General features: G+C 61.5%; 47 protein-coding genes (1 of these 47 running past the window's edge). 22 read left to right on the top strand and 25 right to left on the bottom strand.

The window, feature by feature from the left end; genetic code table 11:
- On the top strand, window positions 1–80 hold the end of the coding sequence (locus ACRESH_RS07525; protein WP_431741387.1) for a S9 family peptidase. Its footprint begins 1,759 nt before the window's first position; only the last 80 of its 1,839 coding nucleotides appear in the window; its start codon lies beyond the left edge, outside the window; it ends in the stop codon at window positions 78–80.
- Window positions 81–216: 136 nt separating this feature from the next.
- On the opposite strand, the gene ACRESH_RS07520 is transcribed toward ACRESH_RS07525, so the two are convergent.
- A complete protein-coding gene (locus tag ACRESH_RS07520) occupies window positions 217–1,497 on the bottom strand; it encodes an aspartate aminotransferase family protein (protein ID WP_431741386.1) in 1,281 nt (426 codons plus the stop codon).
- A gap of 158 nt (window positions 1,498–1,655) precedes the next feature.
- Between ACRESH_RS07520 and ACRESH_RS07515 the strand changes: the two genes are divergently transcribed.
- Window positions 1,656–2,579, top strand: coding sequence for a LysR family transcriptional regulator (locus tag ACRESH_RS07515; RefSeq protein ID WP_431741385.1), 924 nt, complete (start codon window positions 1,656–1,658; stop codon window positions 2,577–2,579).
- 239 nt (window positions 2,580–2,818) lie between these two features.
- On the opposite strand, the gene ACRESH_RS07510 is transcribed toward ACRESH_RS07515, so the two are convergent.
- The 9 genes from ACRESH_RS07510 to bioB all read right to left on the bottom strand — a co-directional run bounded on the left by ACRESH_RS07510 (window position 2,819) and on the right by bioB (window position 13,085).
- Window positions 2,819–4,597 carry an acyl-CoA dehydrogenase C-terminal domain-containing protein gene (locus ACRESH_RS07510; RefSeq protein WP_431741384.1) on the bottom strand — a complete coding sequence of 593 codons (1,779 nt, stop codon included), beginning with the start codon at window positions 4,595–4,597 and terminating at the stop codon, window positions 2,819–2,821.
- 123 nt (window positions 4,598–4,720) lie between these two features.
- On the bottom strand, window positions 4,721–6,004 hold the full coding sequence (locus ACRESH_RS07505; protein WP_431741383.1) for a GGDEF domain-containing protein: 1,284 nt from the start codon (window positions 6,002–6,004) through the stop codon (window positions 4,721–4,723).
- A 141-nt stretch (window positions 6,005–6,145) separates the two neighbouring features.
- A complete protein-coding gene (locus ACRESH_RS07500) occupies window positions 6,146–7,951 on the bottom strand; it encodes a phenylacyl-CoA dehydrogenase (RefSeq protein WP_431741382.1) in 1,806 nt (601 codons plus the stop codon).
- Between the two features lie 268 nt (window positions 7,952–8,219).
- Entirely contained in the window at window positions 8,220–8,516 is a 297-nt protein-coding gene (locus ACRESH_RS07495; RefSeq protein ID WP_431741381.1) for a pyrroloquinoline quinone biosynthesis protein PqqE, read from the bottom strand.
- 107 nt (window positions 8,517–8,623) lie between these two features.
- The gene (bioD, locus tag ACRESH_RS07490) at window positions 8,624–9,304 is read right to left on the bottom strand and encodes a dethiobiotin synthase (RefSeq protein WP_431741380.1); all 681 of its coding nucleotides are present in this window, start codon (window positions 9,302–9,304) and stop codon (window positions 8,624–8,626) included.
- A 1-nt stretch (window position 9,305) separates the two neighbouring features.
- Complete coding sequence (gene bioC / locus ACRESH_RS07485; RefSeq protein WP_431741379.1) at window positions 9,306–10,130, bottom strand: malonyl-ACP O-methyltransferase BioC; 825 nt, start codon at window positions 10,128–10,130, stop codon at window positions 9,306–9,308.
- Window positions 10,123–10,854, bottom strand: a complete 732-nt coding sequence (locus ACRESH_RS07480; protein WP_431741378.1) for an alpha/beta fold hydrolase — start codon at window positions 10,852–10,854, stop codon at window positions 10,123–10,125. Before ACRESH_RS07480 ends, bioC begins: the two co-directional genes overlap by 8 nt.
- A complete protein-coding gene (gene bioF, locus ACRESH_RS07475) occupies window positions 10,847–12,019 on the bottom strand; it encodes an 8-amino-7-oxononanoate synthase (protein ID WP_431741377.1) in 1,173 nt (390 codons plus the stop codon). The genes ACRESH_RS07480 and bioF overlap by 8 nt, the downstream gene beginning before the upstream one ends.
- Before the next feature lie 7 nt (window positions 12,020–12,026).
- A complete protein-coding gene (gene bioB, locus ACRESH_RS07470; protein ID WP_431741376.1) occupies window positions 12,027–13,085 on the bottom strand; it encodes a biotin synthase BioB in 1,059 nt (352 codons plus the stop codon).
- Between the two features lie 89 nt (window positions 13,086–13,174).
- Between bioB and ACRESH_RS07465 the strand changes: the two genes are divergently transcribed.
- The 5 genes from ACRESH_RS07465 to rarD all read left to right on the top strand — a co-directional run bounded on the left by ACRESH_RS07465 (window position 13,175) and on the right by rarD (window position 18,712).
- Window positions 13,175–13,912 (top strand): ComF family protein, encoded by a 738-nt coding sequence (locus ACRESH_RS07465; RefSeq protein ID WP_431741375.1) that lies wholly within the window; start codon window positions 13,175–13,177, stop codon window positions 13,910–13,912.
- 59 nt (window positions 13,913–13,971) lie between these two features.
- Window positions 13,972–14,736 carry a TOBE domain-containing protein gene (locus ACRESH_RS07460; RefSeq protein ID WP_431741374.1) on the top strand — a complete coding sequence of 255 codons (765 nt, stop codon included), beginning with the start codon at window positions 13,972–13,974 and terminating at the stop codon, window positions 14,734–14,736.
- Between the two features lie 64 nt (window positions 14,737–14,800).
- Window positions 14,801–16,702, top strand: a complete 1,902-nt coding sequence (locus tag ACRESH_RS07455; RefSeq protein ID WP_431741373.1) for a PhoX family protein — start codon at window positions 14,801–14,803, stop codon at window positions 16,700–16,702.
- Window positions 16,703–16,787: 85 nt separating this feature from the next.
- Complete coding sequence (locus ACRESH_RS07450) at window positions 16,788–17,762, top strand: serine/threonine protein kinase (RefSeq protein WP_431741372.1); 975 nt, start codon at window positions 16,788–16,790, stop codon at window positions 17,760–17,762.
- A 62-nt stretch (window positions 17,763–17,824) separates the two neighbouring features.
- Entirely contained in the window at window positions 17,825–18,712 is an 888-nt protein-coding gene (gene rarD, locus ACRESH_RS07445) for an EamA family transporter RarD (RefSeq protein ID WP_431741371.1), read from the top strand.
- 211 nt (window positions 18,713–18,923) lie between these two features.
- Here the strand turns inward: rarD and ACRESH_RS07440 are convergent, their stop codons facing one another.
- Entirely contained in the window at window positions 18,924–19,442 is a 519-nt protein-coding gene (locus tag ACRESH_RS07440; protein WP_431741370.1) for a glycine cleavage system protein R, read from the bottom strand.
- 433 nt (window positions 19,443–19,875) lie between these two features.
- Here ACRESH_RS07440 and ACRESH_RS07435 point away from each other — a divergent pair, with 433 nt between their 5' ends.
- Window positions 19,876–22,053 (top strand): malate synthase G, encoded by a 2,178-nt coding sequence (locus ACRESH_RS07435; protein ID WP_431741369.1) that lies wholly within the window; start codon window positions 19,876–19,878, stop codon window positions 22,051–22,053.
- Between the two features lie 55 nt (window positions 22,054–22,108).
- Here ACRESH_RS07435 and ACRESH_RS07430 read toward each other — a convergent pair whose 3' ends face one another.
- Window positions 22,109–22,552 (bottom strand): response regulator, encoded by a 444-nt coding sequence (locus tag ACRESH_RS07430; protein WP_431741368.1) that lies wholly within the window; start codon window positions 22,550–22,552, stop codon window positions 22,109–22,111.
- Window positions 22,553–22,786: 234 nt separating this feature from the next.
- Between ACRESH_RS07430 and ACRESH_RS07425 the strand changes: the two genes are divergently transcribed.
- The 7 genes from ACRESH_RS07425 (at window position 22,787) to ACRESH_RS07395 (ending at window position 30,930) form a co-directional block, all read left to right on the top strand.
- The gene (locus tag ACRESH_RS07425; RefSeq protein WP_431741440.1) at window positions 22,787–24,724 is read left to right on the top strand and encodes a DUF294 nucleotidyltransferase-like domain-containing protein; all 1,938 of its coding nucleotides are present in this window, start codon (window positions 22,787–22,789) and stop codon (window positions 24,722–24,724) included.
- Window positions 24,721–25,425 carry a 3'-5' exonuclease gene (locus ACRESH_RS07420; RefSeq protein WP_431741367.1) on the top strand — a complete coding sequence of 235 codons (705 nt, stop codon included), beginning with the start codon at window positions 24,721–24,723 and terminating at the stop codon, window positions 25,423–25,425. The genes ACRESH_RS07425 and ACRESH_RS07420 overlap by 4 nt, the downstream gene beginning before the upstream one ends.
- Window positions 25,426–25,520: 95 nt before the next feature.
- Window positions 25,521–26,039, top strand: coding sequence for an RNA polymerase sigma factor (locus ACRESH_RS07415; RefSeq protein WP_431741366.1), 519 nt, complete (start codon window positions 25,521–25,523; stop codon window positions 26,037–26,039).
- Window positions 26,036–27,001 carry a FecR domain-containing protein gene (locus ACRESH_RS07410; protein WP_431741365.1) on the top strand — a complete coding sequence of 322 codons (966 nt, stop codon included), beginning with the start codon at window positions 26,036–26,038 and terminating at the stop codon, window positions 26,999–27,001. The genes ACRESH_RS07415 and ACRESH_RS07410 overlap by 4 nt, the downstream gene beginning before the upstream one ends.
- Before the next feature lie 124 nt (window positions 27,002–27,125).
- Window positions 27,126–29,549, top strand: coding sequence for a TonB-dependent siderophore receptor (locus ACRESH_RS07405; protein ID WP_431741364.1), 2,424 nt, complete (start codon window positions 27,126–27,128; stop codon window positions 29,547–29,549).
- Between the two features lie 68 nt (window positions 29,550–29,617).
- Window positions 29,618–30,751, top strand: coding sequence for a PepSY-associated TM helix domain-containing protein (locus ACRESH_RS07400; RefSeq protein WP_431741363.1), 1,134 nt, complete (start codon window positions 29,618–29,620; stop codon window positions 30,749–30,751).
- Window positions 30,748–30,930 (top strand): hypothetical protein, encoded by a 183-nt coding sequence (locus tag ACRESH_RS07395; protein ID WP_431741362.1) that lies wholly within the window; start codon window positions 30,748–30,750, stop codon window positions 30,928–30,930. Before ACRESH_RS07400 ends, ACRESH_RS07395 begins: the two co-directional genes overlap by 4 nt.
- 3 nt (window positions 30,931–30,933) lie before the next feature.
- Here the strand turns inward: ACRESH_RS07395 and ACRESH_RS07390 are convergent, their stop codons facing one another.
- The 8 genes from ACRESH_RS07390 to glnE form a co-directional block, all read right to left on the bottom strand.
- Window positions 30,934–32,376: a lipopolysaccharide kinase InaA family protein gene (locus ACRESH_RS07390; RefSeq protein ID WP_431741361.1), complete on the bottom strand. Its 1,443-nt coding sequence runs from the start codon at window positions 32,374–32,376 to the stop codon at window positions 30,934–30,936.
- Window positions 32,376–33,128 (bottom strand): lipopolysaccharide kinase InaA family protein, encoded by a 753-nt coding sequence (locus ACRESH_RS07385; RefSeq protein ID WP_431741360.1) that lies wholly within the window; start codon window positions 33,126–33,128, stop codon window positions 32,376–32,378. Before ACRESH_RS07385 ends, ACRESH_RS07390 begins: the two co-directional genes overlap by 1 nt.
- Complete coding sequence (locus ACRESH_RS07380; protein ID WP_431741359.1) at window positions 33,125–33,859, bottom strand: lipopolysaccharide kinase InaA family protein; 735 nt, start codon at window positions 33,857–33,859, stop codon at window positions 33,125–33,127. Before ACRESH_RS07380 ends, ACRESH_RS07385 begins: the two co-directional genes overlap by 4 nt.
- Window positions 33,859–34,665, bottom strand: a complete 807-nt coding sequence (rfaP, locus tag ACRESH_RS07375; protein ID WP_431741358.1) for a lipopolysaccharide core heptose(I) kinase RfaP — start codon at window positions 34,663–34,665, stop codon at window positions 33,859–33,861. Before rfaP ends, ACRESH_RS07380 begins: the two co-directional genes overlap by 1 nt.
- On the bottom strand, window positions 34,662–35,786 hold the full coding sequence (locus ACRESH_RS07370) for a glycosyltransferase family 4 protein (protein WP_431741357.1): 1,125 nt from the start codon (window positions 35,784–35,786) through the stop codon (window positions 34,662–34,664). The genes rfaP and ACRESH_RS07370 overlap by 4 nt, the downstream gene beginning before the upstream one ends.
- The gene (gene waaC / locus ACRESH_RS07365) at window positions 35,786–36,844 is read right to left on the bottom strand and encodes a lipopolysaccharide heptosyltransferase I (RefSeq protein ID WP_431741356.1); all 1,059 of its coding nucleotides are present in this window, start codon (window positions 36,842–36,844) and stop codon (window positions 35,786–35,788) included. Before waaC ends, ACRESH_RS07370 begins: the two co-directional genes overlap by 1 nt.
- Complete coding sequence (waaF, locus tag ACRESH_RS07360; protein ID WP_431741355.1) at window positions 36,845–37,894, bottom strand: lipopolysaccharide heptosyltransferase II; 1,050 nt, start codon at window positions 37,892–37,894, stop codon at window positions 36,845–36,847.
- A 157-nt stretch (window positions 37,895–38,051) separates the two neighbouring features.
- Entirely contained in the window at window positions 38,052–40,988 is a 2,937-nt protein-coding gene (gene glnE, locus ACRESH_RS07355; protein WP_431741354.1) for a bifunctional [glutamate--ammonia ligase]-adenylyl-L-tyrosine phosphorylase/[glutamate--ammonia-ligase] adenylyltransferase, read from the bottom strand.
- Between the two features lie 383 nt (window positions 40,989–41,371).
- Between glnE and aceE the strand changes: the two genes are divergently transcribed.
- The 5 genes from aceE (at window position 41,372) to ACRESH_RS07330 (ending at window position 50,121) form a co-directional block, all read left to right on the top strand.
- Window positions 41,372–44,017, top strand: a complete 2,646-nt coding sequence (gene aceE / locus ACRESH_RS07350; protein WP_431741353.1) for a pyruvate dehydrogenase (acetyl-transferring), homodimeric type — start codon at window positions 41,372–41,374, stop codon at window positions 44,015–44,017.
- A 13-nt stretch (window positions 44,018–44,030) separates the two neighbouring features.
- A complete protein-coding gene (gene aceF / locus ACRESH_RS07345; RefSeq protein ID WP_431741352.1) occupies window positions 44,031–45,650 on the top strand; it encodes a dihydrolipoyllysine-residue acetyltransferase in 1,620 nt (539 codons plus the stop codon).
- A 406-nt stretch (window positions 45,651–46,056) separates the two neighbouring features.
- A complete protein-coding gene (locus ACRESH_RS07340) occupies window positions 46,057–48,750 on the top strand; it encodes a putative bifunctional diguanylate cyclase/phosphodiesterase (RefSeq protein WP_431741351.1) in 2,694 nt (897 codons plus the stop codon).
- Between the two features lie 69 nt (window positions 48,751–48,819).
- The gene (gene msrA, locus ACRESH_RS07335; RefSeq protein ID WP_431741350.1) at window positions 48,820–49,482 is read left to right on the top strand and encodes a peptide-methionine (S)-S-oxide reductase MsrA; all 663 of its coding nucleotides are present in this window, start codon (window positions 48,820–48,822) and stop codon (window positions 49,480–49,482) included.
- A 9-nt stretch (window positions 49,483–49,491) separates the two neighbouring features.
- On the top strand, window positions 49,492–50,121 hold the full coding sequence (locus tag ACRESH_RS07330) for a glutathione S-transferase (protein ID WP_431741349.1): 630 nt from the start codon (window positions 49,492–49,494) through the stop codon (window positions 50,119–50,121).
- Window positions 50,122–50,250: 129 nt separating this feature from the next.
- Here ACRESH_RS07330 and creD read toward each other — a convergent pair whose 3' ends face one another.
- From creD to ACRESH_RS07310, 4 genes are all read right to left on the bottom strand, one after another.
- Complete coding sequence (creD, locus tag ACRESH_RS07325) at window positions 50,251–51,585, bottom strand: cell envelope integrity protein CreD (protein ID WP_431741348.1); 1,335 nt, start codon at window positions 51,583–51,585, stop codon at window positions 50,251–50,253.
- Window positions 51,586–51,678: 93 nt separating this feature from the next.
- Window positions 51,679–53,112: a two-component system sensor histidine kinase CreC gene (gene creC / locus ACRESH_RS07320; RefSeq protein WP_431741347.1), complete on the bottom strand. Its 1,434-nt coding sequence runs from the start codon at window positions 53,110–53,112 to the stop codon at window positions 51,679–51,681.
- Window positions 53,112–53,795: a two-component system response regulator CreB gene (gene creB, locus ACRESH_RS07315; protein ID WP_431741346.1), complete on the bottom strand. Its 684-nt coding sequence runs from the start codon at window positions 53,793–53,795 to the stop codon at window positions 53,112–53,114. Before creB ends, creC begins: the two co-directional genes overlap by 1 nt.
- 109 nt (window positions 53,796–53,904) lie before the next feature.
- On the bottom strand, window positions 53,905–54,408 hold the full coding sequence (locus tag ACRESH_RS07310) for an ATP-dependent zinc protease family protein (RefSeq protein WP_431741345.1): 504 nt from the start codon (window positions 54,406–54,408) through the stop codon (window positions 53,905–53,907).
- A 180-nt stretch (window positions 54,409–54,588) separates the two neighbouring features.
- Here ACRESH_RS07310 and ACRESH_RS07305 point away from each other — a divergent pair, with 180 nt between their 5' ends.
- A complete protein-coding gene (locus ACRESH_RS07305; RefSeq protein WP_431741344.1) occupies window positions 54,589–55,476 on the top strand; it encodes an acyltransferase in 888 nt (295 codons plus the stop codon).
- A 132-nt stretch (window positions 55,477–55,608) separates the two neighbouring features.
- On the top strand, window positions 55,609–56,973 hold the full coding sequence (locus ACRESH_RS07300) for an APC family permease (protein WP_431741343.1): 1,365 nt from the start codon (window positions 55,609–55,611) through the stop codon (window positions 56,971–56,973).
- Between the two features lie 6 nt (window positions 56,974–56,979).
- Here ACRESH_RS07300 and ACRESH_RS07295 read toward each other — a convergent pair whose 3' ends face one another.
- The gene (locus tag ACRESH_RS07295) at window positions 56,980–57,546 is read right to left on the bottom strand and encodes a DUF2780 domain-containing protein (RefSeq protein ID WP_431741342.1); all 567 of its coding nucleotides are present in this window, start codon (window positions 57,544–57,546) and stop codon (window positions 56,980–56,982) included.
- Between the last annotated feature and the right edge of the window lie 125 nt (window positions 57,547–57,671).

Genomic DNA, 57,671 nt, shown 5'->3' with positions numbered 1-57,671 from the left:
GTTTTCGCACTGCGGCCAATCTGGCCCATGCGCTGGAAGAGGAATGGAAGTTTTATCGGCAGGTGCTGGGGGACAGTTAAGGCCCCATCTGTAGCGCTGTACCAGGGTTCAACCGGCAAATCACGGATAAAAAAACGCCCCAAGCCAAACTACAGGCCCCGGGGCGATGCGCAGGAACGCGAGACGGTTCGGAAAATTCGCAGGATCGAAGGCTGGTCAGGCAGTGGCTTCACGCCGTTGGTGCTGTTGCGCCGAATGCACTCGGGCAAAGGCCCTGGCCAGGCGCAGGAGCATTTCGTCGATGTTGCCCTTGCTCACCGTCAATGCTGGCGACAAGCGCAGCACATCGGGTTGCGGGGCGTTGAGCAACAAGCCTTCCTGGAGCGCTGCCTTGACCAGTTCGGCGGCATTGTCTTCGCTCAGTTGCAGTGCCCACAGCAAGCCTTGACCGCGGACTTCGCTCTGGCCATAACGACCAGCCAGGCGGCTCAGGCCATCGCGCAAGTGCCGTCCGGAATCCTGGACCTGCTCGAAGAAGCCCGGCTCCAGAACAGTCTCCAGCACCGCCAGGCCCGCGGCGCTCATCAACGCATTGCCGTGGTGGCTACCTTCAAGCTCACCGGCTTCGGCGCAACAGGCACTGCCACGAGCCAGCAACGCCGCCAGCGGCACACCGCCACCCAGGCCCTTGCCCAGGGTGATGATGTCGGCACGGACGCCGTAGGTCTGCTCGGCAAGCAAGGCACCGCAACGACCAACACCGGTCTGCACTTCATCGAGAATCAACAAGATACCCAGCTCGCGGCACAGACGTTCGACGCCCTGGAGGTAGGCGGCGGTCGCCGGAATCACCCCGGCTTCGCCCTGGACAGGTTCGAGCATGATCGCCACGGTGCGCGAATCGACGGCCGCGTGCAGCGCCTCCAGGTCGTTGAACGGCACCTTGCTGAAGCCTGGCAAGCTCGGCTCGCAACGGTTGCACGGCGACGGATCGGAAGCCGACAACGCCCCCAGGCTGCTCCCATGGCAGCCCTGGCTGGCGGTGATGATGTGGTAGGCGCCATTACGATGCAGTTGGCCCCACTTGCGCGCCAGTTTGATCGCCCCTTCGCAGGCTTCGGCACCGCTGTTGAGCAGGTAGGCCTGGTCGCTGCCGGTGCTCTGACAGAGGAGGTTGACCAACTTCAGCAAACCTCGGTTATGAAAGCCGGAGCCCGGATTGATCAGCGCCTGGGCCTGGCTGCCCAGGGCCTTGACCAGCACGCTGGGGCTATGACCGAGACTGTTGACCGCGCCGCCCTGAGTGAAGTCGAGATAGGCGTGACCTGCACTGTCCCACAGCCAGGAACCCTGACCGCGAACGAACACCTGCGGCGCGCGCTCAGTGGCGGGCATCAGGCAATCGCGAGGCAGTGTTTCATGGGTCGCTGCGACAACCGGCACAGGCTTGCGCTCGGCCACAACGGGCGTTGGGCGTCGAAAACTGAACAGATTCATGTTTTCAACCCTTTTGCCAATCCTATGTAAACAACATCAAGATACACAGTGTTCATCGCACCTTTTGGCCCTGCAAGCCTTGTGAATACTGGATAGACTAGGCGCATTACCGGCTAACGGCCATTTGGTTTTTCGAGCACTTTTGATAAGTATCACTTATGGATTTTCGCCAACTGCGTTACTTCGTCGCGGTCTACGAAGAAGGCCATGTGGGCCGGGCCGCCGAGCGCCTGTCGTTGTCGCAACCGGCGCTGTCTCAACAGATTCGCCAACTCGAGCACAGCCTGGATGTCAGCCTGTTCGAGCGGGGCAACAAGCGCCTGCTGCCGACCCTTGCCGCGCATACCTTGTACAACCATGCCCTGCCTCTGCTCGACGGCTTGCAGCGGGCCCGCGAGGCGCTGCGCAACTTCAAGGGTCAGTCACTGCGGACCTTGGCCATTGGTGTGCTGCAAACCGTACGCCCGAGCCTGGTCCCGCAACTGCTCGACCGCGTGCGCAAGGCCCAGCCGCACCTGGTGGTGCAGATCTACGAGTTGTCGGGCCTGGAGATCGAACGGCGCCTGCTCAATGGCAGCCTGGACATCGGCATCAGCTACCTGCCACCGCGCCAGCCAGGGCTACATGGCTTGCTGCTGTACGAAGACGAACTGCAACTTGTAATCCCCAACACTCACCCGCTGCGTGAGTTCAAGAAGGTCTCGCTCAAGCAGGCTGCGGAGCTGCCCATGCTGCTGCTCGGCGAAGAGTTCCAGGTGCGGCAGATCTGGCAATCGCAACTGGCCAACCTAGGTCGGCGGCCCCAGGTGCAGGCAGAAATGAACAATATGGGCGGGATTCTCGACAGCCTCGGCCACACCTCGCTGGCTACCGTGCTGCCAGGTCGCGCCAAGGAAGTGCTCGAGGATGATCAGGAACTGCTCTGGAAGCCGCTGAGCGAGCCACGGGTACCGCTCAAGATCGGTCTGGTGTTTCGCGATGCACAGCGCCAGCAAGCATCGGTCGAGCTGCTGCGCACACTGCTGGAAGAGGAAGCCGACCCAAGGCAGATCGGGATATCGCCGCTGGATGTGCTGGGTTGATGCCGGTCTGGAACTTTTCTTCCGGCAAAAGAAAACCCCGCCGAAGCGGGGCTTTGCAGACTGTTTCCCTGACATCCATTTCGCCCCACCATCCTGGCAGGAATCCTTCGTGTCCGTGTTCTGTACTTTGCGCTTCCTGCGCTACGTCCATGTGAGAAGATTAACTGTGGATCCAATCTTTCGATAGAGGCGAAAAGTCACCACGTCGTGTAAGAAAATGCTTACACGACGCGCTATTGTCAGAACTGTGCCGCATCCAGCAGGTACAACGACTCGCTACCGGCCTTTACCGAAGCACTGAGCGAGTGGATACGCGGTAGCAGACGGGCGAAGTAGAAACGAGCGGTACCCAGTTTGCTGGCATAGAAATCTTCTTCGCCCTGCTTGCCCAGCGCCGTGCGCGCCATCAACGCCCACATATAGGCATAAGCGGTGTAGCCGAACACCTGCAGGTACTCCACCGACGCTGCGCCGATTTCGTTCGGGTTGTTTTTCACTCGATCCAGCACCCAGGCGGTCAAGTCGTCGAGGTTGTCCAGGGCGGCGTTCAGCGGTTTGACGAACTCGCCCAACTCACTGCCGGCGCTGGCGGTGAAATGGCGGATCTCGTCGGCGAACAGTTTGTACAGCGCACCGCCGCTACCCACCACCTTGCGCCCCATCAGGTCCAGCGCCTGGATGCCGTTGGTGCCTTCGTAGATCTGGGTGATGCGCACATCACGCACCAGTTGCTCCTGGCCCCATTCACGAATGTAGCCATGGCCGCCGAACACTTGCTGGCCATGCACCGTAGATTCCAGACCGAGATCGGTGAGGAAAGCCTTGGATACCGGGGTCAGCAACGCAACGAGGTCTTCGGCGCGCTTACGGGTGCTCGCGTCTTCGCTGAACTTGGCGGTGTCCAGTTGCATGGCGACATAGGTGGAGAAAGCGCGACCGCCCTCGTTCAACGCCTTCATGGTCAGCAGCATGCGCCGCACGTCCGGGTGAACGATGATCGGGTCGGCGACCTTGTCCTGGGCTTGCGGGCCGCTAGGTGCACGGCTCTGCAGACGGTCGCGGGCGTACTCGATGGCGTTCTGGTAGGAACGTTCGGCTGAAGCCAAGCCCTGGATACCCACGCCAAGACGCTCGTAGTTCATCATGGTGAACATCGCCGCCAGGCCCTTGTTCGGCTCGCCGACCAGGTATCCCACTGCTTCATCGAAGTTCATCACACAGGTGGCCGAGGCCTGAATGCCCATTTTGTGTTCGATCGAACCGCAGTTGGCCGGGTTGCGCGCGCCCAGGCTGCCGTCGGCGTTGACCATGAACTTGGGCACCAGAAACAGGGAAATACCCTTTGGCCCGGCTGGCGCATCCGGCAGCTTGGCCAGCACCAGGTGGATGATGTTCTCGGTCAGGTCGTGCTCACCGCCGGTAATGAAGATCTTGGTGCCGCTGATTTTGTAGCTACCGTCGGCTTGAGGCTCGGCCTTGGTGCGGATGATGCCCAGGTCCGTCCCCGCATGCGGCTCGGTCAGGCACATGGAGCCTGCCCAAGTACCGGCGTACATGTTCGGCAGGTACTTTTCCTTGAGTTCGTCGCTGGCGTGAGCGTTGATCGACAGGCAGGCGCCGGCGGTCAGCATCGGGTACAGGCCGAAAGCCAGGCTCGATGAGTTGACCATTTCCTCGACCTGGGCCGAGATCACCTTGGGCATGCCCATGCCACCGTAGGCAGGATCACCACCAACCCCGACCCAGCCACCTTCAGCGTAGGTCTTGTAGGCCTCGATGAAACCGGCCGGGGTGCGCACGGCACCGTTGTCCCAATGGCAACCTTCTTCGTCACCGCTACGGCTCAGCGGCGCGATGCTCTTGCCAGTGACCTTACCGGCCTCCTCCAGCACCGCCAAGGCGGTATCCTCATCGACAGCTTCGGCCAGGCCCGGTAATTGAGCCCAGAGCTTGGCGACTTCGAAGACTTCATTGAGGACGAAGCGCATATCGCGCAGGGGCGCTTTATAGTCAGCCATGGCAACCTCTCACACTTGAGTCGGGGACGGTCCGGCAGGACCGCTTCACTGTTATGCCAGCAGTGTAACCGAACAACTTTTGCGAGACATAGGGTCATCTGGCGACTATATAGTCCATTTCGGTCACGCCGTGCGCACTGCACCTCGTTTGGCCTGATGACCGTAGGCCATGACGCAGTTACGCCCCGCGCCCTTGGCGCTGTAGAGCGCCTGGTCCGCCGACTTGAGCACTTCGTCAGGAGAACGATGATCGACCAGGCGCTCGCTCACGCCAATACTGATAGTCACCGACACACTGCAAGCCTCTGACGCCCCGCGGCGCTGGCGACCTTGTTGATCGTCCTGGGGGCGGTGGTCCTGGTTGCGCAACTGGATGTTGTAGTTGGCGATCACCTCGCGCACCGCCTCCAGATGCGGCATACACTCCTCGATACTCTTACCGGCAAACACCAGGGCGAACTCCTCACCACCGTAGCGATAGGCCCGTCCGCCACCGGTCACCTTGGACAGCTTGCTGGCCACCAGGCGCAGCACCTGGTCACCGACATCATGGCCATGGGTATCGTTGAATTTCTTGAAGTGATCGACATCCGTCATCGCCAGCACATAGTTGCGCCCCAGGCGCTGCATGCGCTCGTTGAGGGCCCGGCGCCCGGGCAGGCCGGTGAGTTCATCACGAAAAGCCATCTGGTAGGCCTCGTGGGAAACCGCCGCAGCGATCATCAGCATCACCTGACTGCACATGATGTTCAGGGTGAAGGGCAGGATGAAGGTCTTGGGCAACATCCAGAAAATCCCGATCAGACCGATGACCTGCGCGGCATGTAAAGGCCTGGGCTCACGCAGGTACTGCACCACGAGCAGGACGAAGGCAATGAAGAACACCGGATAAGCCAGCTGGATCAAGCTCATCCACTGGCCATGCAGCGACGGCCAGCGAATCTCTGCCAACCAGCCTAATAACGCCTGTGGAAAACTTTGCTCCAGGCCAAGGGCGACGCTGCCGACAGCCAGCAATACGGCGAAACGCGCAACCATGTCCTGGAACAGATGGGTGCGCTCCTGCCAGGCAGCGTACAGGGCGAACATCAGCGGCAATAGCAGGCAGACCAGATGGAACACCACCGCCGCATCCTCTCGGACCCGGCCATTGTCGCGGTAGAAATCGGTCTGGGTATCGAGCAGAAAATAGGCGATGTAGACCGTGACCATCAGGAACAGTTCGCGCTGACGGCGATACACGGCGCAATAGGCGCCACCCAGCAACAGGACCAAGGTAGGCAAGACATTGAACAGCGACGTGAAGAAGACGTTGAGGTCTCTTACATAAGCGGCGGCGAGCCCTGACACCAGCAGACAGACTGGCGGCAGAAAGTGGCTCGGGCGTACAGCGGATAAACGAAACAAGGGTAATCTCCGACCCGGCAGATCAATAATGGCATTGTGCCTTTAATGTATCGGCAGCGCACATGAATAGATGAGTTCATGTGGGAGAGGCAAAAAAAACGCCTGCCGGTAAGGGCAGGCGTTTTCGATATAGCAGATGACTTAGTAGGAGAGACCGAAGTGCTCTTCGTTCATGTCCATCAGGTTGTTGGCGCCCGACAGCATGGTGGCAACGTGGGTGCGGGTACGCGGCAGGATGCGCTGGAAGTAGAAGCGCGCAGTCTGCAGCTTGGCAGTGTAGAAAGCTTCTTCAGTGGTGCCGGCAGCCAGTTTCTCGGCAGCCAGGCGCGCCATGTCGGCCCAGAAGTAAGCCAGGCAGGCGTAACCGGAGTACATCAGGTAGTCCACCGAGGCGGCACCGACTTCTTCGCGATCTTTCATCGCTGCCATACCAACCTTCATGGTCAGCTCGCCCCACTCTTTGTTCAGCTGGGCCAGCGGTGCGACGAACTCGCTGATCGCTTCGTTGCCTTCGTTGCCCTGGCAGAACTTGTGCACGATCTTGGTGAAACCCTTGAGCGCTTCGCCCTGGGTCATCAGCACCTTACGGCCGAGCAGGTCCAGCGCCTGGATGCCGGTGGTGCCTTCGTACAGCATGGAGATGCGGCTGTCGCGAACGTTCTGTTCCATGCCCCACTCGGCGATGAAGCCGTGGCCGCCATAGATCTGTACGCCGTGGTTGGCCGCTTCGAAGCCGACTTCGGTCATGAATGCCTTGGCGATCGGGGTCATGAAAGCCAGCAGTGCATCGGCTTTCTTCTTCTCTTCTTCGTCCTGGCTGTACTTGACGATGTCGACCTGCTTGGCCGTGAAGTAAACCATGGCGCGGTTGCCTTCGGCGAAGGCCTTCATGGTCAGCAGCATGCGACGTACATCAGGGTGAACGATGATCGGATCAGCCGCTTTGTCCGGCGCTTTCGGGCCAGTCAGCGAGCGCATTTGCAGGCGGTCGCGAGCGTATTTCAGGCCGCCCTGGAACGCTACTTCAGCGTGGGCCAGGCCTTGCAGCGCGGTACCCAGGCGAGCAGTGTTCATGAAGGTGAACATGCAGTTCAGGCCTTTGTTGGCCGGGCCGATCAGGTAGCCAGTCGCTGCGTCGAAGTTCATCACGCAGGTGGCGTTACCGTGAATGCCCATCTTGTGCTCGATGGAGCCACAAGATACGGCGTTGCGCTCACCGACGGTGCCTTCGGCGGTCGGCATGAACTTCGGCACGATGAACAGCGAGATACCTTTGGTGCCAGCCGGTGCGTCGGGCAGGCGAGCCAGAACGATGTGGACGATGTTACCGGCCATGTCGTGCTCACCGGCCGAGATGAAGATCTTGGTGCCGGTAACCTTGTAGGAACCGTCGGCCTGAGGTTCGGCCTTGGTGCGCAGCATGCCCAGGTCGGTACCGCAGTGAGGCTCGGTCAGGCACATGGTGCCGGTCCACTCGCCGGACACCAGTTTGGTCAGGTAGGTCTCTTGCTGCTCGGGGGTACCGTGCTCGGAGATGGTGTTCATCGCACCGTGGGACAGGCCAGGGTACATGCCCCAGGACCAGTTCGACTCACCGACCATTTCGCTGATCGCCAGGCCCAGCGACTCAGGTAGACCTTGACCGCCATGCTCGACGTCATGGGCCAGGCTCGGCCAGCCGCCTTCGACGAACTGATTGTAGGCTTCCTTGAAACCGGTCGGGGTCTTCACACCCGACTCGCTCCAGGTGCAGCCTTCCAGGTCACCGACACGGTTCAGCGGGGCCAGCACCTGTTCACAAAACTTGGCGCCTTCCTCAAGGATGGCATCGACCATGTCTGGAGTGGCGTCCTGGCAAGCCGGCAGGCTCTGATAATGCGCTTCATAACCGAGCAGCTCGTCACGAACGAAGCGAATATCACGCAAGGGGGCTTTGTAATCAGGCATAGCGATGAACCTCTGCTGATAAATCCTGGATAGGGAGACCGCGACAGACCGACCAGCTCTTGGCGGCTTTCGGTCAAACAGTTGTTTGAAACATACGTTTACGCCGAAAACTTGTCAAGCATCAACCAGAGGGCAGTTCGGTCATGCAAGACTGCGCGGTTGCTCGGGCAAAAAGACCCACGAACGCGCACCCGAGCGCCTGCCAACAAGGCCAAGGCACTGATACTCAAAGATTAGTTGAAGACGCGTAGTTCGTGCGGCGGGAGGGTCAGGCGTAGGTGTCGATCAACGTGCCGAGCATTTCGTCCGACGCTTTGGCCACTTTGACACCCAATTCGACCTGATGCTTGCCCAGGGCCATTTCCACACTGCTGGTGGCCAGGTCCATCTGCTGGCTACGATCAACCGCGCGCAGGCGCTCGGCCTGATAGTCACTGGACTGGCTGGTGGCTGCGCGTTCAACGGTAGTGTTGGCGATCTGGCCGGCGGCCTGATCGACACGGTTCTGCCCAGCCTGGATCGCACCGAGCCCTGCGTAGAATGCTGAGTTGCCTGAGATTTCCATGTCGAAACTCCATGATGCTGAAGGCGAACAACCTCCATTGAAGCAGACTCACCGGCAAAAGGCCCGTTGAAAACACTAATGGCCATGTGCCTTATGATAGGCGACCGTCAGTCTAGCAGGTCCAGTTGCAGGTGGGCGGCCACCGCTTCAGCCGTTACCTGCTTGAGCTTGGGTACCCGCCCCAGACAAGGGGCAGGCAAACGTTCGGCCAGGCTCGCAAGGTTCTCTTCAAGACGCGAGGTGCGAGGATCGACAATGTTCGCGACCCAGCCAGCCAGTTGCAGTCCATCGCGGGCAATCGCTTCAGCGCTGAGCACGGCATGGTTGATACAGCCCAGGCGCACGCCGACGACCAGAATCACTGGCAGTTTCAAGGCAATGGCCAGGTCCGACAGATTGGCGTGGCCAGACAATGGTACGCGCCAGCCACCAGCCCCTTCGATCAAGGTGAAGTCAGCGCCCTGCGCCAGCACCGCACGCATCGGCGCCAACAAGGCCTGCACGTCCAGCGCAACGCCCGCTTCGCGCGCAGCCAGGTGCGGCGCAATGGCCGGCTCGAAGGCGAATGGATTTACCTGTTCATAGGGCAGCTTGAGCGAGCTTTCGGCAATCAGCGCCATGGCATCGGCATTGCGCAGGCCCTTGCTGCTGACCTCGCAGCCCGACGCCACCGGCTTGGCGCCCAAGGTGCTAAACCCGGCCAGGTGCGCGGCATGCAGCAGACCGGCGGCGATGGTGGTCTTGCCGACGTCGGTATCGGTTCCTGCGATGAAATAGGCCGGACTCATCTTAATCCCCTTCTACCGGCGGCTTTTGCAGTACACCGTAGACTACCTGGTAGGTAGCCGGTAGTCCTTGGGGGTGGCGAAAGCGTTCGTAGGCCTGCAACAGCCCCTGCATCCGCGCACGTCCTGTGAGGCCGGCCGGGCGTCCGGGATTGAGGTTGTGGGCACCGAGAGCCTTGAGTTCGTGGGTCAGGCTGCGCACGTCCGGATAGTGCAGCACATGCGGGCGCACCTCCAGGCTCAGCACCTGCAGTTCGCTCTCGGCGCACAGACGCTGGTAGTCCTCCAGGCGCCGGAAGCGATTGACATGCACCAGGCCGTCGACCGCCTGCCAGCTCGCGCGCAGCTCATGCAGCGTGCCAGCACAGAGACTGGCAAAGGCCAGTACACCGCCCGGTTGCAAGACCCGCCGGGCTTCACTGAGCACGGCGCGAAAATCACCACACCATTGCACCGCCAAGCTGGTAAAGATCAGGCCAACGCTAGCGTCCTGCAGCGGCAAACGCTCGGCATCGCCAGCCACATGGTAATGCGCCCCACCTTGCACGCAGGCGTGCTGGAGCATGCCTTCGGCGATATCCACGGCAACGCCTGCGGCCTGGGGGAAGCGGCTGTGCAAGGTGCGGCTGAAATAGCCGGTGCCACTGCCCAGGTCCAGCCAGCGTTGTGGTGCAACGCTGGTGGGCAGTTGTTCGAGCAGCGCACTGCCTACCGCGCGTTGCAATTCGGCGACGCTGTCGTAGCTGGCAGCTGCGCGCGAGAACGAGGCAGCGACCTGGCGCTTGTCGGGCAAGGCACCGGGCAGGCCCGGCTGGGAAAGATCAGTCATCACCACTCTCATGTACAAAGGCCTTGATTGCTGCCGCCAACTCATGAGGTGTTTCCATCACAAAACCATGAGCACTGTCTTCCAGCAGCCCGACTTCCACGTCGGGCAGTTCTTCGAGCAACACCCCGGCGACTTCGGCCGGTACCAGCCCATCACGGCCGGCGAACAAATGCAGTTGTGGGCCGCCATAGGCTTGCAGCGCAGCTCGGGTATCGAGTTGACCAAGCACTTCGAGCCCGGCCACCAGCTGTTCGGGGGCAGGCTCGGGCATCCCGGCACTGAGCAGGCGGGCCAGGCTGCGAGGTTCTTCAGCCCCCTGGCTGCACAGTGAAATAAAGCGTTTGAGGGTGACCTTGGGGTGATAGCGACAGCCTTCGAGAAAGGTCTGGAAGGTGTCCACCGCCATGCCGTGAGGCCAGTCAGAGCGGCTGACAAAGCTGAGGTTACTGCCCAGGGTGATCAGCCCGCAGCACTCATCACCACGCCGTGCTGCCAGTTCGGCGGCGAGCATACCGCCCAGTGACCAGCCGCCGAGCCAGGCATTGCGTGGCAATTGCCGATCAAGTTTGTCGAGCCAATCCTTCGGGTCCCTCGACACCAGACTGGGCAGGTCCTGGATCTCGACCTGCAAGCCGGGGTCGATGGCGCACAACGTCGCCACCAATGGCTGTAACGCCGAACGCCCCAGGCCCCAGCCCGGCAATAGTACAAGTCGGTTACGCATCAGCAGGCTCCAGCAGCGGATAACAGTCGGCCAATGCCTCCAACAATAGCTGCACTTGAGCCGCACTGTGCGCCGCGCTCAAGGTTACCCGCAGGCGCGCGCTACCGGCCGGTACCGTCGGTGGACGGATCGCAGTGACCAGCAAGCCGCGCTCGCGCAGCATCTGCGAAAGGCGCAAGGCTCGCGTACTGTCACCGATCAGGATCGGCTGAATCGGCGTGAAGCTGTCCATCAACTGCAAGCCGATCTGCTCGGCGCCGCTGCGAAACTGCTGGATCAGCGCCACCAGGTGCTCGCGTCGCCAGTGCTCGCTGCGCAGCAGTTGCAGGCTGCGCAAGGTGGCACAAGCCAAAGCAGGTGGCTGGCTGGTGGTATAGATGTAAGGACGGGCGAACTGAATCAGGCATTCGATCAGTTCCTCGCTGCCAGCGACAAAGGCACCGGCGGTGCCGCATGCCTTGCCCAGGGTACCGATCAACACCGGCACCTGCTCATGGCTCAAGCCGAAATGCTCGACAAGCCCGCCACCGTTACGGCCCAGCGTGCCCAGGCCGTGGGCATCATCGACCATCAACCAGGCGTCGCGGGCCTTGGCTGTCGCGGCCAGGGCTGGCAGGTCGGCAATGTCGCCATCCATGCTGAAGACCCCATCGGTCACCACCAGGGTGTTGCCCACCGCCTTGTCCAGGCGGCTGGCCAGGCTGGTCGCATCGTTGTGCAGGTAACGGTTGAAACGCGCCCCACTGAGCAGCCCGGCATCGAGCAGCGAGGCGTGGTTGAGGCGATCCTGCAGTACCGTATCGCCCTGGCCCACCAGCGCGGTCAAGGCGCCAAGATTGGCCATGTAGCCTGTGGAAAAAAGCAAAGCGCGCGGTCGCCCGGTGAGTTCGGCCAGCGCCTCTTCCACCTCGTGATGCGGGGTGCTGTGACCGATCACCAGGTGCGAAGCCCCCCCCCCCACACCCCAGCGCTCGGCACCGGCGCGCCAGGCGGCGATCACTTCAGGATGGTTGGCCAGGCCCAGGTAATCGTTGCTGCAAAAGGCCAGCAACGGCTGACCATCGACCACCACTTCAGGACCTTGCGGGCTCTGCAGCAACGGCCGCTGACGGTACAGGTCGGCAGCGCGACGTTGTTCCAGCCGCGCACGAAGGTCAAAAGCCATGGTCGCCTCAGGCCGAGGCGGCGTTGTAGAACAGTTCGCTGCTCTTCTGTTCGATCAGCGCCTGTTCGATGGCCGCCTGGTGGACTTCGTCAGCATGCTCTTCACGGGCTTCAGGCTGGATGCCCAAGCGGGCGAACAGCTGCATGTCCTTGTCGGCCTGCGGGTTGGCGGTGGTCAGCAGTTTCTCGCCGTAGAAAATCGAGTTGGCGCCAGCAAAGAAGGCCAGGGCCTGCATCTGCTCGTTCATCGCCTCGCGTCCGGCCGACAGCCGCACATGGGATTTTGGCATCAGGATCCGCGCCACGGCGAGCATGCGGATAAAGTCGAACGGGTCGACCTCTTCGGCGTTTTCCAGCGGTGTACCGGCCACTTTCACCAGCATGTTGATCGGCACCGATTCCGGGTGCTCCGGCAGATTGGCCAGTTGGATCAACAAGCCGGCACGGTCGTCCAGCGACTCGCCCATGCCCAGGATCCCGCCCGAGCAGATCTTCATCCCAGCCTCACGCACGTAAGACAAAGTCTGCAGGCGCTCGCTGTAAGTACGGGTGGTGATGATGCTGGCGTAGAACTCCGGCGAGGTGTCGAGGTTGTGATTGTAGTAATCCAGCCCGGCCTCAGCCAACGCCTGGGTCTGCTCCTGGTCGAGCTTGCCCAGGGTCATGCAGGTTTCCAGGCCCATGGCCTTGACCCCTTTGACCATCTGCAGCACGTAAGGCATGTCTTTGGCCGATGGGTGTTTCCAGGCCGCGCCCATGCAGAACCGGGTAGAACCAATGGCCTTGGCCCGGGCCGCCTCTTCAAGGACCTTCTGCACTTCCATCAGCTTCTGTTTTTCCAGCCCGGTGTTGTAGTGACCGGACTGTGGACAATATTTGCAATCTTCCGGGCAGGCACCGGTCTTGATCGACAGCAGGGTCGAAACTTGCACACGGTTAGCGTCAAAGTGCGCGCGGTGCACGGTCTGCGCCTGGAACAGCAAGTCATTGAACGGCTGCTGGAACAGGGCCTTGACCTCGGCCAGGGACCAGTCGTGACGTGTTGTTGCAGTTGTGCTGGCGCTCATCGGCGGTTCCTTGTTTAGGCTTTGACTGGCGCCGGAACAGGAATGCCCGCCAGCGCACCACGGATAGCTCGCATAGTTAAGGAAGCCCGATGCGCTGTCAACTGCAAGCCAAAAGAGCGGTTTACAAGTGGTTAAATAATAACCACGAATGCCTACTGTGCAATGAAACAGCCGAACTGCCTTACCCGCTTTGCGTCGCCTGCGAAGCCGAACTGCCCTGGCTGGATGATGGCTGCCAGGTCTGCGCCCTACCCCTGCCGATGCACGGTTTGACGTGTGGTCAATGCCGCCGTCGCGCGCCAGCCTTCTACCGGGTAGAAGCGCCCTGGCACTACGGCTTTCCGCTGGATGCGCTGATCAGCCGGTTCAAGTACCACAGCCAGTGGCCGCTGGGACACTTGCTGGCACAGTTGCTCGGCCGCTGGCTGACTCATCGTTTTAACGAAGGCCTGCCACGTCCGGCGCTGCTCCTGCCCGTGCCCCTGAGCCGTCGGCGCTTGCGCCAGCGCGGCTACAATCAGGCAGCCATGCTGGCTCAGTGGCTGGCCGAACACACCGGCATCGCCTGCAACGACCGGGTACTCAAGCGCCTGATCGACACCCCAGCACAGCAAGGTCTCAAGGCGCGGGAACGCAAGCGCAATCTGCGCCAGGCTTTTGCCGTGGAAAACATCGACCTGTTGGAGGGCCGGCACCTGGCCCTCATTGACGATGTGCTGACCACCGGCGCCACCGCGCAAGCGCTGGCCAGCCTGCTGCTCAAGGCCGGTGCCCGACGGGTCGATGTTTATTGCCTGGCACGCACCGCCAAACCCGGCAGCACTTGACTTGCCGCCGGGGTGCGGGCACTTTCGTGGTTGATACTTCCCTCATGCCCGTGCCGCACATGTCCTTACCTGCCCTGCTCACCCAACATATTGTTCGTCGTCCACAGCGGATCGCCCTGCTGCAGCACATTGCCGAACAAGGTTCGATCACCCGTGCGGCCAAGAGTGCCGGCATGAGTTACAAGGCGGCTTGGGATGCCATTGACGAACTCAACAACCTGGCGGCCAGCCCGCTGGTGGAACGCAGTGTCGGTGGGCGCGGCGGCGGCGGAGCCAAGCTGTCGCAAGAGGGCCAACGGGTCCTGCGCCTGTACCATCGCCTGCAAGCCCTGCAGGCAGAGATTCTGGACGCCGCCGAAGATGCCAGTGATCTCGACCTGCTGGGTCGCCTGATGCTGCGCACCAGCGCCCGCAACCAACTGCACGGACAGGTCAGCGCTATCCAGGCCGAAGGGCATTACGACCGGATCAGCCTGGCCCTGGCCGGCGAGCTGAGCATCGATGCGCTGATCACCCGCGACAGCACCCAGCGCCTGGAACTGATCCCTGGTACCGCGGTAGTGGCCTTGATCAAGGCTGGCTGGTTGACCCTGCTCGGCCCACAGGACCTTCCACAGGAGGGCTATAACTGCCTGAAGGCTAAGGTCGAGGAATTGCTCGACGAGCTTCAGGGGCCCACTGAAGTCCGCCTGACATTGAGCAACGGGCAAACCCTGTGCACCTTCGCCGAACCTGCCTGGCTCAACGCCCAGGCAGTGGTCGCAGGTAGCGAGTTACGCGTTCAGTTTCAGCCGTCCTACGTACTTATCGGAACGCCCTTATAAAAATCGACACAAAACCGTCATAAGCCCTGACTAAGGTTACTGCCAAACCCGCAGGAAGCCTGTCATGAACCTATTAGAAGAACACCAGTCCACCGACCTCGAACAGCTGGTCAGCCTGAGCCGCCGCCGTTTCATCGGAGCGGGTGCCCTGTGTGGCGCCGCCCTGTTTCTGGGCGGCAATCTGCTCAGCCGCAGCGTAATGGCCGCCAGCGTCAGCGCTGCCAATAGCCACCTGCTCGGTTTTACCAGTATCCCCAGTGCAACCGCCGACAGCATCAGCCTGCCCCCCGGCTACAAGGCCTCGGTGCTGATCAGTTGGGGCCAGCCGCTGCACGCTGACGCCCCTTCCTTCGATGCATCCGGCCAGGGCACAGCCAAAGCCCAGGAACTGCAGTTTGGTGACAACAACGACGGCATGAGCCTGTTCCCCTTCCCCGACGATGACAATCGGGCGTTGATGGCCATCAACAACGAATACACCAACTACCGCTATCTGTTCGCCCACGGCGGGCAACCAACCTCCGCCGAAGACGTGCACAAGGCCCAGGCTGCCGAGGGCGTGTCGGTGATTGAGGTCAAGCGCAGCAATGGCCAGTGGCAGTTCGTCCAGGGCTCACCTTACAACCGGCGTATCCACGGCAACACGCCGATCCGCATCAGCGGCCCAGCGGCAGGCGATGCCTGGCTCAAGACCGCGGCAGACAACAGCGGTCGCAAGGTGCTCGGCACTTTCCAGAACTGCGCCAACGGCAAGACGCCCTGGGGCACCTACCTGACCTGTGAAGAGAACTTCACCGACTGCTTCGGCAGCAGCGATCCGGCCCAGGCATTTGACGCCGGCCAGAAGCGCTACGGGGCCTCGGTCAGCAGCAAGGAAATCGGCTGGCACCCACACGACCCGCGCTTCGACCTGGCGAAGAACCCCAATGAGCTGAACCGTCACGGCTGGGTGGTGGAGATCGACCCGTTCGCTCCGGATTCGACACCGGTCAAGCGCACCGCCCTGGGCCGTTTCAAGCACGAAAACGCGGCCCTCGGCGAAACCCGCGATGGCCGGGCGGTGGTCTACATGGGCGACGATGAGCGCGGTGAGTTCATCTACAAATTCATCAGCCGCGACCGCATCGACCACAAGAACCCCAGCGCCAACCGCAGCTTGCTCGATCACGGCACCCTGTATGTCGCGCGTTTTGACGATGGTGACCAGAACGCCGACCATCCGCGAGGCAAAGGCCAGTGGCTGGAACTGACCCATGGCAAGAACGGCCTGATTGCCGCCAACGGTTTTGCCAGCCAGGCCCAGGTACTTATTCATGCGCGCCTGGCCGCCAGCCAGCTCAAGGCCAGCCGCATGGACCGCCCGGAGTGGATCGTCGTCAGCCCCAAGGACGGCCAGGTCTATTGCACCTTGACCAACAACGTCAAGCGTGGCGAAGAAGGCCAACCAGCCGGCGGCCCCAACCCCCGCGAGAAAAATCTCTACGGACAGATCCTGCGCTGGCGCGAAACCGATGATGAGCACGGCGCCATGAGCTTCGACTGGGACCTGTTCGTGGTCGCCGGCAACCCTTCGGTACACCCGAACGATGCCAAGGGCGGCTCAAGCAACATTACCCCGCAGAATATGTTCAACAGCCCGGACGGCCTGGGCTTCGACGCCGATGGCCGACTGTGGATTCTCACCGATGGCGATTACAGCAATGCCGGTGACTTTGCCGGCATGGGCAACAACCAGATGCTCTGCGCAGATCCGGTCAGCGGTGAGATTCGCCGCTTCATGGTCGGGCCGGTGGCCTGCGAGGTGACCGGTATCGCTTTTGCGCCAGACCAACGCACCTTGTTCGTAGGAATTCAGCATCCGGGTGAAACAGGGGGCTCGACCTTTCCCGAGCACTTGCCCAATGGCAAGCCGCGCTCATCGGTAATGGCGATCAGCCGGGAGGATGGCGGGATCGTCGGAACCTAAGTTCGGCAGGGGGCCGCGCCAGCGGCCCCACTGTGGGGTACCATGCCAGCATGATGCGGCCACCTGCCGCACAGCAGGAGCAGACATGTCGCACCCCTTCGAAACCCTCACCCCCGACCTGGTCCTCGACGCCGTGGAGAGCATCGGCTTTCTCAGCGATGCCCGCGTTCTGGCACTCAACAGCTACGAGAACCGGGTCTACCAGGTAGGTATCGAAGAGTCTGAACCACTGATCGCCAAGTTCTATCGCCCGGACCGCTGGACCGATGCAGCGATTCTCGAGGAACACAGCTTCACCGCCGAACTGGCCGAATGTGAAGTCCCCGTGGTGGCGCCACTTATCCACAATGGCGCAACCCTGTTCGAACACCGCGGATTCCGCTTCACCCTGTTCCCCCGTCGTGGCGGCCGCGCCCCAGAGCCTGGCAACCTGGACCAGCTCTATCGCCTTGGCCAATTGCTCGGGCGCCTGCATGCGGTCGGTGCCACCCGCCCGTTCGAGCACCGGGAAGCGCTGGCAGTGGATAACTTCGGGCACGCCTCACTGGCCACCCTGCTCGAAGGCAACTTCGTGCCCAAAAGCCTGCTGCCGGCCTTCGAGTCAGTCGCCCGCGACCTGCTCAAGCGGGTCGAAGCCATCTATGCCAGCACTCCACACCAGACCATCCGCCTGCACGGTGACTGTCATCCCGGCAACATGATGTGCCGCGACGAGGTCTTCCACATCGTCGACCTCGACGATTGCCGTATGGGACCCGCCGTCCAGGACCTGTGGATGATGCTTGCCGGCGACCGTCATGAACGCCTGGGCCAATTGGCCGAACTGATGGATGGCTACAACGAGTTCCACGATTTCGACCCGCGCGAGCTGGCCCTGATCGAGCCCCTGCGCGCCCTGCGCTTGCTGCACTACAGCGCCTGGCTGGCACGGCGCTGGGACGATCCGGCGTTTCCGCGCAGCTTCCCCTGGTTCGGCCAGGAGCGTTACTGGGGCGACCAGATTCTCGCCTTGCGCGAACAGATGGCAGCACTGGATGAAGAACCGCTGAAATTGTTCTGAGGGCGCGCAAGTCTGTCTACAATAGCGGTGCTTTTAGATAGCTACCTAAGCAAGGAATTTGCATGCACGCTGCCAACCCGCGTCGCGGGTACATCCTGGGCCTGAGTGCCTACATCATCTGGGGTTTGTTCCCGCTCTACTTCAAAGCGCTGCAAAGCGTGCCAGCGGTGGAAATCATCGTCCACCGCGTGCTCTGGTCGGCGCTGTTCGGCTCACTGCTGTTGCTGGTCTGGAAGCATCCGGGTTGGTGGCGCGAGCTGCGCGAAAACCCCAAACGCCTGGCGATCCTGGCCCTCAGTGGCTCACTGATTGCCGGCAACTGGCTGACCTACGTCTGGTCGGTGAACAACGGACGCATGCTCGAAGCCAGTCTGGGTTACTACATCAACCCGCTGATCAACGTGCTGCTGGGCATGTTGCTGCTGGGTGAACGCCTGCGGCGCCTGCAATGGGTTGCCGTAGGCCTGGCTGCACTCGGTGTGGCCCAGCAGGTCTGGCAAGTCGGTAGCCTGCCATGGGTGTCGCTGGTTCTGGCGCTGAGCTTTGGCTTCTACGGCCTGATCCGCAAACAGGCACCGGTCGCGGCCTTACCCGGGCTGGTGGTGGAAACCTGGATGCTGGTACCGCTGGCCATCGGCTGGTTGCTGCTTAATCCATTGGCGACCAGTGCCAACCCCAGCTTCTACAGCAGCAGCGAGGCGCTCTGGCTGATTGCCGCAGGCCCGGTCACACTGGTTCCGCTGGTGTGCTTCAACGCTGCGGCCCGCCACCTGCCCTACACCACGCTGGGCTTCCTGCAGTACCTGGCGCCGACCCTGGTGCTGCTGCAAGCGGTGCTGCTGTTTGGTGAACACTTGTCGAGCAGCACACTGGTTGCCTTCATGTTCATCTGGGCCGGTCTTGCCCTCTACAGCGTCGATGCCTGGCTGAGCCTGCGCCGCCGCAGCTGATCAAAAAACGTACAAAACCATACAGGCCACGTGAATCGTGGCCTGCAGCAACATCTCCCAAGGTTATCCACACCCTCATCCCCGTGCTTTGTGCACAAGCCACTGATTATTGGTGGTTTTTTGCTCAACTGCAGCAAAGCCACGGCCCACCTGGGCTGGCGCAGGCTTCCCCCAGCTTATCCACAGGCCGGTCCCCGACAAACCGGGATAACTATTCTTCCGGCCGCAGCTTGAGTTCCACCATCAGGTCGTCCGCCAGTGCCTCAAGCTTGGCCTGCAGGACATCCAGGGAAAGCGTCAAGGGCATCGCCAGCAAAGCATCGGCGTGAAACAGCGGCTCACTGCTCATGGGGGCTGGGCGCACCTCGGTGGTCAGGCGCTCGACATTGACGCCCTGATCGGCCAACAAGCGGGTGATGTCACGCACGATGCCCGGGCGATCATTGCCCACCAGTTCCATAGCAATCGGCTTCCAGGTGCAGGACGGTTCGATGCCGCTCTCGGCAATCAGCACACGAATGTCATGTTTGCCCAAGGCTTGCAGGGCCTCGACCAGCTCATCATAGGACTCGGCCGGCACCGCCACCTTGAGGATTCCGGCAAACTGCCCGGCCATGCGCGACATGCGGCTCTCCAACCAGTTACCGTTATGCTCGGCAATGCATTCAGCAATACGTTCGACCTGACCGGCTTTGTCGGGAGCGATCACTGTTAGTACGAGATGATCCACGCGGCAACCCTCTGCTTTTAAAGGTTAGGCCCCTGAAATCAAAGGGCGCGGAGAAAGTATAGGCAAGGCGCGGCAACCTGCCGCAGCAGACTTTGAAGACTAATCGTGTACTGTTTCAAGATTTATCTGGAACAATCTGCCACTTTTTTGAGAACATACTGCCTCCCAGCGTGACCCTCTGCGACCAATTGGTCGCAGAACGACGTATTTAGTCTGATTTTCACAAGCGCAGCGCATCATGTAGTATTCCGCAGCGTGGACTACAAAACGTCGAATCGATGTCTGCCAAGGCGCCTGTGAAAATACGCAACCGCCCGCCAGCCTGTCTGGCTGGCCGCACCCAGCCGCCCATCGGGCATGTTCTGGTGCCGTGTTTAGAGAAGCGCGCAAGGCCTAAATAGAAGAGCAATAGCTGAGCAGAGTGAGGCAAGCAATGACTGAACACGTTCAAGTCGGTGGCCTTCAGGTCGCCAAAGTCCTGTTCGACTTCGTGAACAACGAAGCCATTCCCGGAACTGGCGTCAACGCCGAGCAGTTCTGGGTGGGAGCAGAAAAGATCATCAACGACCTCGCTCCAAAGAACAAAGCACTGCTGGCCAAACGTGACGCACTGCAGGCACAGATCGATGCCTGGCACCAGGCACGCAAAGGCCAGGCTCACGATGCCGTGGCTTACAAAACCTTCCTCCAGGACATCGGTTACCTGCTGCCAGAAGCTGCAGGCTTCCAGGCCTCGACCCAGAACGTCGACGACGAAATCGCTCGCATGGCCGGCCCGCAACTGGTGGTACCAGTGATGAATGCGCGCTTTGCCCTGAACGCCTCCAACGCGCGCTGGGGTTCGCTGTACGACGCCCTGTACGGCACCGACGCCATCAGCGAAGCCGGTGGTGCGGAAAAAGGCAAAGGCTACAACAAGGTGCGCGGCGACAAGGTCATTGCCTTCGCCCGCGCCTTCCTCGACGAGTCCGCGCCACTGGCGGCCGGCTCCCATGTCGACTCTACCGCTTACCGCATCGAAGCCGGCAAGCTGATCGTTGCCCTCAAGGGTGGCAGCAACAGCGGCCTGCGCGATGACGCACAGCTGATCGGCTACCTGGGCGACGCCTCGGCGCCGACCGCCATTCTGCTCAAGCACAACGGCCTGCATTTCGAAATCCAGATCGATGCCAGCACCCCGGTCGGCCGGACCGACGCTGCCGGGGTCAAGGACGTGCTGATGGAAGCCGCCCTGACCACCATCATGGACTGCGAAGACTCGGTTGCAGCGGTCGATGCCGATGACAAGGTGGTGATCTACCGCAACTGGCTCGGCCTGATGAAGGGCGATTTGTCGGAAAGCGTCAGCAAAGGCGGCCAGACCTTCACCCGGACCATGAACCCGGATCGTGAATACACCGCCCCGAACGGTGGCTCGGTGACCCTGCACGGTCGCTCCTTGCTGTTCGTGCGCAACGTCGGTCACCTGATGACCATCGACGCGATCCTCGACAAGGACGGCAACGAGGTGCCAGAGGGCATTCTCGACGGCCTGGTCACCAACCTTGCCGCGATTCACAACCTCAACGGCAACACCAGCCGCAAGAACAGCCGCAGCGGCTCGGTGTACATCGTCAAACCGAAGATGCACGGCCCTGAAGAAGCCGCATTCACCAACGAGCTGTTCGGCCGCATCGAAGACGTGCTGGGCATGAAACGTAATACGCTGAAGGTCGGCATCATGGACGAGGAGCGCCGTACCACGGTCAACCTCAAGGCCTGTATCAAAGCTGCCAGCGAGCGCGTGGTGTTCATCAACACCGGCTTCCTCGACCGTACCGGCGACGAAATCCACACCTCCATGGAAGCCGGCGCCGTGGTGCGCAAGGGCGCCATGAAAACCCAAAAGTGGATCGGCGCCTACGAGAACGCCAACGTCGATATCGGCCTGGCCACCGGTCTGCAAGGCCGTGCCCAGATCGGTAAAGGCATGTGGGCCATGCCGGACCTGATGGCCGACATGCTCGAGCAGAAGATCGCTCACCCGCTGGCCGGCGCCAACACCGCCTGGGTACCGTCGCCGACCGCAGCGGCGCTGCATGCGCTGCACTACCACAAGGTCGATGTATTTGCCCGTCAGGCGGAACTGGCCAAGCGGGCGCCGGCGTCGGTAGATGACATCCTGACCATTCCGTTGGCGCCTGACACCAACTGGTCGGACGAAGAGATCCGCAACGAGCTGGACAACAACGCCCAGGGCATCCTCGGCTACGTTGTGCGCTGGATTGACCAGGGCGTGGGTTGTTCGAAAGTACCGGACATCAATGATGTCGGCCTGATGGAAGACCGCGCCACCCTGCGGATTTCCGCCCAGTTGCTGGCCAACTGGCTGCGTCACGGCATCGTCAGCGAGGCACAGGTGCTGGAAAGCCTCAAGCGCATGGCGCCGGTGGTGGACAAGCAGAACGCCAACGACCCGCTGTACCGCCCACTGGCACCGGACTTCGACAACAACATCGCCTTCCAGGCGGCGGTCGAGCTGGTGGTCGAAGGCACCAAGCAGCCGAACGGCTACACCGAGCCGGTGCTGCATCGTCGTCGTCGTGAGTTCAAGGCCAGGAACGGTCTGTAATCAGCCCATCGCGGGCAAGCCCGCTCCCATTGTGGGAGCGGGCTTGCGATCAGGTTCACACTATCCCCAATTCCCTGCGCACCAACGCCATCAACTTGTCCAGATCGATCGGCTTGAGCAAAAAGTCGACGACACTCAAATGCATCGCCGCAATGGCATCAGCCACGTCGGCATCACCGGACACGATGATGATCGGCAACGCCGCTTTGTCCGATTCGCGAATCTGCCGGATCAGCTCCAGGCCATCAAACGGCTCCATACGCAAGTCAGTAATCAACAGGCCGATACTCTGCTCGCCTTTCAGGCAAGCCAGCGCCTGCTCGGCATTTTCCGCTGTCACGCACTTGATATGCTTGGCTTTCAGGTAACTGGCCAACGCATCACGAGCCGCCTGATTATCATCGACGATCAATACCTTCTGTGGCGCAGCCCGCGGCGCCGTTACTGCTGCCAGCGCTTCACGCTCTGCATCACTCAGTATGTCGTCTTGGTCAGACATGGCTGTCTCATCATCAACTACCCGCAAAATGCCCCTCGAATCAAGTTCAGACCGCTTTTGACCGCCTTGCAACCCGCCTTCCGTCGGCAATTTGACACCCGTCGTGTTTCTCACCCTGTCCGTCGCACCCTTTAGACTTACGTCCAATGGGCACTGGGCACCCTGCGGCCGACCATGGGGGTCGAAAACAACAGGGTCGACGACACAGGTCGACACAAAGACGCGGTAATGCTCATGAGCAAAATGGACGCCTTCACCCAGGCCGGAAAAACTGCAGTACTGCAGAATATCCAAGGGACCCTGCAGTTTCTGCAACGTTTCCCCCCCTTTAACCAGATGGAGAACGCCCACTTGGCGTTTCTCGTCGAACAGTGCCAGCTGCGCTTCTATGCGGCCAATGACAGCATCATCAAGCCCAGCGACGGGCCGGTCGAGCACTTCTATGTCGTCAAGCAAGGCCGGGTGGTCGGCGAACGTCAGCACGTGACCCGCCCCGGCACAGAAACCACTTTCGAGATCACCACCGGCGAGTGCTTTCCCCTGGCCGCCCTGCTCGGCGAACGCGCCACGCGCACCGAACACCTGGCGGGCGAAGACACCTTCTGCCTGCAGTTGAACAAGGCGGCCTTCATTCGCCTGTTCGCCCTCTCCGAGGTCTTTCGCGACTTCGCCCTGCGCGGTGTCAGCAGCCTGCTCGACCAGGTCAATCAACAGGTCCAGCGGCGTGCGGTGGAAACCCTCGGCACTCAGTACTCGCTCAACACCCGCCTGGGTGAACTGGCCATGCGTCACCCGGTCGCCTGCGAACCGTACACACCCCTGCGCGAGGCCGTGGCCCTGATGCACGAGCAGCAGGTCGGCAGCATCGTGATCGTCGACGAGCAACGCTTTCCCATCGGCATTTTCACCCTGCGCGACCTGCGCCAGGTGGTTGCCCATGCCAACGCCGATTTTGCCCAGCCGGTCGCCGGCCATATGACCCTCGATCCTTTCTACCTGAGCCCCCGGGCCAGCGCTTTCGACGCGGCCATTGCCATGACCGAACGACACATCGCCCATGTCTGCCTGGTCGAGGACAAGCGCCTGTGCGGCGTGGTCTCCGAGCGCGACCTGTTCTCCTTGCAACGTGTCGATCTGGTTCACCTGGCCCGGACCATCCGCCATGCCACACGGATCGAAAGCCTGGTATCGCTGCGTGGCGAAATCGGCCAACTGGTCGAGCGAATGCTGGCCCACGGTGCGTCCTCAACGCAGATCACCCAGATCATCACCCTGCTCAACGACCACACCGTGTGCCGGGTAATCGAACTGGCGATCCAGGAAAAGGGCGACCCCGGCGTGCCTTTCAGCTGGCTGTGCTTTGGCAGTGAAGGCCGGCGCGAACAGACCCTGCATACCGACCAGGACAACGGCATTCTGTTTGAGGCCCGCGATGCCGCCCACGCCGCCGAGATCCGCGGCCGCCTGCTGCCGCTGGCCCAGTACATCAACCTGGGCCTGGCTCAATGCGGCTTTACCCTGTGCAAGGGCAACATCATGGCCGGCAACCCCGAGCTGTGCCTGTCCCGTGCCGAATGGGCGCGGCGCTTCGCCGCCTTCATTCGCGAGGCCACCCCGGAGAACCTGCTGGCCTCAAGCATCTATTTTGACCTGCGGGTGGTCTGGGGCAATGACAACGCTTGCGAACAGCTGCGCCAGAGCATTCTTGAGCAGATAGCCGATAACCGCCTGTTTCAACGCATGATGGCCGACAACGCCTTGCGCCAGCGGCCACCGGTAGGTCGCTTGCGTGAATTCGTGCTGACCCGCCAGGGCAGTGACAAGGCCGCCACGCTGGATCTCAAGGTCCAGGGACTAACGCCGTTCGTCGACGGCGCCCGCCTGCTGGCCCTGGCCAACGGCATCAGCGCCAACAACACCCTGGAACGCCTGCGCGAGCTGGTGACCCGGGAAGTGATCGAACCGCTCGATGGCGCCGCCTATGAGGAGGCCTATCACTTCATTCAGCAAACCCGCATGCAGCAACACCAGCTACAGAGCCGGCAGAACCTGCCCTATTCCAACCGCGTCGATCCGGACAGCCTCAACCACCTGGACAGACGCATCCTGCGCGAGTCCCTGCGCCAGGCCCAACGCCTGCAGAGTAGCCTGGCCCTGAGGTATCAGCTGTGAGTCTGTTCGCCTGGCTACGACCTCGACAGATCGACGACCACCTACGCCAAAGGGTAGCTCAGCTGGCACCAGCGCCCGCGCTCAGCGAAGACTCGCTGCGCAGCCAGCGCTGGGTGGTACTGGACCTGGAAACCAGCGGCCTGAATACCCAACGCGACCTGGTCCTGTCGATTGGCGCAGTGGTCATCGAAGACGGTGCGATCGACTTCAGCCAGCAGTTCGAGCGCACCCTGTACCAACGCGATCACAAGCTGACCTCCAGCGTGCTGATCCATGGCCTGGGGCCCAGCGCCATCGCCGCTGGCTGCGATCCGGCGCAGGCGCTGCTCGAGCTGATGACCTTCATCGGCGACAGCCCGGTATTGGCCTTCCACGCCCCCTTCGACCAGCGCATGCTCGCCCGGGCCCTGAAAGACCACTTGGGCTATCGCCTGCAGCACCCGTTCTTCGATGTGGCCGAGCTCGCACCGCTGTTGAACCCGCAGATCACCCTGCGCGAAGCTGGGCTGGACGACTGGACGGCCTGTTTCGGCCTGGAGGCCATCGAACGGCACAATGCCAGTGCCGATGCCATGGTCACCGCCGAACTGGCGCTGATCCTGTTCAGTCAGGCCCGGCGCCAGCACCTGGATAGCCCGGCACAGCTCGACCAGCACCTACAGCGCTGGCGTCGTCGGCGGCAACAGAGTCACGGTTTCTAGCGTCATCCGATGAGCACCAATTGCGTTTCACAAGAAGATTCTGCAACAATCGCGAATAATTCTCGTTAGTTAACGCATCTATTTCGGGGAACGCCTTGTCGTCCGCACAGAGCCCACACAGTGAGCTGGTCGCTACGCTCTACCGCGACCATCGCAGTTGGCTACTCGGCTGGCTACGGCGTAATATTGCCTGCGCCGAGCGTGCCGAGGACCTGAGCCAGGACACCTTTGTGCGCCTGCTCGGCCGCGACCTGTTGCCCGCACCGCGTGAACCCCGAGCCTTTCTCCTGGCCATCGCCAAGGGCCTGTTGTTCGATCACTTTCGCCGCGCGGCACTGGAGCAGGCCTATTTGGCCGAGCTGATGCTGGTCCCCGAAGCCGAACAACCTTCCCCGGAAGCCCAACACCTGATTCTCGAAGACCTCAAGGCCATCGACCGCCTGCTGGGCAAGCTGTCGAGCAAAGCCCGCGCGGCTTTTCTCTACAACCGTCTGGACGGCCTGAACCATGCGCAAATTGCCGAACGCCTGGGCGTTTCCGTCTCCCGGGTGCGCCAGTACCTGGCCCAGGGCATGCGCCAGTGCTACATCGCCCTGTACGGCGAACCGACATGAACAGCAAACCGGTCAGCGCTAGCGTTCTTGACGCCGCGATTGCCTGGCAGCTATGCCTGGACTCAGGCAGCGGCAACGCCAACGAGCGCGCCGAATTCGCCCGCTGGCATGGCGCCAATGAGGAGCACGCGCGGGCCTGGATGCAACTGGGCATGCTCGACCAGCGCTTCAGCGCAGCAGCTGGACCTGCGCGCCAGGCCTTGCTGCAATCGCGCGCCGTCCTGCGCCAGCGCGTACGCAAGCTAGGCAGTGGCTTAGCCAGTCTGATGCTGGTGGTTGGCTTGCTGAGCTGGGCCAGCGCCTATCAGTCATTGGGCTATTGGCTGGCCGATCAACGCACAGCCACCGGCGAGCAACGCAGCCTGCGCCTGACCGACGGTACCCTGATCAGCCTCAATACCCATTCGGCGGTGGACATCCGCTTCGATGAAAAAGAGCGCCTGATCGTCCTGCACGAGGGTGAAGTCTCCATCGAGACCGGACACAAGGATGATCGTCCCTTCATCGTCGCCACCGAAGACGGGCGCATGCGCGCGCTGGGCACCCGCTTCCTGGTCAAAGTGGAGGATCAGGGTACCCGTCTGAGCGTATTGCAATCGGCCGTGGCGGCCAGGCCGCAAGACAGTGGCGACGAACAGATTCTTCATGAGGGCCAACAGGTGCTGATGAGTCATGACCGACTCGGCCAGATCGCCGGCCTGAACGTCGGAGCCGACGCCTGGACCCGCGGCATGCTGGTGGTCGACAACGTGCGCCTTGGCGACCTGATCGACGAGCTTGGCCGTTACCGCAGTGGCTACCTGAGTGTTGCGCCGGAGGTGGCCAACCTGCGCATTACCGGCAGCTTCCCGCTGAACGACACCGACCTGGCCCTGACCGCGTTGCTGCCGACGTTGCCGGTGCAAATCGAGCAGCACACCCCCTGGTGGGTGACGGTGGTGGCCAAACGCGATACGCCTTGAGGCCCCCGCCGCCAGCACTCCCCTCTGAAATATAAATCTAAATTATTTTCACTACCCACTATCACTTTTCCCCTCTCACTCGGCAAGGAAGCTAGTTAGCACTTATTCGTCGAGGAGCCGCTGCATGTCCCGCGTTTTTGAAACCTTCCTGCGCCCCAGTCTGCTGGCCATGGCCATTGCCCTGTCCGCGCCGCTGGCGAGCAGCCCAGTGGTTGCCGCCGAGCAATCCAGCCTGCGCAGTTACAACCTGCCCGCGGCACCGCTGTCGAGCATCCTGAACCAGATCGCAAGTCAGGCCGGTATCGCCCTGAGCCTGGATCCGAGCCTGGCCAGCGGCCGCTCCTCGGCAGCGGTCAACGGCCAGTACAGCGGCGTCGGCGCCCTGCAGGCGGCATTGCGTGGCACTGGCCTGCAGCTGCAACAAAGCAGCGCCGGCACCTACAGCCTGGTCGCGACCCCTGAAGGTGCCATGGCCTTGCCGGAAACCAGCATCAATGCCACGGGTGATTTTGAAAGCGCCTGGGGGCCGGTGGACGGTTACGTCGCCACTCGCACAGCGGCGGGTACCAAAACGGATACAGCGCTGGTCGAAGCCCCCCGTTCCATTTCGGTTGCCACCCGAGAGCAAATGAACGACCGCGGGGTAAAAAACCTCGATGATGCCGTTCGCTACATGCCGGGCGCTGTCGCCAGCAGCTACGGCAGCGATACTCGCGCTGACTGGCTGCGTGTACGCGGCTTCGAGCCGACCCAGTTCCTTGATGGCCTGCCGCTGCCAAAAGGTGTGTATGCCAACCCGAAACAGGAAACCTGGAACCTTGACCGCCTCGCCCTGCTACGCGGCCCGGCATCGTCGGTTTACGGCCAGACTCCGCCAGGTGGTTTGCTGGACATGGTCAGCCGCCGCCCCAGCGAGGAGTCGAGCCACGAAGTCGAAGTGCAATACGGCAGTGACAACCATCGTCAGATCAACTTCGCCAGCACCGGCAAGATCGACGACGAAGGCCAATTTCTCTACGGCATCAGCGGTGTGGTACGCGACAGCGGCACGCAAATCGACCATGTAGACAACAAGCGCTACAACATCGCGCCCAGCCTGACCTGGAATATCGACACCGATACCAAGCTGACCCTGCTCTCGCAGTTCACACGCGACGATACCGGTATTACCAGTCAGTTCTATCCGATCCAAGGCACCAAGATCGACTCACCATTCGGTGATATTTCCCATCACAAGAATCTGGGCGATCCCGACTGGGAATACTACGACCGCACTTACTATGCCCTGGGCTATGCCTTTGAACATCGTTTCAACGATGTCTGGCAGTTCCGTCAGAACCTGCGTTATACCAAATCGGAACTGTCATTCCAGGCCATCACTGTCGGCTCTTACCCTTACAGCCTGGTTGATGACCAGGGCAACATTGCCCGTTCTACCACCAGCACTGACGAAGCTATCAGTCAGCTGGCAGTAGACAACAACCTGCAGGCTAACTTCGCTACCGGCGATGTTACCCATACGCTGTTAATCGGTCTTGACCACCAGCGCTCCGATACTACCTTCACATCGATTTTTGGCCTGGCCCCGCCTACCAATGTCAATAATCCGATCTATGGCCAGCCGATTGTCCGTCCGCCACGCTCCAGTGCCTTCTACGACTACAACCAAAAAACCGTCCAGACCGGTCTGTATGTCCAGGATCAGATGGCACTCGATCAATGGCGCCTGACCCTCGGCGGTCGTGAGGACTGGGTCCACACGGGCACCACTTATTACAACCAGAACGATGCGACCAACACCGACCGCAACAGGAACTTCAGCGGTAATGCGGCGATCAGTTATGTATTCGACTCAGGCTTCGTACCCTACCTCTCTTATGCGGAGTCCTTCCAGACCGAGAGCAATGCCAGCACGTCGCCAACCCAGTCGTTCAAGCCAACCGAAGGCATGCAATGGGAACTAGGTATCAAGTATCAACCTCCCGGCTCCAAAACACTGCTGAGTGCGGCGATCTATGACCTGACGCAGAAAAATGTCTCGGTCACGACAACTGTCGCCAACGTTCCTATCAGCAGCCAGACCGGCGAAGTAAAGGTAAAAGGACTGGAACTGGAAGCGGTGTCTGACGTAACCGAAAACCTCAAGGTTATCGCCGCTTACACCCTGGCCAAGTCAGAAGGGCAAAAAGGTGATTACAAAGGCAATCGTCTGCAACTGATGCCAAACCAGCAGGCTTCGTTGTGGACCGACTACACCTGGCACAGTGGCCTACTGGACGGCTTCGGCATCGGTGCCGGTGCACGCTACACCGGTAATACCTATGGCGACCGGGGTAATACCTGGCTGGGCAAGGCCGATGCGGTCACGGTATTTGACGCCTCGGTACACTATGATCTGGGCCGCCTGGATAACAGCCTCAAAGGTGCGTCCCTCAAAGTGAACGCCACCAACCTGTTCGACAAGGACTACATCTCCACCTGTGACAGCTTCTATTGCTACTACGGCGATCAACGCAGCGTTGTCGCCAGTGCCACTTACCAGTGGTAAGCGACTGAGTTGGCAGCATCGCGAGCCGCCCCACACCGGGCGGCTTTGGCTTGTCTGAAGGCAATGAAATGAAAAGCAAAACCATCCGCCGCTGGTCCTTCATCCACACCTGGACCAGCTTGATCTGCACCCTGTTCCTGCTGATGCTGGCAGTGACCGGTTTGCCACTGATCTTTCATCACGAGATCGACCACTTGCTGGGCGATGCTCCGGAACTGAAGGAGATGCCGGCCAACACTCCGAAGCTCGACCTGCAACAGCTGGTGCTCAAAGCCCAGGCCCACCGCCCGGGCGAGGTCATGCAGTACTTCGGCTGGGACGAGGACGACAGTAATGGCGTGATCGCGATCATGGCGGCCACTGCGGGCACCGAGCCGAACTCGTCGCACACCTTCATGCTCGATGGCCGCACCGGCGAGGTGGTGGAAATGCCATCGGCCAATGGCGGTTTCATGCTGACCATGCTGCACCTGCACGTGGACATGTTTGCCGGCCTGCCCGGCAAGCTGCTGCTGGCATTCATGGGCTTGCTGTTCGTGGTGGCAATCATTTCCGGCGTGGTGCTCTATGCACCCTTCATGCGCCGCCTGAAGTTCGCCACGGTGCGCCATGAAAAGTCGCGGCGTTTACGTTGGCTCGACCTGCACAACCTGATCGGCATCGTCACCCTGACCTGGGCCCTGGTGGTTGGCGTGACCGGGGTGATCAGCGCCCTGTCCGACCTGGTCATCGCGGCGTGGCGCAACGACAGCCTGAGCGCAATGGTGGCGCCTTACCGTGATGCCCCAGCATTGGCCGAACTGGCGCCCGTCAGCCGGGTGCTGGATATCGCTGCCGAGGCCGCGCCGGGGATGGTGCCGGATTTCATTGCGTTCCCGGGCACGCGCTTTTCCAGTGAGCATCATTACGCGGTGTTCATGAAAGGCGGCACCCACCTGACTGCACACCTGCTGACACCGGTACTGATCGATGCGACGACACTGGCGGTGACCGCTGTCGGAGAACGGCCCTGGTACATGGACGCGATGGGACTGTCACAGCCGCTGCACTTCGGTGACTACGGTGGCCGGCCGATGCAGATTCTCTGGGCCGTGTTGGACGTCCTGACGATCATCGTCCTTGGCAGTGGCGTGTACCTGTGGGTCGTGCGCCGCCGGGCCACGGCCACGCTACCAGCCGCCCAGGCGCAGGTGGCAGGATGAAGCGCAAGACATCAAGCTTGTGGGCGGTGTTCGGCATGCCTGCATTGATCGCCCTACTCGGCGCAACGGGCCTGTTTGCAGCATTGCTGGGGGATGGTTGGTGGGATGCGCTGGCCTGGGCAGGCCTGGGCCTGCCGGCGTGGTACAGCCTGCGGGGCTTTTGGCCAGCCCCGCGATGACGACTAATCAGCCAACTTCGGCAAGCAATCATCCAGCCGCTTGTGCAACGCGCTGGCGCTCGGCCAATTGCGCAACAACCGCGCCCGGTCGCGGGCGTAGGCTGGGGCGAAACTGAGTTGGGTAGCATGCTGGCACATGGCGTCAAGATCGATCAGCGACCACTGACCGTCCTGCCAGAACAGATTGTGCCCCTTCATGTCGCCGTGGCTTATGCGCTCGTGGATCAGTTGTCTCAACAGCGCCTGCAAGGCCTGAAGCTGCGCCTCAGGCACCTCGCCGCTATCGACATAGGGCGTGAAGCACTCGATCAGGTCCGGTCCGTCGGCGTACTCGGTCAGCAGATAGGCGCGGCTGCGCAGCCCCATGAACCGCAGTTCCTGCACCGCCAGTGGCCGTGGCGTGGCGATGCCGAGAAACTCCAGGCGATGCCCTTCGATCCACGAATGCCAGGCCCGGCTCGGGCGCCAGAAGCGCTTGAACCAGTGCGCCGTGTTCTTGATGTTGTAGCGTTTGAGTACCAATGGCCGCCCATTCACTTCGATCCGCGCGACACTGGCAGCGCCACCGGTCTTGTACAGGTGGCCCTGGTCGATCAGCCTGTCGGCCTGTTCCAATACTGGCAGCATGGCCGCCAGTTCGTTGCGGCGAATCGAACGCAAGCCGGAGGGGCCACGTTCGACGCTGAATAGCGTGCACTCGCGCCCGGCCTTCTCCAGGTAATCCTTCAGGCGCCAGCTGCGCACCTTGTCGATCTGCTTCTGCAACGTTTCCAGTGGCAGGGCATGCTCGGCATTGGCCAGCAGATAATGCACCAGCAGCTCTTCGATGAACGGTTCCAGGCGCTTGGGCAGTTGCGCGAAGAGTACGCCAAGATTCTGCAGCACGAGGGGACGAGACAGGGGCTTGCCCAGGGTTTCGGCCTTGATCCCGGCACCATCGATCAGGTACAGCTGGTCGCCATGACGCAACAGGTTGTCCAGGTGCAGGTCTTCCTGCCACAGGCCCTTGGCGTGCATATGCCCCACTGCCGCCAACGCTTCACCGAGCACCAGCTGCTGTTCATCGGCCAGCGGCGGCAAGGCTTCGACCTCTGCCCAGGCATCGGCCAGGCCTTGGGCACCTTCGAGAAACTCGAACAGCAACCAGCCGCCTTCACCTTCGCGCAAACCATCGGCGAGCAACAACGGCGTGGTCAGCCCTTGTACCGCCAGCAGGCGCGCACCTTCGCGTTCACGCTGAAAATGCCGGGCAGCACTGCTACCCACCAGCAACTTTGCCAGCACTGGCTTGCCGCGCCAGATACCGGCGCCCACATAGCGCTGCCCGGGCAACACCCGCAGCAGGCTGAGCAGTTGCAGCTCGGCACTGCCAGCGGCGTCGGCCAGGCTGATGTTCAGGGGCAGGTCCGGGTGACGCCCGGTATCCTTGAGTTCGGACAAACGCATCAGCGAGCCTCTTTCTCACGGCGGCGGCGCGTCAGGCGCTGCAGCCAGTTGTCGACCAGGGTGCTGTCAGTGGCCTGGTCCAGGTAACTGGCCAGCAGCAGACGCACTTCAGCTTCGCTCCAGCTTGGAGCACGGCGCAACAATGGCTCAAGGTCCTTGAGCCGGTCACGCATGCCCAGCAGCAGCGGCCGGGTCTTCTCCAAGTCGATCAGTTGCGCCAGCCAGCCATCGCTACGCTCACGCAGGAATATGTGCTTGGGATAGAAACAGCCATGCACCTGGCCGGCCGCATGAAGGGTACGCGCCAACAGGCCACAAGCACGCAGGATGCCCTGGCGCTGGCCGATGTTCAGCGTCGGCCATAGCCCGAGCAGGCTGTCCAGGTCGCTCCAGTCGTCCAGGGCACGAGTCAACAGGATCGCCCGGCGCTCGCCAGCGATCTTGCGTTCACCATAGTAGACCGCCTGCAGCGCTGGAATCCCCAACTTCTGGTAGCGGCTGATATTACGAAACTCGCGGGCAAAGGTCGGTTCACCGAATGGCCGGTGCAAGGTACGGGTCAGGTAGTCGCTCTGGCGCTTGAGGTAGTAGCCCTTGCCCTCCAGCTCCAGGCGATAAACGCTGCTCCAGCCACCGCGGCCGGTATTGGGCTCATCCACTGCATCAAGCTGCAGCGACCAGAGCTGGTCGAAACCGTTCAGGCCATGGCGCTCAAGCAGTGCCGTCTCGGCACTGGCGAGGAAATCAGTCATTCGCGTCCCTCGAAAAACGTCACGACATGCCGAATACGGCGCTTGTCCGCCGCATTCAGGCGCTCGCGCCCGCGATACTGCAGGTAGAAGCGCAAACGCTGAGTGGCCGACAGGTGATACTTGGCCACTTTGTCCAGGCATGCCAGGTCCTTGGTGATCCGGTAGCGCAGCATGAAGCCCCACCAGAAGTCGCCCGTCGGGCAATCGATCAAGAACAGGCTGGCCTGGTCATCAACCAGCAGGTTGCGCCACTTCAGATCGTTATGGGTAAAGTGGTGATCATGCATGACCCGGGTATGCCGGGCCAACTGCCGGCTGATGTGGTCAACCCAGCCACGATCGGCCAGGCGTGCATCCTTGTGCTCGGCCAGTGCCGAAAGGTCTTCGGTGCGCGGCAGCTCGCGGGTGATCATCGCCCCGCGAGCAAAGGCCAGGCCATTGCGCTCCAGGCCCCAGGCGACTATCTCAGCGGTAGGAATGTCCCACTTGGCGAACTGCTTGAGGTTCTGCCACTCGGCCTTGATTCGCGGGCGCCCCAAATAACGACGCAAGCCTTTGCCGGCACCGGTGTAACGTTTGACGTAATAGTTGACCCCGTCACGCTGAACGCGGATCACTTCGCTCAACGGGTCGTGCGTCAGGCGCTCGCCCTGCAAAGCGAAGACCGCGTCGATGCTGCCAAAATCCGCCGCCAGTGCCTGGTAACCAGGCTCCAGTGTCCATCCCGCCATCAGAGCGCGTCCCCGTATCGTTGTTTACGCTCGTAGAGCTTCTGGGCCTTGCCTTCCAGCCAGCGCAGCAGCGCGGCTTCTTCAGCCAGGACCTGACGCAGTGGTTGCTGGAAGTAACCCCGCAAGAAGCGCAGTTTGTCGCACCGGGTCAGGCCGATGTCCAACGCTGAGAAATACAGCGCGGCCAGGTCCTTGTTGCGCCAGCGCCGGGAGATGGTCGCCCGGGTTTGTGCGCGGTGCAGGTCGATAACCGACAACTTGAAATCTTCAGCCGTCACTTCACGATCGGTGTGCAACAGGAAGTGGCAGATGTAGCAGTCACGATGATTGACCCCGGCCCGGTGCATCATCCCGGTCATGCGCGCCACTTCGGCAATCAACGCACGCTTGAGGCGCGGCGCCGGCGCTTGCTTGAGCCAGTCGAGGCTGAAGTCTTCGAGGCTGATGGTCGGCGCCAGTTCTTCGGTGACGATGAACGAATGCTGCTCGGCCGGGTTGCTGCCACGCTCGCCGTAGGCAACCGCGGTCATGGTCGGCACCCCGACTTCGTGCAGGCGCTGGATCGCCCGCCATTCCTGACCGGCGCCGAGCACCGGCAGTTTGGCGCTGAACAGGTTCTTGAAGATCTCGCCCCAGCCGATGCCGCGGTGGATCTTGACGAAGTAGCCACGCCCCTCGACTTCGGTGCGCAGGGTACGGCGGCCTTCCAGCTCACGGTACACCTGGCCTTGCAGGCCCTCCACGGCATCGAAGGCATCGCGCCCGGCCCACAGGCGTTTGAACGGCTCGGCCAATATCAGTTTCATTTACGCTCCGGGGCCAGGATCACATCGGCGGCATGCTCGGGCATGCTGTAGAGGTCGGCGCTGTCGGCGAAGGCCAGCCCGTTGCGCGCCCAGCTGGTACGAGCCGCGTCGTCTTCAAGCATGCGCTGCAGGTACTGGTTGAGCTGTTCCTGTTCGAACGGCTCATCGAGCACCAGGCCACTCTCGGCCTCGGCAATGTAATGGGCATAACCACAGACCGCCGAGACCAGCACCGGCAGGCCGGCGACCAGCGCTTCGAGCAACACCGTACCGGTGTTTTCGTTGTAGGCCGGGTGAATCAACAGGTCGGCACCGAGCAGGAAATGCGGGATATCGCTGCGCCCCTTGAGGAACTGCACCTGATCGGTCAAACCGAGGGTCGCGCTTTGCAGCTGGAACACCTTGGGGTCATCCTGGCCAATAACCATCAGGCGGGTGCGCTTGCGTAGCGCCGACGGCAGGGACGCCAGGGCCTTGAGGCTGCGGTCGACGCCCTTGGTCTTGAACCCGGAGCCGATCTGCACCATCAGCAGCTGGTCATCCTTGAGATCGAACTCGCGGCGAAACTCGGCGCGGATCTCGGCGGCATTGGCTGGTGCCCGACGGTCCTGGGAAATGCCCGGTGGCAGCAAATGGAAACGCTCCAGCGGTGTGTCGTAATGCTTGATAAACAACGGCTGCTGGATTTCCGAGATCATCAGCACCTCGGTCTTGGCGTCCTTGGCAAACACCGCCCGCTCGTACTCGGCAAAGTGCCGGTAGCGGCCCCAACGCCGGTACAGCGAGTTACGCAAGTTCTGCGCCTTGTCTTCAAAACAGCCGTCGGCGGCGTAGTAGACATCAAGCCCCGGCATCTTGTTGAAGCCGATCAGACGGTCAACCGGACGCTTGGCAAGGTCTGCCTCCATCCAGGCGCTGAGTTTCTCGTTGCGCCGATGGTTGAACAGCGCCTTGACGGGGGCGACCAACACTTCGAAACCTTCAGGCACATCGCCCTCCCAGATCAGCGTGTAGACGCGGATCCGGTGGCCACGGCGCTGGCACTCCAGGGCAATACGCATGAAGTCGCGCTGCAGGCCACCGAAGGGGAAATATTTGTACAGCACAAAAGCCAGTTGCATCAACGAACATCCTCAGCCAGCAGCAACGCGCGCAATTGGCTCGCCACACGCTCGGGATTCAGGCGAGTGAAGCACAACGGCCACTCGCGTTTGAGATCGAACCGGCGCTGATCGTCAGCACTCGGTTTGTACGTGCATTTCTTCTGCAGGCAGGGTGCGCAGGCAAGGTCGCTGGCCAGGTGTACCTGAGACTTGCCATAGGCACCGGTCAGCCCCGGGTTGGTCGGACCGAACAGCGACAGGGTCGGCACATCCAGTGCCGCCGCCAGATGGCCGAGGCCAGTATCCACCGCCACGCAAGCCTTGGCAGCCGCCAGTACACGCGCTACGCCCGCCAGGTTCAACTTGGGCAGTACCTGACAGTTGTTCAAGCCCTTGGCGATTCGCTCGGCGCGAGCCTGCTCGGTCGGGTTGCCCCACGGCAGGCGCACCTCAAGGCCTTGTTGCCCCAGGCGCTCGGCCAATTGACGCCAGTAGGCCTCGGGCCAGTGCTTGGTGGCCCAGGTGGTGCCATGCAGGAACACCACGAACGGTGCTGCCGGTGGCAACTGCAGGCGATTGAGGTCCAGGCCGTAGTCGCCAAGACCGGCGGGCAGGTCGTAGCCCAAGGCCAAACCGAACAGCTGGCGCACCCGCTCCACAGCGTGCTGCCCACGCTGCACCGAGAAGCGTCGGTCATAGAAGCGGCTGGACAGCCCTTCACGCGCGGAATAGCGGTCGAGCCCGGCCACCGGAGCCTTGACGTAGCGGGTCAGCCACGCGGACTTGACCAGGCCCTGGGCGTCAATCACCAGGTCGTACTTGGTCTCGCGTAAACGCTGCTTGAACTGGCGCCATTCGCCATTCTTGAAGGTCTGCCAAAGGTTCTTGCGCCAGCGGCGGATCGCCACCGGGATCACCTTGTCCACCGCCGGGTGCCAGCTGGGGATCTCGGCAAAACCTTCTTCAACCACCCAATCGAAGCGGATGCCGGGAATCGCCCGGGCCGCATCGGTCAGCGCCGGCAGCGCATGAATCACATCCCCCAGGGAAGAGGTCTTGATCAGCAATACCCGCACTTAGTCGACCTCGGCCAGGACATCGATCAGCTTCGGACCATTGAGGCGCTGCAACGCAGCCACCACCGCCTCAGGTTCGAGCTGACGCAAGCAGTTGTAATGGCCGAAACGGCAGGTACGGTCGAAACAGGGACTGCACTCCAGGCCCAGGCGCACCACTTCGACCTGATCGGCCAGCGGCGGGGTGAAACCCGGCGAGGTCGAGCCATAGACAGCCACCAGCGGCCTATTCAGGGCGGCGGCCACATGCATCAGGCCGGAATCGTTGGACACCACGGCATCGCTGCACGACAGCAGGTCGATGGCCTCGGCCAACGAGGTTTCGCCACTGAGATTGCTGGCTTCCTCACGCAGGCCGGGAATCAGCCGGTCGCGAATCGACTCGCCCACCGCATGGTCGTTCTTCGAGCCGAACAGCCAGACCTGCCAGCCCTCACGGATCTTGGTTTCGGCAACTTTGGCGTAATGCTCCGACGGCCAGCGCTTGGCTTCGCCGAACTCGGCGCCCGGACACAGCGCCAGCACCGGGCGGTCCAGGCTCAGGCCGAACTTGGCCAGGGCGGCAGCGCGGCTGGCGGCTTCGATCTGCAGGCTCGGGCGCGGGTACGGTTTGGGCAGCTCGGCGCCAGCCGGGTAGGCCAGGGCCATGAAGCGCTCGATCATCAGCGGGTAACGCGCCTTGTCCAGCTTGCGCACATCGTTGAGCAGACCGAAACGCAGCTCGCCGCGCCAGCCGGTACGCTTGGGAATACCGGCAAAGAACGGCACCAACGCCGACTTCAGCGAGTTGGGCAGCAAGATCGCCTGGTCATACTGACCGGCCAAGGACTTGCCGATGCGCCGCCGGGTCGCCAGTTCCAGCGCGCCATGGCCGAGCGGAAAGCTCAAGGCCTGGCGAACTTCAGGCATGCGTTCGAGGATCGGCCGGCTCCACTCGGGGGCCAGCACGTCGATCACACACGCCGGATGTTGCTGCTTCAGGCAATGGAACAGGGTTTGCGCCATTACCATGTCGCCCACCCAGCTGGGGCCAATGATCAAAATTTTCATGCTTTATCCAGAAACGATCAGGGAGGCTGCAGCCTGTCCGCGAACAGCCTGGCCTCCCTTCTTTATATTCAGGCTATATATCGACCAGTGTACGCCACTCGGGCTGTAGTGTGGTCCTGGCAGGCTTCCTGCCGCCTGATTCGCCTGGTTCAACCGCTCATGTCAGGCCCAGCTCGGCCCAGATCCGCCGCACTTCACGACGCTCCTGCACAAACTGTGAAGCATCGATCACCCCGGCCTGCTTCTGCAGGGCCTGGCGGTGCGCCGCCGAGCGAAATGCCTTGTACACCTCGCGCAGCAGTACAGCATCGCTTGCCGGCATCAACCCGACCTCTTCCAGTCCCTCAAGGATGCGGATGTTATCGGTGTAGCGCAGCAGCGCCGGATGATCGTGAGACCAGGCCAAAGCGGCGTATTGCACCATAAATTCGATATCGACGATACCACCGGCATCCTGCTTGATATCGAAGGGCACGCCAGCGTCGAAGGCATTGGCGCCGGTACCGGCAGCGCTGACCTTGGTCCCCAGGTTGTCGCGCATCTTGGCGCGCATCTCGCTGACTTCGGCCTGCAGCTTGGGCAGGTCGCGGGCCTGGCCGAGAATCCGTGCACGCACCGCTTCGAACGCCGTGCCCACCTGTGGACAACCCACCAGCACCCGTGCCCGCACCAGCGCCTGATGCTCCCAGGTCCAGGCCTCGTTCTGCTGATATCGCTCGAAGGCGCCCAGCGAGCTGACCAGCAGGCCCGAAGCGCCAGAAGGACGCAGGCGCATATCCACGTCATAGAGCTGCCCGGAGTTGGTCTGGGTGGTCAGCAGGTGAATGATCCGTTGGCCCAGGCGGGTGAAGAACTGGGCACTGTCGATGGGTTTGGCACCATCGGTTTCGGCCTGGGGATCGCCGTCATGGATGAACACCAGGTCAAGGTCCGAGCCATGGCCAAGCTCGATGCCACCGACTTTGCCATAGCCGATAATGATGAAGCCCGGGTCACAAAGGCTGCCGTCGCTGCGCTTGGGTTGACCATGACGCGCCACGGTCTGGCGCCAGGCCAGAGCCAGCACCTGGTTGAGGATGGCTTCGGCCAGCCAGGTCAGGTAATCGCTGACCTTCATCAGCGGCAGATTGCCGGCGATTTCCGAGGCGGCGACCCGCAGGCTGTGGGCCAGCTTGAAGTGACGCAGGGCCTCCATTTGTTGCTCAAGGTCGTCCTCGGGAATCCGCGTCAGACGCTCGCGCAACTCGGCCGCCAGCTCCGGTGCCAACGGCGGGCTGAACAAACGCCCTTCGTTAAGCAGCTCATCGAGCAGCAGCGGGAAGCGAGTGATCTGTTCGGCGATCCACGGACTGGCGGCGCACAAGGTCAGCAAACGACGCAGCGCCCCCGGGTTCTCGGTCAGCAGCACCAGATAGGCCGAACGCCGGGCCACCGCCTCGACCAGCGGCAACACCCGCTCCAGCACCAGGTCCGGGTCGGCATGCTCCACGGCCTGGGCCAGCAAGCGTGGAATGAAGGCGTCCAGGCGCTCGCGCCCCAGACGCTGCATGGCCCGCAGTTGCGGACTGACACGCAGCCCGGCGAGCTGTTTGAGCGCCTTGCCCGGATCGGCAAAACCGGCGTCCTGCAACTGACGGCAAGCGGCCTCTTCATCCTGGGCTTCTTCCCACAATGGCAGCCATTCACCGCCGACAATGACTTCGCCTTCTTCGCTTTCATCTTCGCCTGGATCGGCGATGACCTGACGAAAGTGCCAGTCGATCCGCCCGCGCCAGTGCATCAGTTGGGCATGGAAGCTCGCCCAGTCACTGAACCCGAGCATAAAAGCGATGCGTGCGCGGTCCACTTCATCATCCGGCAGCATCTGGGTCTGGCGGTCGGCAATCGCCTGGATCGCATGCTCGGTGTAACGCAGGAATTCATAGCCCTCGCGCAGCTCGGCAATCACCGCAGGCGGCAGGTAGCCTTGGCCCTCAAGGGTCGCAAGGACCTTGAGCAAAGGTCGCTGCTGCAGGCTCAAGTCGCGCCCGCCATGGATCAGTTGAAAAGCCTGGGCAATGAACTCGACCTCGCGAATGCCGCCGGCACCCAACTTGATGTTGTCGGCCATGCCCTTGCGCCGCACTTCCTGCTGGATCAGCTGTTTCATGGTGCGCAGCGCTTCGATGGCGGAAAAGTCCAGGTAACGCCGATAGACGAAGGGTCGTAGCATGTCCAGCAACTGCGCCCCAGCTAGCTGATCACCGGCTACCACCCGTGCCTTGATCATCGCGTAGCGCTCCCAGTCGCGGCCCTGATCCTGGTAATACTGCTCCAGTGCATTGAAGCTGAGCACCAGCGCGCCGGCCGAACCGTAGGGGCGCAGGCGCATGTCGACGCGGAACACGAAGCCGTCGACGGTGATCGGATCCAGGGCCTTGATCAGGCGCTGGCCCAGGCGGGTGAAGAACTCCTGGTTATCCAGCGAGCGCTTGACCCCTTCGGTCTCGCCGCCCTCAGGGAAGGCGAAGATCAGGTCGATGTCCGATGACAGGTTCAGCTCGACCGCGCCAAGCTTGCCCATGCCCAACACCACCATATGCTGTGGCAGGCCACTGCGCCGCCCCACGGGAGTGCCGAACTGCTGGCAGTGACGTGGGTAGAGCCATTGGTACGCCTGATCGATGCAAGCGTCAGCCAGGTCCGACAGGTCACGGCAGGTCTGCACCAGGTCGGCCTGGCGGTTCAGGTCACGCCAGATGATCCGCACCTGCTGCCGGCTACGCTGGCGACGCAGGTTGCGCGCCAGCTCGTCTTCGCTCTCGGCAGCCTGGGTGGTAGCAGCGATCTGTGCGCACAGCGCTCCCGGCGCGAAGCTGCGGTCAAGTTCGCCGCTGGCGACCAGATCGAGCAGCATGGCGGGGTCACGCAGCACCTGTTCGAGAACATAATCGCTGGCCGCCGTTACCCGGGCGAACTGCGCCCAACGTTCGGCAGTCCAGTTATCCAGAGATAAAGAAAGCGTTTGGGCAACCGCGGCACGCAACGATTGCTCGTTGCGACTGATCAACGGCGCAAGGGTGGCTGGCAGATCGGCCAGCAAAGGCAGGCTCATGGTCTATCCTTGATCGGCGAGAAAAGATTGGCAGCGAGCGGACGAGGTAACCCTGACCACGGTTGGACTGTCATACAAAAGTTAGAAATAGCTGAAAAACCTGACTCTCTGGCAGAAACCATCGCGGCAAACCTTTTCTTAACTTGTTTTTAACCACCGGTATCGATTTTTCCCACAACCCGAACAGCGGCCACGAGCCATTTTTCTGTAGTTTTACTACTGCTTCTTCACTGCAAAAGCATGAAATGGTGATTCATTTGTAGTAAAACTACACAACGCCGGTACACTCTCCGGTAATCCAAGAATTTCATGTCGTCTGCCCAAAAGGCCAGTCGCAAACTCAGGCAACCGATTCTGGAAGCCTTTCCGCCCTGGAGCAAGCCATGCAAGACCTCGATCCCGTCGAAACCCAGGAATGGCTGGACGCCCTGGAGTCGGTTCTCGACAAAGAAGGCGAAGACCGCGCTCACTATCTGATGACCCGTATGGGCGAGCTGGCCACCCGTAGTGGCTCGCAGCTGCCATATGCCATCACCACGCCATACCGCAACACCATCCCTGTCACCCACGAAGCACGCATGCCTGGCGACCTGTTCATGGAACGCCGCATTCGCTCGTTGGTCCGTTGGAACGCGCTGGCCATGGTGATGCGCACCAACCTGAAAGACTCGGACCTGGGCGGCCACATTTCGAGCTTCGCCTCCAGCGCCACCCTGTATGACATCGGCTTCAACTACTTCTTCCAGGCCCCGACCGACGAGCACGGCGGCGACCTGATCTACTTCCAGGGCCATGCTTCGCCAGGCGTCTACGCCCGGGCATTCATGGAAGGCCGGATCAGCGAAGACCAGATGAACAACTTCCGTCAGGAAGTCGATGGCAAAGGCCTGTCGTCCTACCCGCACCCATGGCTGATGCCTGACTTCTGGCAGTTCCCGACCGTTTCCATGGGTCTGGGTCCGATCCAGGCGATTTACCAGGCGCGTTTCATGAAGTACATGGAAAGCCGTGGCTACATCCCTGCCGGCAAGCAAAAGATCTGGTGCTTCATGGGCGACGGCGAGTGCGACGAGCCGGAATCCCTGGGTGCAATCTCCCTGGCTGGCCGCGAAAAGCTGGACAACCTGATCTTCGTCATCAACTGCAACCTGCAGCGCCTCGACGGCCCGGTTCGCGGCAACGGCAAGATCATCCAGGAACTCGAAGGCGTGTTCCGTGGCGGTGGCTGGAACGTCAACAAAGTGGTCTGGGGCCGTTTCTGGGACCCACTGCTGGCCAAAGACGTCGACGGTATCCTGCAGCGTCGCATGGACGAAGTCATCGACGGCGAGTACCAGAACTACAAGGCCAAGGACGGCGCGTTCGTCCGTGAGCACTTCTTCAACACCCCGGAACTCAAGGCCATGGTCGAAGACCTGTCCGACGACGAGATCTGGAAGCTCAACCGTGGTGGCCACGACCCGTACAAGGTCTATGCAGCCTACCACCAGGCGGTCAACCACAAAGACCAGCCTACCGTCATCCTGGCCAAGACCATCAAGGGTTACGGCACCGGTGCTGGCGAAGCCAAGAACACCGCGCACAACACCAAGAAGGTCGACGTCGACAGCCTGCGTCAATTCCGTGACCGTTTCGACATCCCGGTCAAGGACGACGAGCTGGAAAACCTGCCGTTCTTCAGACCGGAAGAAGGCAGCGCCGAAGCCCGTTACCTGGCCGAGCGCCGTACTGCCCTGGGCGGTTTCGTGCCTCAGCGCCGCGCCAAGAGCCTCAGCATCCCGACTCCGCCACTGGAAACCCTCAAGGCAATCCTCGACGGCTCGGGCGACCGCGAAATCTCCACCACCATGGCCTTCGTGCGGATCCTCGCGCAGCTGGTCAAGGACAAGGAAATCGGCCAGCGCATCGTTCCGATCATCCCGGACGAAGCCCGTACCTTCGGTATGGAAGGCATGTTCCGCCAACTGGGCATCTACTCGTCCGTCGGCCAGCTCTACGAGCCCGTCGATAAAGACCAGGTAATGTTCTACCGCGAAGACAAGAAAGGTCAGATCCTCGAAGAAGGCATCAACGAAGCGGGCGCCATGTCCTCCTTCATCGCTGCCGGTACTTCGTACTCGAACCACAACCAGCCGATGCTGCCGTTCTACATCTTCTACTCGATGTTCGGCTTCCAGCGTATCGGTGACCTGGCCTGGGCCGCTGGCGACAGCCGTACCCGTGGCTTCCTGATCGGCGGCACCGCCGGGCGTACCACCCTCAACGGTGAAGGCCTGCAGCACGAAGACGGTCATAGCCACATGCTGGCCGCGACCATCCCGAACTGCCGCACCTATGATCCTACCTACGGCTACGAGCTGGCGGTGATCATTCAGGACGGCATGAAGAAGATGACCGAAGAGCAACAGGACGTCTTCTACTACATCACCGTGATGAACGAAGCCTATACCCAGCCGGCGATCCCTGCCGGCGCCGAGGAAGGCATCATCAAGGGCATGTACCTGCTCGAGGAAGACACCCGCGAAGCGGCACACCACGTACAGCTGATGGGCTCCGGCACCATCCTGCGCGAAGTGCGTGAAGCGGCGAAGATCCTGCGTGAAGAGTTCAACGTCGGTGCCGACGTCTGGAGCGTCACCAGCTTCAACGAACTGCGTCGCGACGGCCTGGCCGTAGAGCGCAGCAACCGTCTCAAGCCGGGTCAGAAGCCACAGATCACCTACGTCGAAGAGTGCCTGGCTGGCCGTAAGGGCCCGGTCATCGCCTCCACCGACTACATGAAGCTGTTCGCCGAGCAGATTCGCCAGTGGGTGCCGAGCAAAGAGTTCAAAGTCCTGGGTACCGATGGTTTCGGTCGCAGCGACAGCCGCAAGAAGTTGCGTCACTTCTTCGAAGTCGACCGTCACTTCGTCGTGCTGGCTGCACTGGAAGCCTTGGCTGACCGTGGCGATATCGAACCTAAGGTTGTGGCCGATGCCATCGCCAGGTTCGGTATCGACCCGGACAAACGCAACCCACTGGACTGCTGAGGAGTATTTTTAAGTGAGCGAACTCATTCGCGTACCTGACATCGGCAGCGGTGAAGGTGAAATCATTGAGCTGTTCGTCAAAGTCGGCGACCGCATCGAGGCCGACCAGAGCCTGCTGACCCTGGAGTCCGATAAGGCCTCCATGGAGATCCCGGCCCCCAAGGCCGGTGTGATCAAGTCGCTGAAGGTCAAGCTGGGCGATCGCCTGAAAGAAGGCGACGAGCTGATGGAACTGGAAGTCGAGGGCGCAACTGCTGCGTCTGAAGCGCCGACTGCTGCCCCGGCCGCGGCTGCCTCTGCTGCCGCTCCGGCTGCACAGGCGGCTCCTGCTCCAGCTGCTGCACCGGCTGCTGCCGCTGTTCAGGACATCCACATCCCAGACATCGGCTCCTCGGGCAAGGCCAAGATCATCGAAGTACTGGTCAAGGTCGGCGACACCGTCGAGGCCGACCAGTCGCTGATCACCCTGGAATCGGACAAAGCCTCGATGGAGATCCCGTCTCCAGCCGCTGGCGTGGTCGAAGCGGTGATTGCCAAGCTGGACGACGAAGTCGGTACCGGCGACCTGATCATCAAGTTGAAAGTTGCCGGCGCCGCCCCGGCTGCCGCTCCAGCACCTGCCGCTGCCGCGCCTGCGCCAGCCAAGGCTGAAGCTGCACCGGCTGCTGCTCCTGTACCGGCGGCCGCTCCGGCTGCCGCCCCTGCTGCTGCCAACGGTGCCAAAGTTCACGCAGGTCCCGCCGTGCGTCAGCTGGCGCGTGAGTTTGGTGTCGAGCTGAACGCCGTATCGGCCACTGGCCCGCACGGTCGCATCCTCAAGGAAGACGTGCAGGTTTACGTCAAGGCCATGATGCAAAAGGCCAAGGAAGCTCCAGCTGCCGGTGCAACCGGTGGTGCAGGCATCCCGCCGATCCCGGAAGTCGACTTCAGCCGTTTCGGCGAAATCGAAGAAGTACCGATGACCCGCCTGATGCAGATGGGTGCCACCAACCTGCATCGCAGCTGGCTGAACGTGCCTCACGTTACCCAATTCGACTCGGCCGACATCACCGAGCTGGAAGCCTTCCGCGTTGCGCAGAAAGCCGTTGCAGAGAAGGCCGGGGTCAAGCTGACGGTACTGCCGCTGCTGCTCAAGGCCTGTGCCCACCTGCTCAAGGAACTGCCGGACTTCAACAGCTCGCTGGCGCCTAGCGGCAAAGCGATCATCCGCAAGAAGTACGTCAACGTCGGTTTCGCTGTAGACACCCCGGATGGCCTGCTGGTCCCGGTGATCAAGAACGTCGACCAGAAGAGCCTGCTACAACTGGCTGGCGAAGCGGCGGCCCTGGCTGAAAAAGCCCGGACCAAGAAGCTGTCGGCTGATGACATGCAAGGTGCCTGCTTCACCATCTCCAGCCTCGGTCACATCGGCGGCACCGGCTTCACGCCGATCGTCAACGCGCCGGAAGTGGCGATCCTGGGTGTTTCCAAGGCTACCATCCAGCCAGTCTGGGACGGCAAAGCCTTCCAGCCGAAGCTGATGCTGCCACTGTCGCTGTCCTACGATCACCGCGTGATCAACGGTGCAGCTGCCGCGCGCTTCACCAAGCGCCTGGGCGACCTGCTGACCGACATCCGCACCATGCTGCTGTAATGCTGTTTCCTGTCTCCCTCTGCCGGGGGAGACAGGCTCCCTTTTCGAGCTGCCACGCTCGTACCTCAACCCCGCCACTTTGGCGGGGCTTTTTTTTTGCCAAAAAGAGCGCTCGCCCTTAACGGCTGCTTACCCAGGAATGTTCAGCACCGATGTTGACCCTTGTGTTCAACGGCAAGTTGCGGCTCACGTCATAGAACTAGTTCCACTCGGGTAAATAGGAGCGCTGATCGACATGCTTGCCCCATCAGGGACATACTGAAGAAATTGTCCGTCCTGCCGACACAATAAGTGCAGTGGCCTCTGTATCGCTTGTCAGCCTCAAGCGCATGATGCAACCTTGCCCAATACGCGTAACAGCAGATTGCGCTGCCTGCGCGAACAGCCTTCTTGAAGCGAGCTCTCAATGAAAAGCCAACCCGATGCCGCCAGCCGTATGGTGGCCGAGGTCGTGACGCAGTTGCCCGTGCCCTCGCGGCTCGGCATGCTGCGTTTCGAACGGCTGAATGAGGCCAGCTGGGCCCTGCTGTACCTCGACCCCGCCTGCGAACGCCAGTTCGGCCTGGCCGCAGTTGAACTCTGCGCCCTGGTCGGCTCGCCCTATGCCAGCCTGATGGAGCCCGAGGCGCGCTACAAACTGCATGACGCCATCCAGCTGCAACTGGGCCAGTGCCCGCATTACCTGGTGCGCTACGCCCTGCACACTGCCCAGGGACCGCTGCATCTGCTGGAGCTGGGCGAAGCCTACAAACAGCACAACCGCCAGTTGCTGCGCGGTTACCTGATGGTGATCGACTCCCAGCCAGGCGATAGCCCGGACCTCAGCGCCGCCGACCTGGAAACCCGCAACAACCGCTTGCAGATTGCCCTGCAGCTCAACCAGCGGGCCCAGCAGGAGCAGCTTGAGCACCTTGAGCGGGTGCGCGCGCAACAGGATCTGATCCTGCATCTGGCCCGTCATCGCTACAACGCCAGCAACTCGCTGCTCGAAGCCGCCGAGCTGATCACCCGCAGCGCCTGTGAGATCTACAAGATCGATTGTGCGAGCATCTGGTACCTGGAAGGGCAGCGCCTGGAGCCTATTTCCGCGTACTATCGCGACACCCGGGAATACCGCCTGCCCGATCCCATCGATGCCAGCTGCTTTCCTGACTACCTCGATGCCCTGCACACCAGCCGCGCCATCGACGCCCACAACGCCAGCCACGATCCGCGCACCCGGGAAATGGCCGAAAGCATGCGTCCGCGCAACATCAATGCCATGCTCGATGCCAGCATCCGCATCGATGGCCAGGTGGTCGGCGTGCTCTGCCTGGAACACACCGGTTCACCACGGGCCTGGCAGTCAGATGAAATCGCCTTTGCCGGCGAGCTGGCCGATCAGTTCGCCCAGGTCATCAACAACCACAACCGCCGTACCGCCACCAGCGCCCTGCACCTGTTCCAGCGGGCAGTAGAACAAAGCGCCAACGCCTTTTTGCTGGTCAATCGCGATGGTGTGGTCGAATACGTCAACCCCAGCTTCACCGCCATTACCCAGTACAGTACTGACGAGGTCCACGGCCACCGGCTCTCGGAGCTGCCGGCCCTGGAAAACCTCAGCGAGCTGTTGTTCGACGCCCCTTCGAGCCTGGCCATGGGCAACAGCTGGCAAGGCGAGTTCAAGAGCCGGCGCAAGAACCTGGAGCCCTACTGGGGACAGTTGTCGATTTCCAAGGTCTACGGCGACAACCGCGAATTGACCCACTACATCGGCATCTACGAAGACATTACCCAGAGCAAGCTGGCGCAACAGCGCATCGAACGCCTGGCCTACACCGACAACCTGACCAGCCTGGGCAACCGTCCGGCGTTCATCCGCAACCTCGACGAACGTTTCGCCAGCGACAGCGACAGTCCCATTTGCCTGCTGCTGGTGGACATCGACAACTTCAAGCGGATCAACGACAGCCTCGGCCACCAGACCGGCGACAAACTGCTGATCAGCCTGGCCCGACGCTTGCGCAACAGCCTCAGCGCCGGCGGCAGCCTGGCGCGCTTTGCCAGTAACGAATTCGCTGTGCTGCTTGAAGACACCGACCTCAACAGCGGCCTGCAGATCGCCCAGCAACTGCTCAGAACCCTCGACAAGCCGCTGTTCGTCGACAATCAGTTGATCAACGTCACCGGCTCCGTGGGCCTGGCCTGCGCGCCGCTGCATGGCCGCGACCCGCAGACCCTGATGAAAAACGCAGGGTTGGCCTTGCACAAGGCCAAGGCTAACGGCAAACACCAAGCCCAGGTGTTCACCGAGGCCCTGAATGCCGAAGCCAGCTACAAGCTGTTCGTCGAGAACAACCTGCGCCGCGCCTTGACCCAGAACGAGCTGGATGTGTTCTACCAGCCCAAGCTGTGCTTGCGCAGCGGCCGCCTGTTGGGGCTGGAAGCCCTGCTGCGCTGGAACCATCCGGACAAAGGCATGATCCGCCCGGACCAGTTCATCAGCGTCGCCGAAGAAACCGGGCTGATCATCCCGATCGGCAAATGGATTGCCCGCCAGGCTTGCCGCATGAGCCAGAAACTGCGCACCGAAGGGCTGGGCAACCTGCAGGTGGCGATCAACTTGTCGCCCAAGCAGTTTTCCGATCCTGATCTGGTCGCCTCGATCGCCAATATCCTCAAGGAAGAAGCCCTGCCGCCTCATCTGCTGGAGCTGGAACTGACCGAAGGCCTGCTGCTCGAAGCCACCGAAGACACTCACCGCCAGCTCGACCAGCTCAAGCAACTGGGCCTGACCCTGGCCATGGACGATTTCGGCACCGGGTATTCCTCGCTCAGCTACCTGAAGAAGTTTCCGATCGACATCATCAAGATCGACCGTAGCTTCATCCATGAAATCCCCGATAACCAGGACGACATGGAAATCACCTCCGCAGTGGTGGCCATGGCCCATAACCTCAAGCTCAAGGTCGTTGCCGAAGGCATCGAGACCGCCGAGCAGCTGGCGTTCCTGCGTCGCCACCGCTGCGACGTCGGCCAGGGTTATCTGTTCGACCGCCCGATTCCGGGGGCTGAGCTGGTCAACAAACTCAAGCGCTATCCACGCGGCCCAAGCGCCTGACAGCGGCGTAACACTCGGGCACACTACGACTCTATCCCTTATCGTCCTATCTTGAAGAGGAATGGGTCCATGGTCCTGCGCTCGGAAATCCTGGTGAACAAAAACGTCCTGCCTACTGCGGAACAGGCCCTGCCTGGCCGAGAAACCCCGATGACTCTGCCCGAGAAGCACTTCGTCAACGATACCCTGTTGCTGGGACCGTTCTTCGAGAACGTCGGATTCGCCATCTTCGGCCTGGGTTGCTTCTGGGGTGCCGAGCGACGCTTCTGGCAGCGTGAAGGCGTGGTCAGCACCGTTGTAGGTTATGCGGGTGGATTTACCCCGAATCCGACCTATGAAGAAGTCTGCTCGGGCCTGACCGGCCATACCGAGGTGGTGCTGGTGGTGTACGACCAGGACAAACTCAGCTACGGTGCACTGCTGGCAATGTTCTGGGAACTGCACAACCCGACCCAGGGCATGCGCCAGGGTAACGACATCGGCACCCAGTACCGCTCGGTGATCTACTGCACCACCCCGGAGCAGCTGGAGGAGGCCCAAGCCAGCAAACAGGCCTATCAGGCTGAACTGAGCAAGGCCGGTTTCGGCGAGATCACTACCGAAATCGACCAGGCGCCGACGGTCTACTTCGCCGAGGCTTATCACCAGCAATACCTGGCCAAGAACCCCGAGGGCTACTGCGGCATCGGTGGCACCGGTGTGTGCCTGCCACCCAGCCTGCAAGGCAACTGAGGAGTCGACATGACCGCACCGAGTATGATCCTGTTCCACTCACCAAGCTCGCCCTTCGTGCGCAAGGTCATGGTGGTGCTGCACGAGACCGGGCAAACCTACCGCGTGGCGCTGCAGACCGTCAACCTGTCGCCCGTCAGCCCGGTGGCCGAACTCAACCAGGGCAACCCGGCCGGGAAGATCCCGGCCTTACGCCTGGCTGACGGCACTGTGCTGCACGACAGCCGGGTAATCTGCGAGTACCTCGACCTGCAGCATGTCGGTAATCCGCTGATCCCCAAGGAAGGCTGGTCGCGCTGGCATCGCCTGACCCTCGCCTCCCTGGCCGATGCCATCATGGACGCGGCGGTGCTGACCCGTTACGAAACCTTCCTGCGCCCGGAGGAAAAACGCTGGGACAGCTGGATCGAAGCACAACAAGACAAGATCCGTCGCGGCCTGGCCAACCTCGAGCAGGAACACATTGGCGAACTGAGCTCGGTGTTCGACATCGCTGCCATCGGCGTGGCCTGTGCCCTGGGTTACATCGATTTGCGCATGCCGGACTTCGGCTGGCGTGAGCAGCAGCCGAAGCTGGCGGCCTGGTATGCCCAGGTCAGCCAGCGGGCTTCGATGCAGGCGACCGATCCTTCGGTATGACAGGGCCTTATCGCGGGGCAAGCCTGCTCCCACAGTTGGTTTGTGGGGGCGGGCTTGCCCCGCGATGCAGCCACCGCTCAATCCGCCTCGCCAACACCGCCCCGCCCCGCCGCTCCTCCCGCAACCCACTCATTGCTGTTGCCCCTGACCAACGCTGTACCAGTCCAAACGCCGGGTCAGAACCATAAACACACCCAACAGCCCGAACAGCAACAGCGACCCCATCAGCAAGGCATAGTCCTCGGCACTGAGCAGGCCGTAGAGCATGCCGTAGAGCACCGCCAGCCCCAGGGCAAAGCCCATGGCCCGCAACGGGCTGTGCAGTACATGGCACAGGTAGAAACCGATCAGCAGCACACAGGCCCCGGCAGACAGCAGGTAGGCCAGGCCAAAACCCAGGTGCTCGGACAACGACAGCAACAGCAGGTAGAACAACGCCAGGGCCGCCCCCACCAGGGCGTACTGGATCGGGTGCACGCTGAGGTTCTTGAGAATCTCGAAGAGAAAGAAGCCCGCAAAGGTCAGGGCGATGAACAGCAGCGCATATTTGATCGCCCGCTCACTTTTCAGGTACTGGTCCACCGGATCGACGAAACTGACGCCGAAAGCCCGGCTGCGAAAATCCTCGCAACTGTCGTTGACCACACACTGGGTCAAGGCGTCTTCCAGGTTGGTGGCAAAGAACGACGTCTGCCAACGTGCCGAGAAACCACCCACGTCGACCTTACGGCTGCTGGGCAAGTAGTTGCCGACAAAGCTTGGGTGTGGCCAGTTGGCCGTCATGCTGACACTGGTACTGCGACCGACCGGCAGCACATGCAGCTGGCCGGTGCCCTGCAAGCTGAGGTCGAAGGCGTAATCGAACAGGGTTTCAGCCTTGCCGTCGAGATTGTTCAAGACCACATGAACACCGCCGCCCAACCAGCTCAGGCTGGTGCCAGCCTGGAAGTCCAGGCGCTGGTCGTTGAACTGCAATTGCAGGCCTTTTTCGATACCGCGGATATCACTGATGCCAACCGCGAGAAAGGCAGGATCGAAGCGGTAATCCTCGAAGTCTTCGGTAATCCCCCAGTGCGCTGGCACCTTGAATTGACCGCTGATGTGGTTGTCGGCATGAAACAGGCGCGCCTGGTAGATCCCGCGCGAACGCAGCTCGGTGTCGATGCCTGACTTCAGCTCGAATATTTCTGGCAGAAAGTACAGGTGACCACTGACTTGTTTGCTTTCCTGGAAAGTGTTGCCATCCTCGGTCTTCCAGCGTCGCTCGGTCTTGCGGTACGGCACCACCAGCACCGGTCCGCTGATCTGTTGGCTGAAACTCGCGCTTTGGGCGATGTCCTGCACGACGTTGTCACGCAGCGCCTGACGTTCGCCTATCAGGCCGCCGATCATCAGCAGCGGGATCAGCAACAGCACGATCAGCAAGGCGATAGTGCCGAGTTTGATACTCAAGGTTCGGTTCATGGGGCAAGACTCCGGTTTCGATAAGCGCAGTCTGCGTAATCAACATGGAGCCCTTGGGGACTAATGTGGAGCTTGTGTGCAGAGTGTGTGAGTTCAGTCCAGGCGCTTGGCTGGCAGCCACAAGCGCACGCGTACACCGTCTTCAACGTTTGCAACGTCCAGCGAGCCACCGTGCAGTTGCATCACTTCCTCGACAAAGTTCAGGCCCAGTCCGGTGCTCTTGCGCCCGCTGGACGGGCGCGGCAGCGAATAGAAGCGCTCACTCAAGCGGCCCAGGGCATAGTCGGGGATCGCCTCGCCCTGGTTGAACAGGCTCAGGGCCACACGAGCGCCCTGCTTCTCCAACTCGAACAGCAGCAAGCCACCGGGCGGAGTGAAGTCCAGGGCGTTGTCCAACAAGTTGGCGATGGCCTGACGCATGAGGAACGGCTCACACAGCAGCCGGGTGCTCGCCGGCACACGCTGGCGCACCTGCAAGCCGTTGCTTTCGATCCGTGCACTCTGGGCCAACAACAGCTCGTCGACCAAGGCCGCCAACGACACTTGCTGCTGCTCTTCCAGGGTTTGTAGCTGTTCGACCTGCGCCAGGTTAAGCAGGCGCTCGATCAGTTGCTGCATGCGTGCGCTTTCGCTCTCGATGTTGTCGGCGAAGCGCTGGCGCTGCGCCTCCGGCATCGGGCCCTGGAGCAGCTCCGATGCGCCACGGATCGCCGCCAGTGGGCTCTTGAGCTCATGGGTCAGGGTGTGAACGTAGCGCTCTACATAGTCCTTGCCTTCCAGCTGAGTGCGCATGCGTTCCACCGCCGCAGCCAATTGCTTCAGTTCACCACCGCGATAGTGCGGCAGCGCGGTGCGCTCACCTTCGCTGACCGCCTGGGCATAGCGGGTCAAGCGTCGTAGCGAACGCGCCAGCCACCACGACAGCGCGGCACCAACCAGCAAGCCCAGCCCGATCAGGCCCAGCCCCAGGTACAGCAAACGCCGCTCGGAGCGATCGATATACGGCTGCAGGGACTTGTTCGGCTTGGCCACGGTGACCACGCCGATGATCTTGCCTTCATCGAGAATCGGTGCCGCCACATGCATCACTGACGACTCAGGGTCATCCGCATCGCCGCGGGTCGAACGCGCGCCATACTCACCGCGCAAGGTCAGGTAGACATCGTTCCAGCGTGAATAGTCCTGGCCTACCGCCGCACCGCTGGAGTCGAGCAGGACGATACCTTTGGCGTCGGTGACATAGATACGATGGTTGACCTGATTCTTCGACAGCCCCCAGATATCGGCTCTCGGCTGACGCTGGCCGTAGGCGCGCAACAACTGTGGCAAGCGGCTCTGGCCGAGGGTGCCGGCCTTGACTTCATCGTGAAGGATCTCGGCGAGCAGGTTGGCGGTGTCCACCAGGGTTTCTTCAGTGGACTGGCGTACACCGGGGCGGATCTGCTCACGCACGGTGCTGAGAATGAAATAGCCGGTGAGCCCGACAAACAGGAAGTAGACCAGGAATATCCGGATTCCCAGGCGCATCAGCTGTGGCCTGGACTGTAGCTGTAACCCAGGCCGCGGTGAGTCTGGATCGGTTCGGCATCGACGGCTACCTGACGCAGCTTGGCGCGCAGACTCTTGATATGGCTGTCGATACTGCGCTCATAACCAGCGTCGGCAGCAACGCCAACAGCGTCGAGCAACTGCTCACGACTGAACACCCGCTCGGGTTGCTCAAGCAAGCTCTGCAACAGGCGGAATTCGTGGCGGGTCAGGCTCAGGGGTTGGCCGCGATAGCTGATCTGCATGCGCAGGGTATCGACTTGAAACAACGCTGACGCACTGCTCACAGGCTCGGCACGCGGAGCCATGCGTTTGAGGATCGCCCGCACCCGTGCGGTGACTTCGCGTGGGCTGAAGGGTTTGACCACATAGTCGTCAGCGCCGATTTCCAGGCCCACCACTCGGTCGATTTCACCGTCGCGGGCACTGAGGAACATCACTGGCACATCGCTGAAACGCCGCAGTTGGCGGCAGGTTTCAAAGCCGCTGATATCCGGCAGGCCGATATCGAGGATGATCAGGTCGGCTGGCCGCTGACGTTGTTGTTCGAGCGCAGCACTGCCCAGGGTCACCCACTCGGTGCTGTGGCCATCACCCTGCAAAGCAAAAATCAGGGTGTCGGCGATGGCCGCTTCGTCTTCGACAATGAGTATGTGGGGCATGGGGAGCTGCAAGCCTCAAGCTACAAGCTTCAAGAAGAAGCAGATCGTGCGACGTTACACTGAACCGCTTTTTCTTGCAGCTTGCAGCTTGAAACTTACCGCTGCCCCATCAGCATTCAGGCTTACCCGCGGTAAAACGCCGCGCCGGGTTCACCGCCGCCTTGAACTCACGCAAGGCCTTGGCACCAATCAGCAGTGGATAGTTGAAGCTGCTGCGGTCGGTCAGGTTGACTTCGACGGTCCGTTTGACGTCGCCCAGGCACAGCTCCAGATCAACCACTGGACGCTTGCTGATCTCTGCACCCTCGCCGTCTTCGTCTTCATCAGCGCGGTTCTTGATCTTGCTGATACGCGCCAGCTTGTGTTCGTAGACCTTGCCGTCAGACTCCTTGGTCGCCAGGCGGAAACGCACCCAGTCTTCACCATCGCGAGTGAAAAGCTTGATGTCTTTGGCCGACAACGACGCGGTCAGGGCACCAGTGTCCATCTTCGCCTTGAGGGTTTCACCACCAAACTCTGGCAGCGCGATGTATTCATAGCGGCCGTACAGAGTTGGCTCGGCAGCCATCACTGGAAGGGCCAGCAGCGCCAGCAGTGCAAGTACAGGTTTCACAGGATCCGCTTCCTTGAGATAAGTCAGTGATTAGACTGCGAAGGCAGGATAGGTTCGCGCGAATAGCTTATTCAACACAATGTGAAACATTTGTCCAAGCCAAGCAGACCTGAGCATTTGGCGTATGCCGATAGGCTGCTTATCATTGCCGGCCGCTTACTTGAATATAAGAGCTTTCTTATGCGCCGCTTGCTGACGGGCATTCTTGTGACCTTGCTGTTGTTGCTCAACACCCTGGTCCTGATCGGCCCATTGATGGTCTTCGCCCTGCTCAAACTGGTCCTGCCCGGCCGTTACCGTGACTACGCCTCATGGGCGGTGATGTGGATCGCCGAGACCTGGGCCGAGATCGACAAACTGATTTTCCGCCTGTGTATCCCCACGGTGTGGGACGTGCGTGGCGCTGATGACCTGCGCCTGGACACTTCCTACCTGGCTATCAGTAACCACCAGAGTTGGGTCGATATCCCGGCGCTGATCCAGGTGCTCAACCGGCGCATTCCGTTCTTCAAATTCTTCCTGAAAAAAGAGCTGACCTGGGTGCCGCTACTGGGCCTGGCCTGGTGGGCGCTGGATTACCCCTTCATGAAGCGCTACAGCAAGGCGTTTCTCGACAAGCATCCAGAGCTCAAGGGCCAGGACCTGGAAATCACCAAGGCTGCTTGCGAGTTGTTCAAGCGCCAGCCGGTAACCGTGGTCAATTACCTGGAAGGCACGCGTTTTACCGAAGCCAAGCGTACGGCCCAGCAGTCACCCTACAAACACCTGCTCAAACCCAAGGCCGGTGGCGTAGCCTTCGTGCTCGCGGCATTGGGCGAACAGCTCGACGCCTTGCTTGACGTCACCATCGTCTATCCCGGCGACAAGCCCCCGGGCTTCTGGGACCTGCTCAGTGGCGCAGTGCCAAAGGTGATCATCGATATCCAGGTGCACGAGCTGGACCCGGCGCTGTGGGACGGCGATTACGAAAACGATCCGGTCTTGCGCCAGGCCGTGCAGGGCTGGGTCAACCAGCTGTGGCACGACAAGGACCAGCGTATCGAAGCCTTGCGGGCGGAGCTGGGTTGATCGCGGGGCAAGCCCAAATAGCCGATTAAAATCTGCATTAATAATCAAGATAAGGGAATCTTCTTTGCTATTGGCTATTTAACTGGATAAAAATCGATCAACAAACAACTACAAGAAAGCCAGGATCGATCAATGGCCAACCAACCTAGCAATACTGCCCAGACAGATTCCGCTCAACTGCGCCGCGTCCTCGGCCTCCCCGCCCTGGTGTTCTTCGGCCTGGTTTACATGGTCCCCCTGACCATCTTCACCACCTACGGCATCGTCACCGAGCTCACCGGCGGACGCACCGCCGGCGCCTACCTGGTCACCCTGCTGGCCATGCTGTTCACTGCCACTTCCTACAGCTTCATGGTCCGGCGCTTTCCGGTAGCTGGCTCGGCCTATTCCTACACCAACCTGGCGTTCGGGCCGAGCGTCGGCTTTCTTGCCGGTTGGTCGCTACTGCTCGACTACCTGTTCCTGCCGATGATCAATTACCTGCTCATCGGCCTGTTCCTGAACATTGCCTTCCCAAGCATCCCGGTCTGGACCCTCATCCTCGCGTCGATCGCCCTGGTCACGGTGCTCAACGTGGTCGGCATTCACTCGGTGGCCAAGGCCAGCAACCTGATTGTCGGCGCGCAGATCATCTTCATCGGCGTATTCGTCGCACTGTCGCTGAAAACCTTGAGCGGCGGGGAGCCGGTCGACGTGCTCTCGCCTTTGCTGGGCGATGGCAGCCAGCCGGGCTTCGGTCATCTGATGGCGGGAGCGGCAGTGCTGTGCCTATCGTTCCTCGGCTTCGATGCCGTTTCGACCCTGGCTGAGGAAACCAAGGACCCGCAGCGTAACGTGCCACGGGCAATCATCCTCACCACCCTCGGCGCAGGCGTGTTGTTCACCCTGCTGGCCTACATCAGCCAACTGGTACTGCCAGGGAGTCATTTCGCCAATACCGACGCGGCCGCCAACGAGGTCATGTTCAAGGCCGGTGGCCAGTTCCTGGCGAACTTCTTCACCGCCGCCTTCGTCGCCGGCAGCCTGGGTTCGGCCCTGGCGTCGCAAGCGGCGGTGTCGCGGATTCTCTATACCATGGGCCGTGACAAGGTCTTGCCACAGCGCTGGTTCGCCAAGCTCTCGCCACGCTTCGGCACACCGGTCACCGCTACCCTGATGGTCTCGGCCTTTTCTCTGCTGGCACTGGTCATCGACCTCGCCACCTTGGCATCGCTGATCAGCTTTGGCGCACTGGTGGCCTTCTCAGCGGTGAACCTGGCGGTGATTCGTACCCACCTGGTCAGCGAGACCTGCCACCGCAACCTGGCAGGGCTGCTGCATTATGGCCTGATCCCGCTGGTGGGCATGAGCCTGACCTTGTGGCTGTGGACCAGTCTGTCAGCAATGACCCTGGCCATTGGCTTGAGCTGGTTCGGCCTGGGTCTGGCCTACCTGATGGTGCTTACGGGCGGATTCCGCCGCCCGGTGCGCACGGTGAACTTCTCCGAAGCAGCCTGAGCGCCGTTACACCGACGGCACTGTAGCCGGCGTGCCCCACAGGCCGCCGAGGCTCTGCAACAGCGAACCGGTAACGCCCTGCTGACCGAGGTACTGCAAGATCAGCGGGGCAAACTGGCCGATCATGCCGATGTCCATGCCCAAGGCACTGAAGGCGTTGTTCAGGTCATTGGTGTCTTTGACGTTGTCGCCCAGGGCATTGCTCAGGGCCGACGACGTGCCGCTCTTGCCGAGCAGATCGCCCAGCCCGCTCAAGCCGCTCAGGACGTTTTCGCCGGAGAGCAGGTCAAGGCCCGGCACGGCTTTGCTCAGTTGTTCATAGTCGGTGCTGCTGAGTTGATTCCTGGCAAGGCCAAGCAAGGCGCCGGTGCCGCCAATGGCTTGTTCCGGGGTGATTTTCAGCTCGCTGCCGAGGGTATTGAGCAGGTTCGCCGAGGCGGCTGGCGCCTGCACTGCAGCACCGTCCTTGTTGCCTTGCATGGCGGAAACGGCGTTGGCCGCATCGCTGAGGTTGAAGGCAAACACCGGGCTGGCAGCCAGGGTCATCAGAGTGACCAGTGCGAAATGTTTCATGAATAGACCTCGTCAGCCGTAAAGGCGGGGGAAACGAGGGTTGGACTATGGGGACGGGGGAATGTTCCGTGGGCCGTGAGAGCCTCTTCGCGGGGCAAGCCCGCTCCCACCGGGCTCGGTGGGAG

The sequence above is a fragment of the Pseudomonas sp. genome, assembly GCF_050739775.1.
Taxonomy (GTDB): Bacteria; Pseudomonadota; Gammaproteobacteria; order Pseudomonadales; family Pseudomonadaceae; genus Aquipseudomonas.
Note: the sequence above shows the minus strand (reverse complement) of the source record. Positions and strands in the feature narration are given on the sequence as shown.

What these genes read in the sequence shown, in the direction of transcription:
- ACRESH_RS07520 (WP_431741386.1), bottom strand. Translation starts at nt 1,497, where the DNA reads ATGAATCTGTTCAGTTTTCGACGCCCAACGCCCGTTGTGGCCGAGCGC.
- ACRESH_RS07515 (WP_431741385.1), top strand. Translation starts at nt 1,656, where the DNA reads ATGGATTTTCGCCAACTGCGTTACTTCGTCGCGGTCTACGAAGAAGGC.
- ACRESH_RS07510 (WP_431741384.1), bottom strand. Translation starts at nt 4,597, where the DNA reads ATGGCTGACTATAAAGCGCCCCTGCGCGATATGCGCTTCGTCCTCAAT.
- ACRESH_RS07500 (WP_431741382.1), bottom strand. Translation starts at nt 7,951, where the DNA reads ATGCCTGATTACAAAGCCCCCTTGCGTGATATTCGCTTCGTTCGTGAC.
- ACRESH_RS07495 (WP_431741381.1), bottom strand. Translation starts at nt 8,516, where the DNA reads ATGGAAATCTCAGGCAACTCAGCATTCTACGCAGGGCTCGGTGCGATC.
- bioD (WP_431741380.1), bottom strand. Translation starts at nt 9,304, where the DNA reads ATGAGTCCGGCCTATTTCATCGCAGGAACCGATACCGACGTCGGCAAG.
- bioC (WP_431741379.1), bottom strand. Translation starts at nt 10,130, where the DNA reads ATGACTGATCTTTCCCAGCCGGGCCTGCCCGGTGCCTTGCCCGACAAG.
- ACRESH_RS07480 (WP_431741378.1), bottom strand. Translation starts at nt 10,854, where the DNA reads ATGCGTAACCGACTTGTACTATTGCCGGGCTGGGGCCTGGGGCGTTCG.
- bioF (WP_431741377.1), bottom strand. Translation starts at nt 12,019, where the DNA reads ATGGCTTTTGACCTTCGTGCGCGGCTGGAACAACGTCGCGCTGCCGAC.
- bioB (WP_431741376.1), bottom strand. Translation starts at nt 13,085, where the DNA reads ATGAGCGCCAGCACAACTGCAACAACACGTCACGACTGGTCCCTGGCC.
- ACRESH_RS07465 (WP_431741375.1), top strand. Translation starts at nt 13,175, where the DNA reads ATGCGCTGTCAACTGCAAGCCAAAAGAGCGGTTTACAAGTGGTTAAAT.
- ACRESH_RS07460 (WP_431741374.1), top strand. Translation starts at nt 13,972, where the DNA reads ATGTCCTTACCTGCCCTGCTCACCCAACATATTGTTCGTCGTCCACAG.
- ACRESH_RS07455 (WP_431741373.1), top strand. Translation starts at nt 14,801, where the DNA reads ATGAACCTATTAGAAGAACACCAGTCCACCGACCTCGAACAGCTGGTC.
- ACRESH_RS07450 (WP_431741372.1), top strand. Translation starts at nt 16,788, where the DNA reads ATGTCGCACCCCTTCGAAACCCTCACCCCCGACCTGGTCCTCGACGCC.
- rarD (WP_431741371.1), top strand. Translation starts at nt 17,825, where the DNA reads ATGCACGCTGCCAACCCGCGTCGCGGGTACATCCTGGGCCTGAGTGCC.
- ACRESH_RS07435 (WP_431741369.1), top strand. Translation starts at nt 19,876, where the DNA reads ATGACTGAACACGTTCAAGTCGGTGGCCTTCAGGTCGCCAAAGTCCTG.
- ACRESH_RS07430 (WP_431741368.1), bottom strand. Translation starts at nt 22,552, where the DNA reads ATGTCTGACCAAGACGACATACTGAGTGATGCAGAGCGTGAAGCGCTG.
- ACRESH_RS07425 (WP_431741440.1), top strand. Translation starts at nt 22,787, where the DNA reads ATGAGCAAAATGGACGCCTTCACCCAGGCCGGAAAAACTGCAGTACTG.
- ACRESH_RS07410 (WP_431741365.1), top strand. Translation starts at nt 26,036, where the DNA reads ATGAACAGCAAACCGGTCAGCGCTAGCGTTCTTGACGCCGCGATTGCC.
- ACRESH_RS07405 (WP_431741364.1), top strand. Translation starts at nt 27,126, where the DNA reads ATGTCCCGCGTTTTTGAAACCTTCCTGCGCCCCAGTCTGCTGGCCATG.
- ACRESH_RS07400 (WP_431741363.1), top strand. Translation starts at nt 29,618, where the DNA reads ATGAAAAGCAAAACCATCCGCCGCTGGTCCTTCATCCACACCTGGACC.
- ACRESH_RS07395 (WP_431741362.1), top strand. Translation starts at nt 30,748, where the DNA reads ATGAAGCGCAAGACATCAAGCTTGTGGGCGGTGTTCGGCATGCCTGCA.
- ACRESH_RS07390 (WP_431741361.1), bottom strand. Translation starts at nt 32,376, where the DNA reads ATGCGTTTGTCCGAACTCAAGGATACCGGGCGTCACCCGGACCTGCCC.
- ACRESH_RS07385 (WP_431741360.1), bottom strand. Translation starts at nt 33,128, where the DNA reads ATGACTGATTTCCTCGCCAGTGCCGAGACGGCACTGCTTGAGCGCCAT.
- ACRESH_RS07380 (WP_431741359.1), bottom strand. Translation starts at nt 33,859, where the DNA reads ATGGCGGGATGGACACTGGAGCCTGGTTACCAGGCACTGGCGGCGGAT.
- rfaP (WP_431741358.1), bottom strand. Translation starts at nt 34,665, where the DNA reads ATGAAACTGATATTGGCCGAGCCGTTCAAACGCCTGTGGGCCGGGCGC.
- ACRESH_RS07370 (WP_431741357.1), bottom strand. Translation starts at nt 35,786, where the DNA reads ATGCAACTGGCTTTTGTGCTGTACAAATATTTCCCCTTCGGTGGCCTG.
- waaF (WP_431741355.1), bottom strand. Translation starts at nt 37,894, where the DNA reads ATGAAAATTTTGATCATTGGCCCCAGCTGGGTGGGCGACATGGTAATG.
- glnE (WP_431741354.1), bottom strand. Translation starts at nt 40,988, where the DNA reads ATGAGCCTGCCTTTGCTGGCCGATCTGCCAGCCACCCTTGCGCCGTTG.
- aceE (WP_431741353.1), top strand. Translation starts at nt 41,372, where the DNA reads ATGCAAGACCTCGATCCCGTCGAAACCCAGGAATGGCTGGACGCCCTG.
- ACRESH_RS07340 (WP_431741351.1), top strand. Translation starts at nt 46,057, where the DNA reads ATGAAAAGCCAACCCGATGCCGCCAGCCGTATGGTGGCCGAGGTCGTG.
- msrA (WP_431741350.1), top strand. Translation starts at nt 48,820, where the DNA reads ATGGTCCTGCGCTCGGAAATCCTGGTGAACAAAAACGTCCTGCCTACT.
- ACRESH_RS07330 (WP_431741349.1), top strand. Translation starts at nt 49,492, where the DNA reads ATGACCGCACCGAGTATGATCCTGTTCCACTCACCAAGCTCGCCCTTC.
- creD (WP_431741348.1), bottom strand. Translation starts at nt 51,585, where the DNA reads ATGAACCGAACCTTGAGTATCAAACTCGGCACTATCGCCTTGCTGATC.
- creC (WP_431741347.1), bottom strand. Translation starts at nt 53,112, where the DNA reads ATGCGCCTGGGAATCCGGATATTCCTGGTCTACTTCCTGTTTGTCGGG.
- creB (WP_431741346.1), bottom strand. Translation starts at nt 53,795, where the DNA reads ATGCCCCACATACTCATTGTCGAAGACGAAGCGGCCATCGCCGACACC.
- ACRESH_RS07305 (WP_431741344.1), top strand. Translation starts at nt 54,589, where the DNA reads ATGCGCCGCTTGCTGACGGGCATTCTTGTGACCTTGCTGTTGTTGCTC.
- ACRESH_RS07300 (WP_431741343.1), top strand. Translation starts at nt 55,609, where the DNA reads ATGGCCAACCAACCTAGCAATACTGCCCAGACAGATTCCGCTCAACTG.
- ACRESH_RS07295 (WP_431741342.1), bottom strand. Translation starts at nt 57,546, where the DNA reads ATGAAACATTTCGCACTGGTCACTCTGATGACCCTGGCTGCCAGCCCG.